This is a genomic window from Pseudomonas sp. PA-6-3C (genome assembly GCF_021605825.1).
GTDB classification, from domain to species: Bacteria; Pseudomonadota; Gammaproteobacteria; order Pseudomonadales; family Pseudomonadaceae; genus Aquipseudomonas; species Aquipseudomonas edaphica.
Window position 1 is genome coordinate 57,672 of sequence record NZ_WKDV01000017.1, and the last position, 57,671, is coordinate 115,342.

The following is a 57,671-nucleotide window of genomic DNA, read 5'->3' on the forward strand; positions in this document are numbered from 1 at the left end:
ACCTGGCGTACTGAGGCACTCAAGACTAGCCGGTACCCTATATTTTAACAGAGCTGCTGGGTGCTATCGATGAGTGTCCGCCTCCTCAGCCGGATAAAACTCGCCTTCCCTCCCCATCTTTTCCAACCGTTCGCGCACCATCAACTCAACGTTGGCCAATGCAGCCTGATCGTCAGAATTAACCACCTTTACGCAAAGACGTCGGACATTCTGATCGTGGGTGCCCTCGCTCATCATCTCGTGTGTGAATACGTGTTCGCCACGCCATAGGCATAGCTGAGTATGAGTAGTAGCGAGCCATATCTCGTTGATGGATCTAAGGTCGGTGGTAGCCAGTTGATCGACGGTGATTGTCTTATCCATTGCGCTGTACCTTACCCGTGAGTAGACACAGGTAGACTTACAGGCATAGCGGGTCGTTCCAAGCGTCTGCAGCTCAACCGCGCCAATGGTGGAAAGCAAGCCCCGGATCAAGCTCGGAAAATCGAAGGAGGACAGTACGAACAGATCGGGGAATCCCATTACTAAAGCGCCTGGACTTAAATGCGGATGGCAGCGCCTGGATAACTTTAATCACCTCTCCCCAGGCCAATACCGCCGGCTCAATAATTAGCAGAAAACGGAAGAAAGCACTGACCTCAGACGCGTTCCTGCAACGCTCGCGATGGCGTGACGCCTGTGGTGCGATAGGAGCTATCGGTCATCAGCCTCCTCTCGCTTCTGGGGGACGGCATGAAAACTCTACTTTTCGAAGCAACACCTATCCGTCAAACCTTGCACCTACCAGTAGCATCCGCGTAAGCCTTATGGGCTGAATTAATTGTAGACACAGCCAAAGCCTAACAAATGTTAGGTATGTTCTTGACTCAGGTGGATTTGACTCGTATGGTCTATCTACCTAACAACAGTTAGTTTTGAATTCACCTATTCAGGACTGGGCCATGACTACCAAATTGCAGCTATTCACTTCCCCTTCGGCTTTCCCCAATCCGCAGCGACTTCGGTTATTCATGCATGAAAAAGGCATTGCCGATCAGTTCGATGAAACCATCTATGACATGGCGCCTGGTGGCGAGCAGCGCGGATGGCGTCACCTAAATATGAATCCATGGGGTGAAACACCCACGCTCCAACTGGCAGATGGCAGCTTCATCTCTGAAACGCCTGCTATCGTTCGTTTTCTCGACCAGTCTTATCCGGGCCGCAAAATCATGGGTGAGACTGCGTTAGAGCAAGGCCTGGACAACATGTGGGATAATAGGATCTGGGTGCATATCCTCTATCGGATCGTCACGGCTTTTCATGTGTTGCACACAGGGCTCGGCTTCAAACTTGAACTGACGAAGAACGAGGCATGGGGCGAGCACTGCCGTAAGGAGGCACTGACACACGCGGCCTTGGTGAATCGTCATTTGGCTGACGGTCGAGAATGGTTGCTGGGCGGTACCGATCCCACGTTTGCGGATATCACGCTGGCAACCGCCATTGCGTTTTCCAAGTTCCCGGTAAACGCCACCCCGCTAGACGAACGCTTTGAGTATCTGGATGCGTACTGGCAGCGCTGGCAGAAACGCCCAAGCTTCCAGACTGCATACGCTGATCGCAACAGTGGTATACCAGAACTGGATCTGCCCTCAGACTAATCTGTCTTAATGGGCAGTATGAGCGGTCGGGATCGCCATCACATGGCGGTCTCGGTGCGAGTGATTCAGATGGTTGAAAATGAGCGAAGCATGACTCGTTCGAGTTATGCCAGCAATGTGGACACTGAACAGCTTAAATACTCTGTTCTTTACTGACTTAACGAATGTTAGAACTTTTTGCTTTAACATAGCCCGCCTCCCCAGAACTGTCCGACGTACGAAAGGCACGACTATGAGCAACAACGCCCGCGAGGCCATACTCCTGGCTGCCCGAAACATCGCCCAGTCACAGGGGTACAACGGCCTGAATTTCCGCGATTTGGCGCATGAGGTAGGAATCAAGCCAGCCAGCATCTATTACCATTTTCCCAGCAAGGCGGATCTGGGAATTGCTGTTGCCAAGAGGTATTGGCAAGACGGTGCGGCTGCGCTTCAGGCTATATCTGAGCAAACCCCGAACCCCGCCGAAGCTCTGCGCCGATTTCCTGAGATCTTTCGTCGCTCACTTGAGGCTGAAAACCGGCTTTGTCTTGGCAGCTTTGTGGGGGCGGAAATCGATAATCTCCCCCCTGCAATGGCCGAGGAGATTCAGGCTTTTGCACAGGTAAATATTGCCTGGTTGAGCCAGATGCTTGTCGCTGCGAAATTCTGCGAGGCAGCCGATAGCGAAGTGCGTGCGCGCGCTATTTTTTCGGCTGTGGCGGGTGCTCAACTTATCGCAAGAAGCAGGTCAGACATCTCACTGTTCGATACTCTGATTGAGGCCTATCGTGCCTATGGGCCGCTGCCGGCGTAGTGGCAGCTTTTAGCCGACTGCGGCTCATTGTGAACGGGCTTCGGGCTGAACACGCCAGTCGTATACCGTAGTTACTAGCCGAACACAGACGCCCTCTCGAGCAGTCAAATTGAGTTGAACAGACCGAGATATGAAATGGTTGCGGTGCTCTCCGGTAAGCGCACCAGCGGCTCTACATCGGTAGTGGTCGAACGTCGGTCGCCCCAGATGGCATTCGAACCCAGCCTCTTCAAAGGCGGCTTTCGCGAGCCGAGCCGCCGGGGCGTCTCGGCCCTTCGGGCATTCATCCTTCAAACCTACGGGCTCCGGCATGCGCGCACCGCTTGCGAGGGAACGCGCCACTCCTCGTTAATCTGTAACCTGCGGGCAAGGGTTAAAAACCTCGGTTACGTCGAGTGTTGTATGCCACGGGATGGCAGTGCCTGACACCATTCCGCCTACGGTTTGCTGTCGACCCGACTTGCGCACATATCCGCCATCCGTCCCAGTGAAGACGTGCTGCCCTGGCTTCGTCAGATAATCAAAGAAACTGACTTTCACAGGCACATTCATTTGCCCACCCGGCGTAATGACAGCGAGCATGATCGCTCGGTCTTTGGTGAATACAACGAACGGTTCGACTCCAGTGCGACCACCAACTGTCTTCACGCACTGCACTTGTTCTGGGAGAATGCGTGCGGTTTCAGTGTAGGTGTGGTTGTTGTAAAGGCTGAGGATCAGGCCTTTGCTGGTCAACACTCCCAGGCCTTGAGTGGCTCTGCAGCTGCCTTCGCTTCCATATGGGAACAAGCACCAGTTCGTTTCCGACACGGCTTGAATATCCGATGGTGCAATTTTCAGATCGCGCTGGATTTGGGCTTTTGATTCCGGCGTGTCGTAAGGGATCATCACGCATCCACCGATTGTCACTGCTGCGATGAGACCTATTGCCGCAGCTACGTTTTGAACTGATGATTTGAAGGTGTTCATTGTTCGCTCTCCTTGCTGTATTACCACCACTGGAAGGCTGTGGCGATTTTGGTAGCGAACCTTACGGCATGGGCGGCAAGCAGTCATCCTCGTGCTGATAGCTGGATCGGTAGATGACTTGACTTGACGCTTACATAGTTCTGACCGATTGCTGCACCCTGGCAAAATCGTACGCAATACCTTGCTTAAACAGCCAGCAACTCAACGCTCGAACCTGTCGTCACTCTCCTCCGACATTTTGGTACTCGCTTTCATAGCAGATAGCGTCGGCTTGGCAGCAGCGATGACAAGGCGCCATTGAGGGAGCGCAATTGCCGCAGCGTCGTTCTCTATGGGTTCAGGTGTTGCTTCGCAAAAATCCTCGATAGCTGCGCTTACATTTACCAAAAAAACGCTCTGCGTTGGAGTGAACCCCTGATCGACGAAGTATCCTTTTGGCGACGGAGTTGGAACCCAATCTTCCCATGAATTGATTAACTCATTCATACCACACTGAGGTGGCTCGTTCTCGCACTCAATCAGCCACTCAAGTAGCTCGACAATTCGATTTCGTATTCGTTGGCAAACAAGCTGTCTGGTCATAATTTCACGTCTGGTTGAGTCGTCATCCTGCCCCTAATGAGCACAAATTTAGCCTTAATACAGTGCCCGCCCCTGGTCAAAAACGGGCCTAACCTATGAGGCCGTCAGCTCAGTTGAACAGGCCGAGATATGTGATGGTTGCAGTGCTCTCCGGCAAGCGCACCAGCGGCTCTACATGGGTAGAAGTCGAACGACGGTCACCCCAGATGGCATTCGACCCCACCAGAATAAAATGGGTAAATTCTGTTGCCTTGGAGCTGAAAAGCACTCTCTCAGAGGGGCTGCGGATTTGCGCTATGACGTCTTCTGGGGTGCCGATAAGCTCAACGAAGTCTGAATCCATATAGAACCCAAGTTCTTCCGCTAGTCGCCAGATTGGATTGCGTTCTTCCCACGAAATGTACTCGGCTTCGCTTGCGCTTTCAGGGGGCTCTGGCTCCCACTGTTCAAACACAAATTTCTGCGCATCGGATTCAGTGGCGAAATTGCCACCGAAGAGATGGAAGGGCCAGCAGCCATCTTGCATGACACGATCTCGATTATTGATGAGTCGTCAGGATCGTACCTGGTTAAAGTTGGAGAATCTGCTTGTCAGGAAAGCCCGACGGGCAAAAGATGCTCACAATTCGACGTCGTCATTTTGACCCGTTTGAATGTTGCCAATCCGTCCAGGCGCAATATAGGCCGACCCTCAAGCGTCGAGAGTAGTGATCTGAAACGCAGAGTGATACCACTGGAGTATCGTTATTCTCTATGACACAGCCGTACTGCATTGAAGGACTTCGCCATGCATCAAGTTATCAGCGCCGCTTACCACCGACCTGGGTTTGCCAGGAGCGCATGCGCCTGGTTAATGATTGACGGCATTGGCATTGAGCAATGGCTGTCCACCCATCTCGAATGGTCAGACGTCACAAGCCTTGGTCTTTCTCTGATCTGGCTTATCGACGAAGACGAAGACGCTCTTGCGAACCGTCGCATCATCCCGGCGGAGGATGGAAGCTCCACAATCGTGCCGTTACTGGTCTGTAGCGATGACATGAATTTTGACTGTATCGTCTTGGTCGCAGAGCAGGTAATCGATGCTGACACGGTACACTGGCGGCGCTTCGGTCGAAGTATTTCGGACAAACTGGAAGTTGGAATCTCGACAAAATGGATCGCCGAGAGCAAGCCTGTAAGCTTTGCATTGAAGGACTTCCAAAACGCATTGGAGCAGTTCACTCAATTGTCGAAGACGAAGCCAGACAACCATCGCGATGAACCCTGAAGCCCTCAATAGCTTAGCTTACGTTGCATCATTTTTATCGCCATCTAGCCCACTACCACGTTGAAATGTTGACCACGAAGCCCGAATTCACAGTGACCATACATGCTCCCAGAGCACACGCTGGAGCCGCCATCCTAGTAGAATTCGTCGAGCTGATTACCGCCCACTTTGAGATGTTCTATGAGCTCTGAATTAACTGAAGAAGAAATGCGTCGTGCCCTGTTCGGTACGGCTCAGCCCGAAGAGCAGGTGCCCACTCCTTTAATCAAGGAGCCTGTTGAGGAAGTTGTGCTCGCGAAGCCGGTGATCGCTCCAGCAGCCAAGAAGAAAGCGGCGAAAGCGTTTACGCCCAGATTGCTGGTCACGCTTCTGGTTGGGAACGAGTTTGAGGGGAAAATGACCGAGTTGATTCACGAGGCTGATACGTTGAGCTCGTTGCTTGCTGAACAAGAGGCCGTAAAGGCCGCTAGGAAGAAGTACAAGTACGTGGAAGTGGTATCGGTCAAATCGATGTAGAAACGTAGCTGGGCTCATGAGGTAGAACGTCGTGCGCTTAGGAAGATCTCTTATTTCTCACGAGCAAGCCCCTCTTCACTCCGCTCTCTATCTGAATCAGCTCGGCGGCGTTGTCGACGAACAGCCCGTCACTTGTGGGTAGGTCTGGCAAACCAGCATAATTTTATTTTTTGGCTCAAAGCCGTGATCAATCATGCAGCGCTGCACTTCTGCAGTGCGACCGATGCTTGCGACGTCCAGATTCGACCCAAGTGGCTTCGCATAGCCGCATGCATACATCACCGGCAAGGCTTCACTATCATTGGCTACCTCGAATTCGAAATGGCGTGATGCTCCCGCTTTACGCCATGAGACCTGCATACGTTCATCCCGACCAGAATTAGGCTTGATTGGGTGAAATGCTTCATCTTCGACGAACGGTAACGCTTCGAGCTGGGACAAGCTGAGCGGACGGCCCTGCCTTTCTTCGACGCAGGCTGGCATATTCTTCATTATTTCACAGTATTCAAAGCCGTCTTTACGGGTAAAGCCCAGGCGCTGCATACACTGAAAGTGAATTATCTGTTCGTTTATTGGGAAATGGTTTTGTGGCCCTGCCACAGGGTCGCCGCATTCCGCCATTGCAGCTCTTACACCATCTACAGAGGTCGAAGTACGTTGCCATCGGGTGAATTCCGGTGATGGGGGGCAGCCGGTGAGTAAAAGTACCGATGAGATCAGGACTGGGATGGTAATGATCTGAGATTTGCTGAACATATTTTGTCCTTAATTTATGTCAGTCCACGCCAATGGTGTCCGAATCCTTGTTTCCTGGGCTCGATCAGTCGCCTTCTGATCATAAATGCCAGGGCAACATTGAATGAACCGCAGGGCTCAAGCGAGTAAGCTGCCCGGCTATCCGACAACTACTCAGGAAGAGGTCAAGTGTGTTCGATCATCCGGTCTGTCCCGAAATCGCCGAATGGTTCTCTCGGTTCGACATAGCTGAGGTGTCATACAGCGTCTGCTCTATCGGTCTGATGACTCAACCACCTGAGCATTGGTTTTTCAAGCGCAACAAATTGCGGCCTGACAGCCTTAAGCTCGATCTGTGTATCCCATCCAGTGGTAACTGGCGCGTCGACCTGTCACGTCATGACGATCTATTCAATGTCCAGTGGCGCCCGAATGATGATCTGCGTATTGAGTCTCAGCAGCTACGCTACCAAAAGATCGTCAGGTGGCCACGCATGCAGAGGCTTATGGACTTTCCACTGCTGGCAGAGCAGTTGGAACAGTGTCTCGAGATTCAATTCCTTCGCCATGTCGATTTTGGCGCACGCTTACTGAAGCCCAATGAGCTAGCGCGCAATGCAAAAATCCAGCAGTGGTTGGCACCTTGCGCTGACACCTTTGGCTGGGACAGGAGAATGCATTCGGAATAAAGCTACGCGGCTTAGCCCTCCTCTTTATTGCGTTCAAACGTAGATGACTTGGCCGGACGCATACGAATAACCTAGTTTCAAAAATGGACATGCCTAAGCTGCGTCGGACTATTCAGATACGCGGATGCCACTTGATAACCTCTGAAAAAACCTGTGGTTACCAAGTGAGGAGTCACCAATCAGGTTCTGGCTCTGTCCCCAAATGAATCGTCATAACCAGTGCACGCCGGTAATGCAGAGGAGTCGCGTGTAACTCTAGGGACTGAAACCTATTTGCTGCACCGACCAACGCGCTCATACGCTCCCGAGGTACGGATATGAAGACTCCAAACCGTTTTCCGCTTGCCGTTACGGATCCAATGCCTCTAGGCACGTCAATGTCCTGAGCTAGGCGCGCATCGGCATAAAGCTGGCACTCAACCTCCGGATATTTGAAGTTCTCTGGATGGACGACCTTGCCTCGCAGAGTTAGGAGCATGTGTTCATTGTAATGGCCTTCGTTTGCCCTCGAAAAATCGGGCCGCGCTAGACTGAACGACCAAGACAGATCCCAGCCTGAAAGCTTGATTTGGTAAAGAACTCGCTGCGTTTCAAGCTTCGGGCGGCCTGATCGAGACTTTGGCTTCGGCTTGGCTATTCTGGCCATAGTGACCTCGACCAAACGTGTGGTCAGTTTTTGAACAGTATTCCGGCTGATTTCAAATCGTATCATTGCAGTCGTGAGTCGAGATCCGCTGGCTCGCTCCTCAAGACGGCGAATGCACTCAGCTTGGTGGTTGCGTCGATTCTCTCACTTCACGACAATGCTACCCCATCACCCATTGCACGGAATGCAGCATGGAGCGGCAGCATCAACAAGTCGTCAGCTATCAAGCTCTCCGGGCTGACCTACTCCTGAAGCAATCAAAATTCGTGAGAATCGCCTCGGGCATTGTTGACACATCACGCAAATCCGAATCGCTTTCAGTCTGCAGATTCTTAACTGCAATTCTGCGCATGCTACCGCCGCCTTGAAGTCAACATCGGCGAGCATCCAGTAGCCGCACACTACCATTCCCCATTCTCCACATTTCGCGAAGGCGGTAACTCTCCCCGATGGCTATCAAAAAATCTGAACTTTATTCGTCCTTGTGGAAATCCTGCGACGAGTTGCGTGGGGGTATGGATGCGTCGCAGTACAAGGATTATGTGCTGGTACTGCTGTTTGTGAAGTATGTGTCCGACAAATACGCAGGCAAACATAACGCGATGCTTGAAGTACCGGTCGGCGGTGGCTTTGCCGACATGGTCGCTCTCAAAGGCGACAAGGAAATTGGCGACAAGCTCAACATCATCATTCGCACTCTTGCCGAAGCCAACGGCCTGACTGGCGTAATTGATGTGGCTGACTTCAACGATGCCGAGAAGCTTGGCAAAGGCAAGGAGATGGTGGATCGGCTGTCCAACCTGGTAAGCATCTTCGATTCGCCCGGTCTCAATTTCAAAGGTAACCGCGCTCAGGGTGATGACATCCTCGGCGATGCTTACGAATACCTAATGCGCCACTTCGCCACCGAGTCTGGCAAGAGCAAGGGGCAGTTCTACACTCCGGCAGAAGTCTCGCGGATTATGGCTAAGGTCATTGGCATTAGCGCAGCCACCGACAGCACCCAGACTATTTATGACCCGGCATGCGGTTCTGGTTCGCTATTGCTGAAAGCCCACGACGAAGCTAAGCACGCCACCAATCTCGATCTGAGTATCTACGGCCAGGAAATGGACAACGCCACCAGCGCCTTGGCCAAGATGAACATGATCTTGCACAGCTGCGAGACGGCAACCATCTGGAAGGACAATAGCCTCTCAGCGCCTTACTTCACCGAAGCCCATGGCCCGTTCAAAGGCCAGCTCAAGCGTTTTGACTTTGTCGTCGCCAACCCACCGTTCTCAACCAAAGCCTGGAGCAACGGCTTCAATCCGGCTGAAGATGAATTTGACCGCTTCGGCTTTGGTATCCCACCCGAGAAGAATGGTGACTATGCCTTCTTACTGCACATCCTTACTTCGCTCAAGCACTCCGGCAGAGGCGCGGTGATTCTGCCCCACGGCGTGCTATTCCGTGGCGGTGCTGAAGGCACTATCCGCCAGCGCATCCTCCAGCAGGGCTTTATCAAGGGCATAATCGGCCTGCCGGCCAACCTGTTTTACGGCACCGGCATCCCAGCCTGCATCATAGTGCTGGATAAAGAGCACGCCCACAGCCGCAAAGGCATCTTTATGCTCGATGCCAGCAAAGGCTTCATTAAAGACGGCAACAAGAACCGCCTGCGCGAACAGGATATTCACAAGATCGTAGACACCTTTACCCAGCAGCATGAAGTAGCCAAATACGCCCGCCTGGTTCCTCTGAGCGAGATTGCTGAGAACGACTACAACCTCAACATCCCGCGTTACATCGACGCTAGCGCAGCCGAAGACTTGCAAGACATCGCCGCCCACCTGCAAGGCGGCATTCCAAACCAAGACATCGATGCACTGGCCCCCTATTGGCAGGTTATCCCAGCGGTACGTGCAAGCTTATTTGCCCCTGCACGAGCGGGTTACAGCCGACTGCAAGTGGCTATTGGCGAGATCAAGCCGACCATCTTTGCCCACCCAGAATTCACCACTTTCAACCAGACTATCACCGAGCTGTTCGAAGGCTGGAAAAACCGTAACCGTCCGCATCTGCACGCCATCGCAGTTGGTGACAAACCAAAGGCATTGATCGACAGTCTTGCCGAAGACCTACTCGCCAGCTTCGCCCAAGCCTCGTTGCTGGATGCCTACGACGTGTACCAGCACCTGCTCGATTACTGGGCCACAGCTATGCAGGACGATCTCTATCAACTGGTCAGTGACGGCTGGCAGGCGCTGATTGTTGATGGAGCCAATCAAGGCCAACCAAACAGCGATTTACTGCCCCCTGAGTTGTTGATCAAGCGTTACTTTGCTCCTGACGCGTCAACAATCGAACAGCTGGAAATCGCCCGCGACGCCTTTAGCCGACAACTGGAGGAGCTGGACGAGGAGCACGGCGGTGAAGATGGCCTGTTATCCGAGGGTAAAACTGATAAAGGTAAGCTCACCGCCAAAAGCGTAAAAGACCGCATCAAGGCCATTAAAAACAACCCAGCTGTCGCCGATGAGCGCGCAGCCCTTGAGCACTACCTCTCTGTACTGGAGCAAGAAGCCGCTGCCGGCAAAAAAGTCAAAGAAGTACAAAAGGCCCTAGATATCAAAGTTGCCAAACAATATACCCAGCTCAGCGACGCCGAAATCAAAACTCTGGTGATTGAAGATAAATGGCTGGCGACCTTAGCCAGCGACGTACAGACCGAACTGGATCGCGTGTCCCAAGCTCTAACTTCGCGTATCCGCCAACTGGCCGAACGCTACGCCGTGCCATTGCCACATTTGACTATGGAAGTCGAGGAATTGGCAGCCAAGGTGAATGAGCATCTAGCTAAGATGGGTTTTGCGTTATGAGTGCGCAGGTAAAACCGGGGTACAAATTGACTGAAGCTGGGGCTATTCCAAGCGATTGGAATGCAGGGACATTAAAAAATTACTGCACTAGATTGAACGTTGGATTTGTAGGCACATGCGAACCATTTTATACAAACGAAACAAAAGGCGTAATGCTTATTAGAACAGGGAATTTAAAAAATGAGTCTTTTAGCTTTGAGGATATGAAGTTTGTAACCAAGTCGTTCCATGATTTGAACAAAAAATCCCAAGTAAGAATAGGAGACATTCTTATTGCAAGACATGGGGATTCAGGCAGTGCCGTCCTTGTGCCTGAAAGCATTGATCACGCCAATACTTTAAATATTGTAATTATTAGGCCTGACAACGCAGTGCTTGATAATAAATTTTCTGCCTATGCCATCAATTCTCATGGCGTTAAGAAGCAGGTTATAGAGTCTTCAGCAGGCTCCACTCAATCTGTCATCAATACAAAAGAAATTGCAAAGCTAATAATCCCCATTCCTCCTCTCCCTGAGCAACGTGCCATCGCCAACGCTCTCGCATCTATTGATGCGTTGATAAGCGGCTTAGATCAATTAATCATCAAAAAGCAGGACATCAAACAAGCTACCATGCAACAACTTCTCACCGGCCAGCTACGTCTACCGGGATTTAGTGGCGAGTGGAAAGTAAAGCGACTGGGGGACATTGCAACATTAAATCGTATCCATATTATTCCAAGTGATTTTCCAAGCCACATATTTAGTCACTTTAGCCTACCTGCATTTGATGAAACCAAGCACCCCGTAATTGAGAGCGGCAGCGCAATTGGCAGCAATAAATTCCGCGTCCCGGAAGGCTCAGTATTGGTTTCCAAATTAAACCCTAGGATCCCTAGAGTTTGGATGCCACTCGTAATATCAGAGAGCGCTATAGCATCCACTGAGTTCCTTGTTTTGACGGCGAAGGAAGGGGTATCTCGGGAGTACCTTTTTGTTGCTTGCTCTTCACCGTTTTTTTGCGATCAAATGATACTTTCCGCCACGGGAACAACTGGAAGTCATCAGAGAATTAGCCCGGCAATAGCTCTCGACTTAAAAATAGCAACTCCAACAGATGTTATTGAACAGTCAGCCATCGCCACCGTTCTCTCTGATATGGACAACGAACTCACCACCCTAAAATCTCGCCGACTCAAAGCCCAAGATCTCAAGCAGAGCATGGTGCAAGCGCTACTGACAGGCAGGATTCGGCTATCCCAGAGCTCGCAGGAGGCAAAGTTATGTTAACCGCAGCAGTTGGCCAGATCGAACGTAAAACACAAGACCGCGTGGTTGCGCTGTTCCAGCACAACCTCGGCTACGAATATCTGGGCGACTGGGCAGTTCGCACCAACAACTCCAACATTGAACAAGAGTTGCTCCGCAGCTGGATGACGAAACAGGCTGTAGACGCCACGCTGGTTACCCGTGCCTTGTTCGAACTGACTAAGGTAGCTGCCGATGCCAGTAAGAGTCTGTATGACCGCAATAAGGCGGTGTATGAACTGCTCCGTTACGGCGTGCGAGTCAAACCTGAGGTGGGCGAAAACACCCAAACGGTATGGTTAATCGACTGGGAAAATGCAGAGAACAATCACTTCGCGCTTGCTGAGGAAGTGACAGTTATGGGTGCAAACGCTAAGTCCAGCACCAAGCGTCCTGATATCGTGCTGTACATCAACGGTATCGCCTTAGCTGTGCTGGAGTTGAAGCGTTCACGAACGGCGGTTAATCAGGGAATTCGTCAGAACCTTGATAACCAGAAGCCTGAATTCATCCAGCCGTTCTTTTCCACCATGCAGTTGGTGATGGCGGGTAATGACACTCAAGGAATGCGCTACGGCACCATCCAGACAGGAGAGAAGTATTACCTGACCTGGAAGGAAGATAGTCCGATTGAGAACCTCCTAGACCGCCAGCTGCAGCAGATGTGCAGCAAAAGCCGTTTATTGGAATTGATACACGACTATGTGGTGTACGACAGTGGTGTGAAAAAACTCTGCCGCCAGAATCAGTATTTCGGTGTGCGTGCCGCCCAGGATTACTTGCGCCGCCGCGAGGGTGGGATCATCTGGCACACGCAAGGAAGTGGTAAGTCACTGACCATGGTCTGGCTGGCCAAGTGGATAAGGGAAAACATCCAGGACTCTCGGGTACTGATCATCACCGACCGTACCGAACTGGACGAGCAAATCGAGAAAGTCTTTACCGGGGTCAATGAGCAGATATACCGCAGCCAGAGCGGCGCTGACCTGATCGCTAAGCTGAACCAGACGGCACCCTGGCTGTTGTGTTCGTTGGTGCATAAGTTCGGTAGCCGCGAAGAAGACGAGTCAGGTAACCCAGATATCAAAGGTTTCCTTGAAGAGCTGCGCAAGAACCTGCCGGCTGACTTTCGCGCCAAGGGCGATATCTATGTGTTCGTCGATGAGTGCCACCGTACCCAGTCTGGGGAACTGCACAAGGCGATGAAGATGATTCTGCCCAACGCGCTGTTTGTCGGCTTCACTGGCACGCCGCTGCTCAAGGCGGACAAGCAAAAGAGCATTGAGGTGTTTGGCGGTTACATCCACACCTACAAGTTTGATGAGGCCGTTAAGGATGGCGTGGTGCTCGACTTGCGCTACGAAGCCCGTGACATCGACCAGAATATCACCTCGCAGAAAAAGATCGATCAGTGGTTTGAGGCCAAAACCAAGGGCCTGAATGACTTGGCCAAGGCCCAGCTGAAGCAGCGCTGGGGCACACTGCAAAAAGTGCTGTCGAGCCAGTCGCGGCTGGAGAAAATCGTCGCCGACATCATGCTCGACCTGGCCACCCGTGATCGCTTAGCGAATGGGCGAGGTAACGCGATGCTGGTCACTAGCAGCATCTTCGAGGCATGCAAGTGCTACGAGCTATTCGCCAAGGCCGGCATGGCCGATACCTGCGCCATAGTCACCAGCTACAAGCCATCGCCAGCCGACATTAAGGGCGAGGCTACTGGCGAAGGGCTGACTGAGAAACTCCGTAAATACAACATCTACAACCAGATGCTGAATGGTAAAGATCCAGAAGTGTTCGAAAAAGAGGTCAAGCAGAAGTTCATAAATGAGCCAGGGCAGATGCGTCTGCTGATTGTGGTCGACAAGCTCCTGACCGGCTTTGATGCCCCTTCAGCCACCTACCTATACATCGACAAGCAAATGCGCGACCACGGCCTGTTTCAAGCCATCTGCAGGGTTAACCGCCTTGATGGTGAAGACAAGCATTACGGATACATCGTCGACTACAAAGATTTGTTCAAACAGCTAGAAAACTCCATCGGCGACTACACCAGCGGCGCACTGGATGGCTTTGATAAAGACGATGTCGCCGGCCTGCTGGAAGACCGCCTCAGTAATGCACGTGACGACCTTGAGGATGCGCGCGAGACGATCAAGGCACTATGCGAACCGGTTGATCGGCCAAGAGATACGCCGGCTTACTTGCGCTATTTTTGCGGAACCGAATCGGGCAACGCTGAGCAACTCAAAGTCAATGAACCGCGCCGGCTGAACCTGTACAAGATGACTGCTGCCTTGATTCGCTGCTTCGCCGCTGTCGCCAACGAGCTGGAAGAGGCGGGCTATAGCGCCAAGCAAATCGCCGAGATCAAAAACGAAGTTGATCATTACAACAAGGTGCGTGACGAGGTTAAGGTTGCTAGCGGTGACTACATCGACCTCAAGGCTTATGAGCCTGACATGCGCTTTTTGATCGACACCTACATCCGTGCTGAAGAAAGCGAGATCATCTCGGCATTCAACGATTTATCGTTGATCCAGCTCATCGTCGAGCGCGGCGTTGATGCGGTAGATGCGCTGCCTCAGGGAATTCGCGGTAGCGAGGAGGCTGTGGCAGAGACCATCGAGAACAACGTGCGTAAACTGATTATCGATGAGTCGCCAATCAACCCGAAGTATTACGAGACGATGTCGTCGTTGCTGGATGCTTTGATCGCCAAGCGCAAAGAAGACGCCATCAGCTACCAGCAGTATCTACAGGAGGTTGTTGAGCTGACAAAACAGGCGAAGAACCCAAGCAGTACCAATCGCTATCCATCAACCATGAACACCGGGGCTCGCCAGGCGCTGTACGATAATCTGAATAAAAATGCCGGATTGGCAATGGCCGTCGATTACGCTGTGCTGGCGAACCGTCAGGATGATTGGCGCAACAACCCCTTCAAGGTACGGAAGGTGCGCCTGGCGATTAAAGAGGTGCTCGATGCTGCCAGCCACGAAACTGGAGAGCTTGCCGGCGAGTGCCAGGTAAGCGCAACTAATCAGGCCTTGGATAAACTTCTAGACCTGGTAACGAGCCAACGTGACTACTGACAGCCACAGCATCACCGTCAGCGGACTGAGCGTCGAGGTGGTGCGTAAGAACATCAAAAACCTGCATCTGGGCGTTTATCCTCCCTTGGGCCGAGTGCGCGTGGCGGCCCCATTGGCCGTCAGCGACGACGCTGTGCGCTTGGCTGTAGTGGGCAAACTCGGCTGGATCAAACGCCAGCGCGCGAAGTTTGAAGCCCAGCCACGACAATCTCAGAGACGTATGGTTAGCGGCGAGAGCCATTACTTTATGGGCCAGCGTTATCGTCTGCGTGTAGTCGAAGGCAGCATACCTATGCGTGTGGTTTTGCGGGGCAAGGCCGTGCTGGATCTGTTCGTGCGTCCGGAGACCAACACGGAGCGGCGCGAAGAACTCCTGCAAGCCTTCTACCGTGCCGAGATGAAAAAGCTAATCCCCACGTTGCTAGATAAGTGGCAGCCGATTTTGGGGGTTGAGGCGAACGCTTGGGGCATCAAAAAGATGAAAACCAAGTGGGGAGCCTGCAACATCGCTGCCCGCCGTGTCTGGCTCAACCTGGAGCTGGCCAAAAAGCCGATTCAGTGCCTGGAATACATTCTCGTCCACGAACTGCTGCACCTAATTGAACGTCACCATAATGACCGTTTTCGCAGCTTGATGGATCAGTATTTGCCGCAATGGCAGGCGCATCGAGATGAGTTGAATAGGTCGTTGTTGGCTGAAGAACGCTGGGATTATTAAAATCAGCTACATTTCCGCCCCCTGAACCTAACACTGCAGCTTAGTAAGGCCTCGGTGAGATAGAACACGTGCCCGAATGTCCAAGAGAAATAGACAGCCTGTTCAGTAACAGCTATCTGCAGTACACCATCCAAAGCTGGTCGACTCGTATCGTACAGCTCTGGCTCATCATCTCCCTTCTCATTCCCCAATCGGGATTGGTCGGCACGCTCGCTAAGTGCATTGTGCCTTCACCCCAAGTACAAGCGCCTAGCCTTTTTTACTGGTACCCGCGCAGCGCTTGCGCATCGGCGGTTTCACTCATCTCAACCGATATCACCTTGACCAGTGGCATTCGGCCAGTGGCTTAGGTTGTTCGGCTGTGAGAGGATTTCGTCATAAGCTCGGGCCGCCTAGCAAGGCTCAAACCGGACGGTAGCTACCAGGGAGATGTGATGGAATCGGTTGTAATGCGCACTAGGACGTTAGCGGACGTGGTCGCACGAGCGGCATCGTCAGAACTGGACATTCTTGCAGACATCATCACAGATAGGGGGGACGGTCGTCTCGCGCTGAGCACCATATCCAAAGACACGATTCTAAAAAACAAAAAACTCGGAAAGCTCCAATCTATAGGCGCTCTGCTAGCGCAAGAAATCTGCTGCTATGGTGGCAACGCGCTCGCTAACGCGTTTCGGCGTACTGGCGCTGAATACCGAGAAGTGGCGAAGGATGTGGGGATACATCTCGGCGCAAAGATTCTCAAACATGAAGATATCTTCGACATTGAAGAGAAAATAATCGAGCACGCTTTTAAAAAGTTTGCCAAAAGCTCAAGCAAAAACTTCGCGAACGAAGATAGAGCGAACTTGCTAGATCTCATCGTGCGGGGGCTCGTTTACTCGGATCGAAGCCCATTGGAGCGTTTTCTGGGAGAGCACTCCTTCGATAATGTTTTCGTGCCAATCCTTAAGATTGTGCTTCTGCCCGGCTATTTGAATAATGAAATTGCAGGACTTACCAGCCAGCTTCGCATAACTGTCCCCGCCGTGCTTCTGATCGCAAACATGCGCCAGCGTCAAGTCGACGCTGAATATAATTACTATCGAAGGAGCCTAGAAGCATGCCTATGAACACGGATGTATGGCGTGTTTTGACCGACTCACCGGAAATACTAGAAGGCATTCGCAGCGGCATATATCAAATATGGGGCGGAGTTATTCGTCATGTTGCTGGGAGTCCTGACGGTGGCCGAATTGTCGGTCATCTGAAATTTCCAGGTGATCAGCAAGCGGCCCAACAAAGCATCGAAAACCTTCAAGGATTGCTCAATCAAGGCTTCGGGTCTGCACAGACGGCGATGGGCGGCCTACAGCAAAGCATGAATGTGCTGCAAGGATTGCAGATAGCTAACCTTGCGCTGTCTGGTCTAAACCTGGCGGTTTCTGTCGCAGGCTTTGCGATAGTGTGCAGCAAACTCAATAAGCTGAGCGCACAGGTTCAAGCTCAGTCCATCAACATCAATCAGATTCTGGAAATCGTTAGCGAGGCGCGAGATCGTGCCCTATTTTTGGATGAAGCCCAGTTTCGGTCGCTCGTTTTGTCTGCCAAGCAATTTAGCGAGGAAGGAGACACCCATCAACTGAAATCGCTTCTGCCAGCTATCACGAAGGAGTACGAACTCAGCAGGCTGATCCTTCAGAAGCATGCGAGCATAGCGAGCAGCAGCATTGAGTATCTTCCTACTATCGCCCTTTTTCAGGAGCGCCTTGTCCATATTGGACTGCTTCGCTCTCATGTGCAGATGCGGGTCGGTGCACCAAAATACGCCGAGGAATCCTTACAAGACCTGTTAACTGAATTGCCCGCCCTCAACGCGACTCGTGTTGAATCCCTGTTAAAAGACAAGCAAATGGCGATACAAATGCCGGCTGACCATTTTCCGAAGATCTTGGATTTCTTGGAGCAGGGCAAAGCTATCCTCCCGGCGCTGTCCTATGAGTCCAACTTAATAGCTTTGGAGCGCAGTCAACCTGGGACACTCGCCCAGTTTGCAGCCAACGACTCAGGCCAAATTTTGATTTTTCCCATAAGAGCTAATGCGTGATCAGCTAGCATAGGTAGGCATACGGATAATGCCTGCTTCATAGGCGCCGGCTGCATCAAACTCATGCTCGCTGCCGCCTGCAGTAGTACACCGCGTAGCGCCCCGGAAACTGCGGGTGTACAGCCCTCAAGCCTCGATTCCGGCTGCCGATAACATCTCTGGCTTCTCGATCTGACGCCTGCGCTATCTGCCCGCAGTGGTCAGATGTCCACCTTTTACAGCTCACTAGGAATATCAGAATGATGACGTGTCCGAAGTGTCACGAGACGAATGTCGACAAACTTAATTACGGGAAACGCGTAGGTGGCGCTACCGGTGCTGTCGCTGGTGGGGTTGCAGGCTACGCAGGCGGGGCAGCTGGAGCAGCGGCTGGCGGGGAAGCGGGCGCTGTCGTAGGCGCGTTTGCCGGCCCAGTGGGAATTGCGGCTGGAGCTACCATTGGGGCTATTGCTGGAGGCATATTAGGTGCCCTGTTTGGCGGAGCTACAGGAGCCGCAGTAGGTGCCAAGGCTGGTGAGGCAATCGATGAAAATGTCCTCGACAATTATAAATGTCTTAACAAAGATTGCGGTCATAAGTTCAGCCTCTGAACACTTCAATTGCGTCTTCTCAGCTCGGCTGCAGTAAGAACTGGAAAGCTGAGATTTTCGCATTCGACAGAAGTTGCACTAGGTCTTTGCCGCCCCGAATGGGGCGAAACTCCGTAAGCGTCTGCCCAACACCACTTGCTTAACGATCAGCGTCTTTCTGGAGGCAGAATACCTGAAGGAGGTTTTCACGAGCCTGCCTAGACAGCGCACCAGTGATATTAACGAGCTGCTGCCGAAAAATTGGTTGCCTGTTTAACCCTGCCCTGATGATTCTGAGAAAATTCAAACGTTGGTACAACTGTTGAACGCCTAGGTAATGGCGATCAACATCAGATATCGTCTTGCTCTTCTCTAATTTCGAACTCATCCCAAGCCCCCAGGTAAACCTTCCTACAAGGCATTTTGGTAATGAAGCCTTGCTCCAGAAGCTGTCTTGGGATGTCCCTCATCAAATCAGATATCTCCCATTGTTGCGCCGTCGGCGGCATGATCCTTTCAACGAATAAATCCAAGTCGAAGTCGTGCGTCGCGACAAACGGCCCTGCGCGGTCGTACTGCTCAAAAACACCTGATTCTATTCAGACGACTTCCCCCGCTTTCACGATCATAACGATACCTCGAGGTTTTTCAGGAGACTTCGCTCACTGCAAAAACGAACAGACGGTTACTGTAGAATCCGTGGCGTGAAATGGTGCTGTCCCTGTGAAAGGCGCAGAAATTTACGCAGGCTCGCACGTCCATTCTCACGTTGGAAGGTTGCGAGCACGTACCGGCTATTTTCCGTAGTCATCACCCAAAACCGCCCCTCACGTTCGACCTTCAGCACGTCAGAAGTCCTGATCAGGTGGCCATCGCCAAACCGACCGTACTGGTCTTTACGCTTGTGGCCAAAAACAACACCGATGCCTGCGCGAGACCTGATAGATACTCCGCAAAGGTAGGCGGTGACAGGCATATCAAAAGCTTGCTCCTGAGCTTTGATGATTCGCTTGAGATCGAAGTCTGTGTGGCGTTTCCCGTGAAAATTTACATCTATAGTGTCGAGCATCATTGCGCTCCGGTGCTATTCCGCAAGGCGTTATCAGGAATTCCGCACGGAACCAGACGCGTTGGTATCGTGCAAGATTGTTGGTAATTTCAGACTGATCGAATCATGCTCGGGAGAAAGATCGGGCGAAGGTCTGTTAGCAAGTCGATTTGAAAGTCTGGTCGTTGAGAGCTGTGGTAGACAGCACCTCCCTCAACCTCTATTAGGCAGACCTCAAAATCACCGTCGTAACCTAGAGTTACTTTAGTTACGCGTTCCATGTCCCATCTGGCGCCCTTGTTCATCCATGCCGGAGTCATAACCTGGACATCAGTTATCTCTTGTTCAGCACTCTGGGTAACGAGCATTTTTTGCAACCTGTGCTCACCCTCAATCATGTGGGCAAGTTCAGTGCTACGCCCCTGCTCACTAACGCGGACAGTGAGGTGGTACCAGTGAGTTCTGAGAATCCGTGACACGCTATGCCAATGCGCAAGGCCTTCACCAAAGATCCCCGGGACGCCGATAAGATCTGAGTCTTGTGTTCTGAACATCAGGTGCCTCAATTTTCTGCGGACGCAAAGCAGCCCGGTTGGTAATTCAAAATAGAGAGAAAATCTCTTTGATGGTTGCTGACTTGCGATTACCCGGCCCGAGAAGGACGTAAACGGTATTCCGCGTCTCGAACAGAAAGCCGTCGTTGAGCGCAGTGCCCATACTCGATCTGACCCAGTGGCCAGGTTCAAAACGCCTCTGCTCGTCGTCCACGACCTTGTGGGCAAACATAAACATTGGTTGGCATCCGGCAGCGGCTACTTTGGTTCGTTCGGCGTCGGTGACGATAGCGTCCAGGATTGTCCACTCTTCGACGGCACAGAGAGGAAGGTACTTGTAATGCTTTCGGGCCGCTTCGAGCGCTTCGTCGAGGGTCAGCTCAAAGCCAACGAGCTTGATCCCCGGGTCGCCCAGCAGGCCATCGTTGATGGAGCTATCCACGAATCACCTCTCAAACTCTTCAATATTTGTAAATTAAAAGCCTATGCAACCGATACGGCCCTCGCGGTCTGGAGGCCCCCTCTTTAGGCTCAAAAATTCAGATAAACGAATGATCACGTTACGACATACACAATAATACCTCATATTGATGTTTATCGGAAACCCCGCTCTGTGGCTATATCCTGAGTTTTGGCGAAGCCATGCAGCTTAAAATTGCCTTAGCAGGCGCACTACGGGCTCTCCGGCTGAACCGGCGTTTCCGTTACGAACAGCTTTCTGATGCCAGCGCCAGATCCAAGATCAGCGCTCTCGAGCGGGGCGAAACCAGCATTACGCTGGAAAAGTTTGAAAGCCTTGCAGAAGCATTAGAAATTGACCCTTTGGCTCTCTTGGCTTTGTGCATGTCAGCACGGCTTGATACGCCCTATACCTCGCTTATCCAAAACGCACATAAACAGCTCCGGGAATTCGAGGCAGACGGGGGCCTGGAGCTATTTACGGATCAGTTTGCTGATGGGGCGCTGGTGCAGCGCACTCGCGGGAAACCTGCTGACACAGAGACCCTGGAGGCCGTTAGGACATTAAAGGCAACGGGAATGACCCAGGCGCGGATCGCTGAGCAGCTCGGGCTATCGCCCACCACTGTCAATCGACACTGGAAGCGGATCGTCGATGAAGGCCAGGACGCATAGGTAGCCAAGGTGATGGCTTGCGTCGCGGGGGGCGGGTTAGGCCTGAACGTTTTGCGGATATTGACAGGGCCCGTGAGGCTACTGATTAACTTCCTACGTCTCATCAGATTTACCCGGCGGGGTTAAGCATGCCCCCCCAGTAGTCGAGGTTTTTCTTGGGGAAACTGGGTCAGCGCGAAGCAAATAACGTCTCCACAATGCCGGCCCTGGTTAACAACAAAACGTGCGTAGCTTCGGGCTCGATGGCTAAATTTTATAAGATGTATGGCTGAACATGCTGGCGATGATTCGAGCGTCCAGCAGGGCATTATGAGGAAGCGGCGCGCCATCATTGACTGCCTCCAGAGTCGTAGCGTCGGTGGGGTGATTGCGCACATTCCGTGGCCACTTTCCTTCGTCGCAGACGAGCTGGCAAAAGAGCTTCCAGTCGTATTGGGGGGCGTCCGTGACGATCTCTAAATCATCATCGTAGGACGCGAGGAACTCGAGCAATCTCTTCCTGGCCTCTATCACGGGTAACGCGTGAGCTCCTGCCCAGAGCTGTGGAAGAACGATCCTAACTACAAACTCGCTGCAGTCGTCTTCTTTCCATGCGCCCAGTAATTCGACGTAGAATTCGTGCCCATCCTCGGCCACTAAAGCCAGCAATATAAGCTTCGCCGCTGCCGAGAGCTGGGTAAATTCGCAATCAAGAAAGAGCCTCACCATTGATTCCTCTACGCATGACCAGCACACGTTTGAAAATGGCACAGGAGGGACTGCTGTGGAAGACTGCACTGGCACACTTTGGCCGCAAAGGCCTCTATGAAGTGGTCGTCGATCTATGGACAAAATTTCAACCACCAGCCCGCGCAACCGTCGAGTATTTAGATATCGATCACGTAGGCATTGATGTCCTAAATATTCTAAGAAATGCCCAAGCCACCATGGGTGCGGTCGTGCCCAATAGCCCGGCTGACCCAGGGCGGCTCGCGATTTATTCCGTCCATGCCGAGTATCTCGCTGCCGAGGTACTGAAGATCATGCCGGTCGTGACGTTGCCGCGTCGCTTGAGGGGGACGCGGCTTGAGGTTGATCTGGGGATGTAGATCTTAGGACAGAAAGGAGGGGCGGCGGTCAAACGAGCAGAGCAACTCTTAAGAGGATCAGGCTGCCGTTAGAGTGAGAAATTGCAATCCGCTTGCGCACCCGATTGGAACGGTACTGACCACTCGCTTGTATAGACTTTGACCAGCATACCAGTAACCATTCTTGGCTGAGAACGGCATATTGCAGCAGGTGGCAACCTGCAGAAATCGGCCAGAATCAGACTGTCACCCAATGCACCCTGCTGATTGCGATTGCTCTCGAAATCAGGGCATGGGTGACTAGCCTTCCTTTCTAAAGTGCATCGAGTCATTCGATATTGCTTTCCAGACGCTTTAGCTTATCCACCGCCTATCCCTCATTTGATCTGCATCAGGTCATAGCGAACGCGCGAGCCGCTCGGATGCCGTCAAACGAGATAAAAGTCGAAACAGCGGCACCCCCAGGCGCGGCACACCGCACTTTGTGATTACGGCATCCTTGGGAGTTCGTGGCAGTGAGGGAGTGTACATTTAGTGGGTTCTGCACAACGTCGCGGTGCTATAGCGCTGGCTGTGATCTTTCGGGAAGCAGGTCGCCGCCGCTGCGGAGTTGAATTTCCTGACAGATGGCAGGAAGCTGCACACTGCCATTGGTGACAAAAAATTGGTAAGCAACTATGGTTGGTATCAGTTTGCCATCCGTAAATCCGGAACGTAGAGGGATCTAATGTCCAAGCCACCGCGCCCCATTGAGTTGGGTAATTTTGTCTGCAAGTTCGGCAGCAAAAATCTTCTTGATTATTTTGATACTGTTGTCTATCCAGCTTTTGCTGATGATGGCCTACTGCGGAAATACGGTGATACGAAATATTTTTTCGATAAAGTTGAGCTGATAACCATCGACGGCAGAGTTCTACTGGTCGGTAGATTTATAAAAGATATGATTCTGGAGCGAGAACAGATCTACAAGCAGTCACAAGGATTGGTAGAGGATCATGATGAAATGCAATCCTCTCCGTCAGCAATATTTGTGCTGGTTCTGGATGTCCATCGTTTGATCTATCTGAAAGAAACAAAATTTGCGCCCACGCTGGAGAATTTTAAATCAACCATAGAGAGTTTCATCAAGGCGAAACACAAGGCATACATTGATAGGCTCGCCGAGGAAAGTAAGACGGCGGGAAAACGAGTAACGAAAAAGAAGTTATTGCTTGAGCATTTCCCCCCGACACTGGATTTAATTCCTTTGACATCAGCTCGCAGCGTGGAAGATTTCATTCGCCAGTATGAAGTGCTCAGCTCCGTGACCTATAAATTTTCAGATAGGAACGATGAACTAGACAACGAAGGGTTTTTCCGGGCAGTTCAGAGGCAAAAAGACGAGGTGGGCAGTCGTACCACAACAATCAAGCACTCAAGCCCAGAGGGCCTAGAGAAAGAGGCCGTAATTGAAGAGGTTCAGGCTGCTACAGTGCAGGGTAACCAGCGGGTGGTAATGGTCGGAAAAGATTCATCTGGAAACACCGTTAAGGGCGACAATAACGATTTCCAGCTGAAGACATCGATAGAAGTTACCAGCCATACGCCGATTCGTATCGCAAAAAAAATGTTTGGTAAATTTTTAGAACTTCTGGGTGATGATTTGATTCAAGTCGAGAACCCGCCCAGAAGCGCGCGTGAGAAATTAGCACCCTATAGAGACAATGATGATGAATAATGATGATCTGTCGGCCAAGGCGTTGACGGAGGAAAAAAGCCTGTGGGCCATCTATCTGAAGGCTCGTCGGATCCCTTTTAACTCTTTCAATATCTGGACAACCATCGCCGTTGTGGGTCTCGTGACTGCTCAATACTGCGTCTTAGAGATCTCTCTTGATGAAAAGCTTAAAATTGTGAAAGAGTTCTCGTCAATTGCCATGGGGATTGTCGTCTCTGTGCTTGGCTTTCTTTTGGCGGGCTTCACCATCTTCGCCACTATTAGTCAACCTGACATGTTGGTTGCTATGTCTAGGCACCGCCACGAGAAATCCGGCTTATCCTATCTGAAGAATAATTTCTTTATTTTTATACGGATCTTTATCTATTACTTGGTATATACCGTAGCTTGTTTGTTGATAACCGTCTTCGGGGTTAAGGGTGGGCTATTGTACAAGCTTGTATCTATGTCGCCGATTGGGTGCCATATCGAAGAGTGGCTCGTAGGTATCTCATATGTTTTTCTTTATGGTGGCATGTTCTTTCTTATGATGCAGCTTAAGTCTTTTATCTACAACGTTTATCTGTCAGTGATGACTGCTATCAGGTGGAAGGCTATGCAAGATTGATGAGCGGAAGGCTCAGCCTGTTGTCAGTCGGTATTTTTTGAATATCTTCGAGCCCAGCGTCGCCGACGTCGTTGATTGTCTATCTCACAGGGGATGGGCTGTTTTGGATGTGCCCTATACCAACTCGGATGTGATTTCTTTTGGCCGTCCTCAGTGATGCTTCACTCTGCATGCGCCCCAAGCTGAGACTGGTGCCCCGTTACCTCAATTGGATGAGGCCCCCGCATCCTGCGACGACTGTGCCCTCAGAAATAGATAATTTGACTGTCTGCTTTGGGTCGTAGATAGCCGTTGCAGACTTGCGCAAGAACGACATCTAGCCGACTGCTAGACATCAAGACCTTATACCTGCGCCGGCCCACGAAGGGCCAGAGGCTTGAGGATGAACACCCGAAGGGCCAAAACCTGGCGCAGCCAGGGTTTGGTTCACGCCAGCCGCACCCCAAGGGGGCAAGCCCATAGCAGAAGTGATGTGAATCTCTATCGACTACGAAACAAGACCGTCGCCGAAGGCTTCGCAAAGCAGGCTTTGCATCATGTCCGAAGCAGGGCCCTGGAGAAAATGCTCCTTACTGCTGATCTCGAACCGCACAGGATTGATGTGAACCACAGTTGCCCCGTGACCCAGCGCACGTAGCGGTAGCTCAGCAGCTGGGTAAACAATCCCGGACGTACCAATCGAGAGAAAGACATCGCAGTCATCTGCAGCTGCGAGACCAGCACTCCATGCGTCCTCCGGAAGCATCTCACCGAACCAAACGACTCCAGGTCGAACATGCCCATCACATGCACTGCATCGTGGCGGCTCAATCCGACTTCCACCCTCAGGCAGCGCGTCAGACTTTACGGGCAACGTATACGCCAGCCCACAGTCGATGCAACGGGGTGAATACAGGCTGCCATGGAGATGAATCACGTCCTGGCTACCAGCGCGCTCATGGAGGTCATCAACGTTCTGGGTCACCACGGTTAGCATGGGCACATGCTTAGCAAGCTCTGCGATAGCGAGATGAGCTCCATTTGGCTGCGCCTGGATAACCTTCAGCCGGCGCCACTCGTACCATCCCCAGCACAGGCTCGGGTCTGCACGAAACGCTTCAGGAGTCGCAAGCTGCGCAGGATCAAATCGCTCCCATAGTCCGCTCAGCGCATATCGGAATGTTGGGATGCCGCTTTCTGCTGACGCTCCTGCACCCGTGAAGACAACGATATGATGAGCCTCACGCAATCGCTCAGCGAGGGAACTGGTAGTCACAAACTAACCCCTTGATATGCGGCATTTGATCATCGTCCACGCTGCCTAGATCTGCAGCAAATCGAACGAGGCATGTTGAGTTGGTTGAAGCCGCTCCTTCCATAGGCCATCGGAGGCTCTTCGCGAATTTAACCACTGCAAATATAATATTGCGAAAGCAATCAACGATGGGTAGCATCCACGCAAGGTCTAGAGAACCATCCCCTCCCGCCCCTCTTGGGCACGGTAAATCTCTGTTGAAAAATTCTTTGCTGCGCTCCTAACTGAGCACTGAATGGCAAGGGGAGGCCCCGTTCTTACATGTGCTCATCATGGAGAAAGGTATGCCTGCTCTCAGTATTGCCGAAGCAAAAGAATTAGCGCACTACGTAAAACATTCTCACGCTCACATCTTCAATACCGTACCGCTCGGGAAATGGCTGACAGCTATATCGCGCGCCTGTGGGTTCCGTGACTGGAACGTGATGAGCGTCAAAGCACCGAAATTACCTGACTCGTCCAGTGATGATTGGGGAGACTCTGGTCTCGGTTTTGCTGTTGTTTGCGCGCCGGGGCGTGCGACCTCCTACCACTTGATCCATGATCGCAGCAACGCCTGGAACATGGTGAAAGTCGCCGAAAAACTAGCTCAAAGGATCGCCAGTGGTGGAGAGCATCGGTTTTCAGGCGCGACTTCAAAGTTTTCGTTGCTAGACCCAGCCGAGCCTATCGAAGAATGGCCGGCTTTCAATCTCCCCATACGAAGAAAGCATTCCACAGCGCTTCCCCCTGTTCAGGTCACGATAGCGGACGGAGAGGTCACTATTTGGCTCTGGTGGCTAAGTCCACGTTACCTGCTTCGCGCAGGCGATCCAGGTGAGCCGGAAACCCTCGCCTTCTACTCTCTGCATGAGCAATCCATGACTACCAAAAATGGGTGCGTTACAAGCTTGTTTTTGCGTGAACTGACCGGTAAGGCCTTACCAAAAAGACACTGCTACTACTGCACCGAGCTTCCAAACGAGCGACACATTTACAGGCTGATGCTCGTGCAGGAAGGCAGTCGTGAAGGGCAAGCAACCCAATACGCTTATGACAATCATGAGTCTGCAGTCAGGCAGAAAATAACGTTGAACTCGAGCCTTGGGTTGAGTGAGCGGGATGCCCAAGCCGTATCAGCGGTATTCGCCCAATACGATCCTTATTATGAAGAGGATTATTTCGACGACTACTCGCACAACAACGACTGACTCAGCCATTGCTAGCTAGGAATCAATCTATATGTCAACGTATCACTATCAGTGCCAACATTGTTATTGCACCACCAGTATGTGGGAGGTGGAAGATGGCGAAGACAATTACTATGGAGGTGCCATTGAAGACTGTGGGTGTACGCCGCTCCATGGTGGCCAGGATGAAGATGATGACTAACGCTTGATGCTTATAGGCCATTACCGCAAGCGAAGCGCGCCGGCCCTGGGCCAGAGGCTTGAGGATGGAAGCCCGTAGGGCCAAAACCTGACGCAGCCAGGGTTTGGTTTACGACAGCCCTACCCCGAAGTGGGCAAGCCCAAACTAGAGACAATGTGAGCCATCCCAGGATCCCGATCTTAACTTTTGAATACTGGCTCGCTGAGAAACTCACTGACTGTCTGATCCGCGTTGATGTAAAGCTCGTTCACATAGCCTTCGTGCGCAAGCAACAGAACACGAGCCACATCAACATAGTGATCGTAGGTAGTATGCAGGTGAGCGTGGCCCATCTGCGCTTTCAGCACTTCCATTGCAGCGATGTCTTTTACTTCACTAAGCTCACCCAGCAATCCCGACCCAAATCGCTTGATCAAAAACATGGTTGGCCACCAATGTCTGCTGTCATAGAAGCAAACATCAGAGCGCATTTTCGAACCATTGCTTATAGCCCGCACTTTCGCAGCAGTGGAGCGAGTCGCTACCATCCTAGGTGTCACAGGCTCCCCGGCGGCATTCAAAAACAGAATCGAAGGTGGGCAAGGCTTACCATACTTTTTGGCGTATAACTCTGCCCTAGGCGGGTAAAGTGTATTCGTATAGTTATCGGCTAAAGCTTTAAGATCCCCTTGATGGATTCTGATGGTACGGTGCTTTTTGCCTTTACTAAAATAGATTCGGTATTCAACTGTTTCTTCATCGAACGTCATGTTTTCATGTGGCTGGATATGTCGATTAAACCCATTGCCCGCGTAGGGGAAATCACACAGATCCATAGGGCGCATCGCGGTGCCCAACGCAAGCATGAACATCGCTACGTAGACAGGGTCATGGAACCCACCAACGAAATCCCTGATCTCCTGGTTAGTGATAAGTGAATAGCTTTGCTTCTGTCGCCACTCACGATCCAAGGCTTTAATGCCTTTACCATCCAATGCAACGCGCGCCTCACGTTTGATATAGCTGAGCAAATCATTGTTCTTAAAATTAGGCTGCCAGGTTTTTAGCTTGAAATTTAAGCAACTAGAATAGCCTTCCAAATCCAACCAGTAAAAGAATCCGTAGACGAGTTTACCCTCATCAATGATCGTAGCTGTACTCGGCTTCAAGGACTGTTTTGCCTGACGCTTAATCGCTCGATGAACCTGCCAATTTTTCAAATCATCGTTGTCTACGAGCGCATGATATCGATAAAGCTCTACCCCTTCATACTTAGCCGTGGTAGACAAATATCGATAGAACTTAGCAATTAAATGGGAGTATCTATTAGATGTATCTTCGGACTGTGCTGTGACAGCGCGAAGGTAAAGGTTAGCATGGCTTAGAAGCACACGCTTTTGACCGCTTTCCGCAATCAATATGTAGTGAGTGGTTTCCTTACCTGACAGTGGGCACGCATAGGTAATTAGTTTTCTGGAGATCTCGAGCATCTCAATCTCCTTGGGCAATTTTAGACACCACTACACGATCAAAACCATCCTGAATACTAGGGAGCGGCTCTTTATCGAAGCTTCGAAATTCAGGAGCGGGAATCTGGCCATACAAAAAGCCGCGTTGGGCTTTGATCGTTGCCTCGCTGTCACAATACGGAACGAATATCTCGAGTGGCCTTGCATCGACCAAACCACGGACGAAGTCCCGAATTTCGGATCTGGATGCAAGAGGCAAATCAATCACTACAACAGCGTCCGCTGGATGAAAGTTCTTCTCGAGAAACTTATCGAATGAGGAAATGAAACGATTCTGAAAAATTACAACCCTGACAGCACCTTTCTTCAGGAATTTTTGTAGTTTTTCCTTTAGTTTACTGATTGCGAGAGTCTTATCTCTGTAATAACCAGCCAGGTCTTGAGTCTCTGAATATCTGGCCACAGCATCCCGAGTATCTAACTGGAACTTCATAATCATTGACTCAGGCTTGCCCTGTTGCTTTACAGCGCTGTTCAAACCACGGTTTTCTGATAGTTCGAGTTCCTTCTCTAAGAGATTTCGCTTGAGAATCTCGTTATGGAGCGCTTTCTTCTTTAGTTCGTTAGTAAGCTCTCGGGAGTGATGGATTAGCACGTCACCATTCATGAGTGTCGTTAAAAGATCTCCCTCAAGTTTCTTGTGCTCCTTCTGCTGGTTTTCCTTCACATACCTCAGCTCGGCTTGCGCCTCTCTAACCAATTTCTGGCACTGGATGATTGTTTTGCTGGCATCAGCTTGGTCTCCGACCAGCAACTCATCAACATTCCTGGCCCCGGTCAAATACGGTTTTAGATGGCTATAAAATTTATGAAAAGCCTGGCGAGATATTTCCGCGCGGGCGCAAACCTCGATCATAGTAAGGCGCTCTGAAGAGCCGCTAAGGTAATGATCACAGATGATTTTTTTGAGTCGCTGTTCAGTGTTAACTGCAGTCATTATCGCTTTCCCCTGCTCTTCTGTCGTTTACGTGAAGGGCTGTTCATGATTGCGAAACCTCACGCTCGATAACAGGTGGTTTAGGGTGCAATAACTCTTCAAGCAGTCTCTCATTAATGCTGATCTTTTGATCCAGCTCAAATTGGGCGGCGTAACTGAGTTTTCTAGAGGATGACCTGATCGCCTTATAAAACTTTAAATTCTGTTCGATCGAATCTTGAGCGGAACCTAGCACTAAATTGCGAGGACAATGAATATGACAGCTCGATACGTCCGGGCTTACTGGATAAATCAGATTTGCCCGATCAGCGATGCACGGAGGTAGAGACTCCCCAGCGTGAATAAGGCCGCTCATACAAAACGTACTAAGCGTCGTACGTTGAACCAAGACAGCCTCACCGCCTTGAAACATGTGAGAGACATACTCGAGAACCGTAAGCTTCAAAAGTTTCCCGACAAAAATGTCCGGCCTACCAGCCATGCGACCAGCAAGACCATTGGCAGCCTCTCCAGCATAAACGCCGGAATTGATAGATTGGAGAATATCGACAAAATCTTTGGCGAAGTGTTCTCTCAAGGTCTCGACAACAGATGAAACCAAGAAGGGGTTCCTTGCAATATACCGTAGCCCCATGACATAACTTGAATGACCAAAAAGCATCCGAATAATATCAATATTACGTTCAGACTTATTAATCAATATTTCAGCTATCGTTTTCCGAAAGCGATGAATATGGAGACCGTCAACACCAACTTCCGCAGAAAGATTAACGGCAACCTTGGTGATCATCCTGTCCACTTGATTCATCTCATGGGTCGGAATTACAGGCTGGAATAAGTAACCCTTCAGCATGTACTTATCAAACTCTCTAAGCTTCTTGTAAGAAGCGATGGCATCTCCTAGGTAGTCCGGGAGAGGAATCTCATCAGCCTCCCCAAAATAATTGGGATCGTCGCTGGTTTTATACCTGACAAAAGAAACATACCAGAGACCATCACTTTCCTTCTTGTAAACGTCATCGAACTGGAGCGGAGCCAACTCACGCCTGCGCAGCCCTGTCATTAGACCGAAGAGAATGAAGATTGCGTTTCGCACCCTATCTACGGCGTACATAAATCCTTTTCGCCACGTGTATAGATTCGTGTCATATGACCGGATTTTACCACCACTACCCTTTTGTTTTAACGTCTGAACAGTATGCGAAAACCCAACGATCTCAACGCCGTCTACTTCCTTACCAACTACTGCCTCAAATTCTAGATCGCGTTTTCCATAACTATAATATTTTTTATCCATCTCAGGCCGCGCATTACAATATTCCAACACCTCATTAATTACCGGAACACCCTTATCAATCCAAAAGAAAGAATAAGTTAACAAGTCGCGCAATTCATCTTCGGAAAAAGGCTTCCAGCCTACAAACGAGACACGAATAACCTTCTGGATATCTTTTCGGCGCGCTATGGTATCAACATCGTTCAAATCTACCTTTAGGCATAACTCTTCAGGAATCAACTTTTCGACGGACAAAAAAATCCAGAAATTGATATGGAAAAATAACAACCAATAAGCACGCATCACTCCGGAGTCCCGCGCATCATCTAATGCAGCATTTAAAACTCCTGCAGTGATGACACCGATATGTTCGGGAGAAGCGTCTAAAAAATTCGCTTCAAAAATATGCCGCTGTACGTAACGAAACCCGTCACTATAAGTTTCAGTCGAACGAAAACTTCGAATCGTACCGATCGGATGTAGGTGAGGTATAAAGTGGTAACATATAGCTCGCTTCAACTCTTGCAAATCACTCCGAGCACGATCGATATAAACCTCAATATCCTTAAAGCCTTCGGAGCGCAACAACACCCATCGCATTTCGCCATAATTGGAATACTCTGAAACAGGGAAGCATCCATTAGGGGACACAGCTAGCTTCGTCACCAACCCGCTCAGCTGCTGCTTGCAAACTCCCTCGGCTCCACCATGAGATGCCTCATATAGCTCGGAGAAGTAGGCATCGGCCGCATCAGACGCTTCGCGCTCAATCTCATCCAAAATGGACTGAAAAGAATCATCGTCACCTTGAGCATTATTTTTAGACACAAGTTAATCCTCAATGTAGACGATGAGTGAGCGCATATCAAACGGCAGTAACGCCTCGTATCCCCTCATGTAAACAAGCGCTTCAGCAATCGCAGATTGGTTTCCCCAAATGCTAAGGAGATATTCCAAAATTTCAATTTCATCTTTGTGCACCTCAAGGCGTCCTTCGTCCGCCTCGACCGCGCGCTGAAGTGTTGATAACCGCTCCATTAGGAAAGGTAATGAGTCGCCAAGCACGTAGATACGACTGCAAGATAAACACTTATCCAGTCGAGTACATCGCTCGTTCTTGGATAGCTCAACAGCATCTGGATAATCTGGCTTACTCGAGTCTATACAAGCCCACAGGGCACGCTCATGCCCCATGATCGTAAAAATACGAAAGGTGGGATCAGCCGACTTCGCCCGAACAGTGCTACCGACAATTCCGTGAAACTTATGACTTCGGAATTTTTCCATCAACTCTTCCTGAATGCTCCGATAGCGCACCTTTCTATCCTTGATAGCCATGGCTGAACTGTCGTAATGAGCACTCGTGGTCTCGAGGCTGGAATGGCCAAGTTGCAGGGCGGTTAGCGATAAGGGATGCTTGGTTTTTTTGGCGTTGTAGTATTCCCACGTCACCCTAAGCCGCCCCTCCAGGTCAATCGCGCTTGTAAGTGGCACACCGGCGTCCACCAGTTGGTGTTTGCCCAAAAACTCAGCGACACCAATGTTCCAATATTTCTGATTTTTCAGCGAGTTTACTCTGATATCAGGGCCGGACTCTTTGATTTGCCAGTCAGATTCATGCTCAGATAGACATAGGAATATCGACCATCTCAGCGGATCATCCAGGGCGAAACTGTCCGAGCTATTCACAACTTCAGCGAGAGGTTCTGACAGAGTCTTAGCAAGCTCCATCAAGTTAAAAATGGAGTACCTATCCGATCTGGTTGACATTGCTTTTGCGAGTTTTGGAGACGCATAGTTTTTGTTAGCAGATTGGGATTTTTCTTTTTCAGATACAACAAGAACCACATCAGAATGCGCAACCTCAGACATAGGGTGCAGAAAGTGATTTTTATCGATGGCTATAACTGTCTCTTTGTTCCAACTCGACTGTCGCTGAATGAAAAGCCCCAGAGTTGCTTGATTTTGTGCAGTAGGATAATACATTCGCACCAGATCATCATAAGCAATTGAGTCTGGGGTTTGCTTTCTGAGAATGGAATAACTATAAGGCAGACAGCAACTTAATACAAATTCGCTAGGACGGGTTATTGATTGTACATATGGTATTTTTCGGATTTTTTTGCGCAATGCCGTAGAGTCGGATTTAGTCACCCTAAATGGGTAACCATCCAACATAAGAGTCTTCAATGCTCGAGCAGGATCAATAACCCATTCTGATTGTTTACTGATCAACAAGAGCTCTGAGATCAAAGGACGGATTTCGTCCAAGCGATATGGTTCAGCGAGTTCAACCTGCTTGCGAAACTCAAGCATGAATCGCATATTATCAACTTCCGACCGCATCGATTCATAAAAACTGGCGTCGGCCGCCTCATCGAGTGGCTCTCTCACCTGAGTTTTAATCAATACGCTAGGCAACGTTAACAGTGGAAGACCATCATCGTTGTGGTTTGCCACTTTTAAAACTGCGGATCTTATGCTTCTCGCAGGATAGAGAGTTTGGCCATTGCGCCGCAACCTATCCATAAAAAGCTTAAACTGTTCAACACCGATATCCCCAACCCCCTTTAGATGAAGGTCAGGGTGGAGCTTATTATTGTGATCTTGCCTGAAATCTAGAAAATCCTTTATCGCCGAACGCAGAGCATACCCTTTCGAATAACTGACATCTGGGACATATTTTATAAACACGTAGTGAAAACCGCAGCACAAAGCATCCGTAAAACTGAACAGCGGATGCTCTATATAATTTGCGAGGATGACCTTTGCATCTGCGGACGTCGCTGATAGCTCAGCGTGATACATGGAGAGGTATCGCATATATGGCTCCTTGTTATGCCAAGCGAGCCAACAACTCCTCTACTACCGCTCTTATGTCTGCAGCAACAGCCTCAAAGCTTTGAGAGGCGTCCACAACCGCAAAGGTGTCTGGATTTTCCTGGGCTTGGACTAGAAAGCCATGACGAGCACGCGATAGGAACTCAGCCTTCTGCAACTCCATCCTGTCCAAGACCTCTCCCCGGCCGGCCACACGCTGCATGCCTACCGCAGGATCGATATCTAAAATGATATTCAAGTCAGGCTTGAAGCCACCCAGAGCGATCTCATTGATCGCCAGTACACGATCCAATGGCAGACCTCGACCAAAGTGCTGAAATGCGATGGTGGCGGGTGTGAAGCGGTCACAGATCACAATCGCTCCACCCTCAATGGCTGGGATAATTTTCTCTTGAAGGTGCTGAGCCCTAGCAGCGGCAAACAGAAGCAGTTCAGTCGTATCGCAAAGCTCAGGGGTGGATGGATCAAGTACCACCTCTCTGATCTTTTCTCCAATCGGAGTTCCACCAGGCTCACGCGTCACTAAAACGTGATGACCAGCCTCGCTCAACCACCCGCTGAGATGCTTGATCACCGACGATTTACCAGCTCCGTTATTACCGTCGCAGACGATCAGGCATCCATTTGACATTGAGATTCACCACTGCAGAAAGACTTAAGTGGTTTACATGATGGAGACGAGCCAGATAGGCGTCAAGGACTAAAACGCAGGTGCAAAAAGGGCTGTAAGCCGTATCACCAAAATAATTACCCTATATGGGTAGTTTACATTTTTATAGAGGAGACTATAACGACACTGGTTTACGTTGAACCACAAAGAGATATAAGGCGCCTTCCGGGCCTTCCAGGGTAATAAACAAGCCAGTCACAGGCAGTCCTTAGTCAGAGTCATTGCGGGCTTTGCGGCGCAGCGGCGTCCGGCGCTGGCTCGGCGGTTTTTTCAACCGGGGCGGCATCGGCCGGTGGTGTCGCGTCTTCCGGCGGTTTTACCGCCGGTGCCGGGCTGGAGCGATAATCGGCGCGGCGCTTGAGCTGGAACTCACGCACGGCGGCATTATGCGCATCCAGGTCATCGGAGAAAATATGGCTGCCATCGCCCCGGGCGACGAAGTACAGGCTGCTGCCGGCCACCGGGTTCAAGGCGGCATGGATCGCCTCGCGGCCGACCATGGCGATCGGCGTCGGCGGCAGGCCGGCAATCATGTAGGTGTTATAGGGGTTGGCTTCCTTGAGGTGCGCGCGGGTCAGCTTGCCGGTGTAGCGCTCGCCCAGGCCGTAGATCACCGTAGGGTCGGTCTGCAGCAGCATGCCGATTTTCAGGCGGCGCACGAACACCCCGGCGATCTGGCCGCGCTCTTGCGGCACACCGGTTTCCTTTTCTACCAGGGAGGCCATGATCAGCGCCTGGTAAGGGTCGGTATACGGTGCATCTGCGGCGCGTTGGCTCCATTCCTGGGCCAGTACATCATCCAGGCGGTTGTAGGCTTTTTTCAGGAATTCGACATCGGTCATGCCGCGCACGAAGCGGTAGGTGTCAGGAAAGAATCGCCCTTCGGGAAACACGCCAGGGTGGCCGAGCTTGTCCATCACTTCGTTGTCGCTCAGCCCCGACAGGGTCTGCACGATCTTTTCGTGTTTGGCCAGCGCTGAACGCACCTGGCGGAAGTTCCAGCCTTCCACCAATGTCAGGCTGTATTGCACCACTTCACCACGCTGCCACAAGCCGATCAGGCCTTCGGCAGTCAGGCCTGGGGTCATGCGGTATTCGCCGCTGTGCAGCGGCTGGCCTTCGAGGTTGAAGCGCCAGTACAGGCGCAACCAGAAGGCGCCATCCAGCACACCTTCGGTTTCAAGGCGATTGAAGGTGCCCGTCGGGGTTGCCCCGGCGGGTACATCCAGCAATTGTTCCTGGGTCAGATTCAGGGGCTGCTTCAGCGCAGAGTCGAGCTTCCAGGCCGAGAAGCCCAGCAGCAAGCCTGCCGAGACCAGGCTGATCTGCAGCAGTAAAACCAGTTTTCGTATCAACTCAAATTTCCAATAGCGCGCGAACAATGCCCTGCAGTTTACGGGTGAGCGGCCCAACCGACCAGCTCATCCCGGCGCAACCACGTACGGGCCAAATGCCATAAACGCTGTTGCACACGAAAACTTCGTCGGCCTGTTGCAACTGGTCCATGCTGATGTCGGCCACGGCCACCGGGATGCCCAGGGTTTGCGCCTGGGCCAGAATCTCCGCGCGCATGACGCCGGCAACCCCGCAACGATTCAGATCAGCGGTTAGTAACAAGCCATTGCGCACCAGGAACAGGTTGCTGAACACGCCTTCGATGACGCGACCCGAGTTGTCCAGCATCAAGCCCTCGGCATGTTCGGTATCCTGCCATTCGGCGCGGGCGATCACTTGTTCAAGACGATTAAGGTGCTTGAGACCGGCCAGCAACGGCTGCTCGGCCAAGCGAGTGGCGCACGCAAACAGGCGGATGCCATCGGCTGCATGGGCCAGGGGATAAGCAGCGGGCGGATTGCCCTGCAAGATACGGCGCACGGGGACGCCAGGGTTGATGCCATAGCCGCGCAGGCTGTCGCCACGGGTGAGGATCAATTTGAGTACACCATTGCCCAAGGCTGCAGCATAGGCCAGCACTTCGCTGCGGATCAGCGTGTGGTCCGCAACCAGGGCCAGGCGCCTGCAACCCGCCTCCAGGCGTTGCAGGTGACGGTCGAGCAGCACCGGCTGCCCGGCCTTGACGGCGATGGTCTCAAACAGGCCATCGCCGTACGCCAGGCCACGATCTTTCAGAGGCACGCTGTCCGCTGGCTGACCGTCGACCCAGCTGTGCATCACTCGGCGAACCGGCGGAACACCAGGGAACCGTTGGTGCCACCGAAACCGAACGAGTTGGAGATCACCACATCGATCGGCATCGGTTGCGCTTCGTGAGGCACGAAGTTGAGGTCGCAGCCTTCGTCCGGCTCATCGAGGTTGATGGTCGGCGGAGCGACCTGATCCTTGATGGCCATGACGCTGAAGATCGCCTCGACCGCGCCCGCCGCACCCAACAGGTGGCCGGTCATGGACTTGGTGGAGCTGACCGCCAGCTTGTAGGCGTGCTCACCGAACACCGACTTGATGGCTTCGGCTTCCGCCAGGTCGCCAGTCGGGGTCGAAGTGCCGTGGGCATTGATGTACTGCACCTGGTTGGCGTTGACCTTCGCATCGCGCAAGGCGTTGGTGATGCAACGTGCAGCACCGGCACCGTCGGACGGCGGCGAGGTCATGTGGTAGGCGTCACCGCTCATGCCGAAGCCAATCAACTCGGCGTAAATGGTGGCACCGCGCGCCTTGGCGTGCTCCAGCTCTTCGAGTACCAGCGCACCGGCACCGTCGGACAGTACGAAGCCATCACGGCCCTTGTCCCACGGACGGCTGGCGCGAGTCGGCTCGTCATTGCGCGTCGACAGCGCACGGGACGCGCCGAAGCCACCCATGCCGAGGCCGCAGGCAGCCATTTCGGCGCCACCGGCGATCATCACGTCGGCTTCGTCATAGGCAATGTTACGCGCCGCCATGCCGATGCAGTGCGTGCCGGTGGTGCACGCCGTGGCAATGGCGTAGTTAGGTCCCTGGGCACCCAAGTGGATGGACAGGAAACCGGAAATCATATTAATGATCGAGCCCGGCACGAAGAACGGTGAAATTCGACGGGGGCCGGAATCGTGCAGCGTGCGGCTGGTTTCTTCGATATTGGTCAAACCGCCAATACCCGAACCCATGGCCACGCCGATGCGCTCACGGTTGGCGTCGGTGACTTCCAGGCCGGCATTACGCACCGCCTGAAAACCGGCTGCCAGGCCGTATTGAATGAACAGGTCGAGCTTGCGGGATTCTTTGATCGAGAGATATTCCTCGACATTGAAGCCCTTTACCGAGCCGCCAAAACGGGTGGAATAGGCTGAAAGGTCCGTGTGTTCGATCAGACCGATACCACTGTGGCCAGCCAGAATGCCCTGCCAACTGCTCGGCACATCCGTACCCAGTGGCGACAACATACCCATACCGGTGACTACGACGCGTCTACGCGACACAGCACTCTCCTTTTTCTAATGACGACACTTTGCTTCGCAGCTTACTTTTCATCACCGCTTAAAGAAAAAACCGCACGCCGTTACAGCAGTGCGGTTTTTCCCTGACAGCAAGCGACGACTACAAACTATTACGCCTGGTGGGCAGTAACGTAGTCGATAGCAGCTTGAACAGTAGTGATTTTTTCAGCTTCTTCGTCCGGGATTTCGGTCTCGAATTCCTCTTCCAGAGCCATCACCAGCTCAACGGTGTCAAGGGAATCGGCACCCAGGTCTTCAACGAAGGAAGCGGAGTTGGTCACTTCTTCTTCTTTAACGCCCAGTTGCTCGGCAACGATTTTCTTGACGCGCTCTTCGATGGTGCTCATACCTTGTTTAACTCCTAATGGACAAATTCAGGCAGCTGGCCAGTGGGTAAGTGTATAGAAAGCCTTTTCAGCTTTTCAACTGAAAGCTTCACCCTCGTACCCGACCGACCACCTGCCTATAAATTAAGTTGCAGCTTTATAACGGATTTTAGACAGCTCGTATGACATTTTTTTGAAGCGATCCGTCACAATTTAACTCATGTACATCCCGCCGTTCACCGGGATTGTAGCCCCAGTCACGTATGCCGCACCGTCGGATGCCAGGAAAGTGACCACATTTGCGATCTCTTGAGCCTGGCCCAGACGGCCCAGCGGAATCTGGGTCAGCAAAGCTTCACGCTGAGCTTCCGGCAGTTCGCGGGTCATATCGGTGTCGATGAACCCTGGGGCCACCGAGTTGACCGTAATCGAACGCGAACCGACTTCACGGGCCAATGCACGGCTGAAACCTTCCAGACCGGCCTTGGCCGCGGCATAGTTTACTTGGCCTGCGTTGCCCATGGCACCCACTACGGAGCCAATATTGATAATTCGGCCCCAACGCGCCTTGGTCATGCCGCGCAAAACGCCCTTGGACAGGCGAAACAGACTGTTCAAGTTGGTATCGACCACGTCGTACCACTCGTCGTCTTTCATGCGCATCATCAGGTTGTCACGGGTGATACCGGCGTTGTTCACCAGAATAGCCGGTGCGCCGAACTGTGCAGTGATTTCAGCCAGCACAGCAGCAACAGACTCGTCGCTGGTCACATTCAGCTCAAGACCGGTGCCCTGTACGCCGTTTTCCTTCAAGGTGGCAGCAATACGCTCAGCGCCCGAAGCGGAAGTGGCGGTGCCGATCACAACGGCGCCTTGACGGCCCAGTTCCAGGGCGATCGCCTGGCCAATGCCACGGCTTGCGCCAGTAACCAGTGCAACTTTACCTTGCAGACTCATGCAGGCTTCTCCTAAAGGGTTTCAGGCCAGTGCCGCGCGCGCGGCAGCGAAGGCATCCGGGGTATTGAGGTTGGCAGTCGACACGCCATCGGCGCAGCGCTTGTTCAGGCCGGCCAGGACTTTGCCCGGGCCGCACTCGACCAACTCAGTGGCACCATTGGCAGCCAGGGTCTGTACCGACTCAACCCAGCGTACCGGCTTGTAAAGCTGCTCCAGCAGGTCGCGCTTGAGGGTGTCGAGGTCGGCGGCAACGGCCGCACTGACGTTCTGCACCAGCGGGATCTGCGGCGCTTGCCAATTGATGGCGGCGATGGACTCGGCAAAACGCTCGGCAGCCGGGCGCATCAGCTCGCAGTGGGACGGCACGCTCACCGGCAACGGCAAGGCGCGCTTGGCACCACGGGCCTTGCAGCCTTCAATGGCGCGCTCGACAGCGGCCTTGGCGCCAGCGATGACCACCTGGCCAGGGGAGTTGAAGTTCACCGCGCTGACCACTTCGCCCTGGGCCGCTTCGGCACAGGCTTCGATCACTACAGCGTCTTCCAGGCCGAGGATAGCGGCCATGCCGCCCTGCCCGGCCGGAACAGCTTCTTGCATCAGCTGACCACGACGCTCGACCAGCTTGACCGCTTCAGAGAGGGTCAGGCTGCCGGCGGCCACCAAGGCGCTGTACTCGCCCAGGCTGTGACCGGCGACGTAGGCCGGGTGCGCACCGCCTTCGGCCAGCCACAAGCGCCACAGGGCGATCGAGGCGGTCAGTATCGCCGGCTGGGTTTTATCGGTTTGATTGAGTTGCTCTTCCGGCCCTTGCTGGGTCAGTGCCCACAGGTCGTAACCCAGGGCATCGGAAGCTTCCTTGAAGGTTTCCAGGATCAGTGGATGTTGCGCGCCCAGCTCGGCCAACATACCGAGGGACTGCGAACCCTGCCCTGGAAAGACGAATGCGAGGGATGTAGACATGTAACAAGCCCCTAATGATCTGGTCGTCAAAAATGCTCGCACCGAAGGTGGGCGCGAACGAAACTGACAGATTGGATGGTCAATTGAACTGGCCGGTCACATTTAAGCACTCCCGGGCCGATTCGCCTAAGGCAACAGATCCTCAAGACGCCCGTGCAAGCGTTGCGGCAGGTTTTCCTGGATCTCGATCAATGCCCGCGCAATCGCACTTTGAAAGCCCTGCACACCTGCAGAGCCGTGGCTTTTTACCACAATGCCCTGCAGCCCCAGAAAACTCGCGCCATTATGCCGTGCCGGTGCCAGGTCGGCCTGCAGGCGGCGCATCAACGGTAACGCCAGCGCGCCGACCATGCGTGAGGCCAGGTTCTGCTTGAACAAGGCCTCGATACGCGTGGCAATCATGGTCGCCAGGCCTTCGCTGGACTTAAGCAGGATATTGCCGACAAAACCGTCGCACACCACTACATCCGCCTCGCCTCGGTACAAGCCGTCACCTTCGACAAAACCGATATAGTTCAAGCCCCGTGCGCCCTGCAACAAAGTCGCAGCCAGCTTGACCTGCTGATTGCCCTTGATGTCCTCGGTGCCGATATTGAGTAACGCCACACGTGGCCGGACCACACCCAACGCCTCAGCGGCCACCGAGCCCATCACCGCGAACTGGAGCAGGTGCTCGGCACTGCAATCGACGTTTGCACCCAGGTCCAGCAGCTGGCAATAGCCTTTCTGCGTCGGAATCGCCGCCACCATCGCTGGCCGATCAATCCCCGGCAGCGTCTTGAGCACATGCCGCGACAACGCCATCAACGCCCCGGTATTGCCGGCACTGACACAGGCTTGCACCTTGCCATCACGCAACAACTCAAGGGCCACCCGCATTGAAGAGTCGGGCTTGCCACGCAAGGCCGCCGCGGGCTTTTCATCCATGCTGATGGTTTCGCTGGCCGCAGTAACTGTCAGGCGCGCGCGATCCACCGCCGGATGGCTGGCAATCAGTTCTTCAAGTAGGGAATGTTGACCGACGAGGGTCAGGTGCAGCGAGGGCGTAGCGGACAGGCTGGCAATGCAGGCCTGAACAATGCTGCGGGGACCGAAGTCCCCGCCCATTGCGTCAATCGCGATGACTTGAGCAGACAAGTGATTACTCGTCAGCGCCCTTGTCGATCACTTTACGGCCACGGTATACGCCTTCTGGCGATACGTGGTGACGCAGGTGAACTTCACCGGTGGTTTTTTCTACGGACAGAGTGCTTGCCGTCAGGGCATCGTGCGAACGACGCATGTCACGGGCAGAGCGGGATTTTTTGTTCTGCTGAACAGCCATAATTGATTAACTCCTAAACGTTTGGGTCACGCTTTAACTGCGCCAATACACTGAACGGGTTGGACCGCGTTACCTCGTCCTCGCTCGGCTCGGCCTCGTCATCAAGGCCCTCCGGCTGCTGGCATTCTTCCGGATGATGAGCAGGCACAATGGGCAAGGCGAGCAAAAGCTCCTCCTCGATCAGTGCATGCAGATCCAAAGGATCTTCGCCCAGTTCCAGCACGTCATAACCTTTCGGCAACGACTGGGTATTCGCACCCTCTTTCACCACAGCATAACTGCATTCGCTGTGGATCGGCAGGGTGACCAGCTCAAGACAACGCTGGCAAACCATTTTGACTTCGGTGTCGATAAAGCTGTGGATTACCACAGACTTACGTTCATCTCGTTCAAAAACGAATTTAGCCTGCACCGTACCGACAGTGTCGGAAAGCGGGTCGCAGAGTCTCTCCAAATCGGCCAGCAGCACTTCACCTTGAAGGGTGGTGCCACGATCAGCCAATTTGCGCGGGTCAACGTGAGGTGGAATCGGGTCATTCAACATAGGCGCAGCATTATAGGGATGCACCCAGCCATGTCAAAGGAAATTCAGCCCTGTGCGTCAGCTGGTCGCCCCGCTAGAATCGGCGGCTGCCTCGAGGAGACACCCATGCTGCCTTTATTACTCGCTTCCAGCTCGGTTTATCGCCGGGAATTGCTGGCCCGCCTGCACCTACCGTTCATCTGCAGCTCGCCGGATATCGACGAAAGCCATCGCGCAAATGAATCGGCCATTGAGCTGGTCAAGCGCCTGGCGCAAGAGAAAGCCCGCGCCCTCGCCGCCAGTCATCCAGGGCACCTGATTATCGGCTCGGATCAGGTGGCCGCGCTCGATGGCCGCATTATCGGCAAACCTCATACCTTTGAAAACGCCCGCGAGCAATTGCTGGCAGCCAGCGGCAAACGCGTGAGTTTTTTAACTGGCCTGGCGCTGCTCAACAGTGAGACGGGCCACTGCCAGGTAGATTGCGTGCCGTTTACCGTGCAGATGCGCGAACTGAATGTAGAACGCATCGAGCGTTATTTGCGTGTGGAACAGCCTTATGACTGCGCAGGCAGCTTCAAGGCCGAAGGGCTGGGTGTGAGCCTGTTTCAGAGTACCGAAGGGCCGGATGCGACCAGCCTGATCGGCCTGCCGCTGATTCGACTGGTGGACATGCTCCTGGCTGAAGGCGTGCAAATCCCCTAGGCCCACCCCAAAACCACTGTGGGAGCTGGCTTGCCTGCGATAGCGGTGGGCCAGTCACTTTCAATGTCGACTGACCCAGCGCTATCGCGGGCAAGCCCGCTCCCACATTTTGAACTACGACGAAGCTGATATTTCAGCGCAGCGTCGGGCCCTGGAAGCCCATGTAGTAGGCCAGCTTCTGCGCCACACTGGCGCCGAGTTTCTTGGAGAAGCGATCAAACGGCGATTCCTGAACAGTGAAGTCCACCAGCTCCTTCTCACCAATCACATCGCGCGCCACCGAACTGGCACTGCCCAAGCCATCGATCAAACCCAATGGCAACGCTTGCTCACCGGACCACACCAGGCCGGAGAACAGCTCCGGATGGTCTTTGTCTTTCAGACGATCGCCGCGCCCCTGCTTCACGCTGGCAATGAACTGACGATGGGTGGTGTCGAGCACGCCCTGCCAGAACTGGGTTTCATCGGCCTTTTGTGGCTGGAACGGGTCCAGGAAAGACTTGTGCTCACCCGAGGTGTAGGTGCGACGCTCCACCCCCAACTTCTCCATGGTGCCGACAAAGCCGTAACCGGCCGCTGTCACACCAATGGAACCGACGAGGCTGGCCTTGTCGGCATAGATCTGGTCAGCGGCGCTGGCGATGTAATAGGCACCCGAGGCGCCCAGATCGGAAATCACCGCGTACAGTTTGATGTCCGGGTGCAGCCCGCGCAGGCGGCGAATCTCGTCATACACATAGCCAGACTGCACAGGGCTACCGCCTGGGCTGTTGATGCGCAGGATCACGCCCTTGACCTTGGGATCTTCGAAGGCTGCACGCAGGCCGCCGACGATATTGTCGGCGCTGGCGGACTCCTTATCGGCAATCACCCCGTTCACGTCGATTAAGGCGGTGTAGTTGTTGCCACGGGTGGCGCTTTTTTCCATGTCCATCAGCGGGCTGAACAACGCCAGCATGGCGATAAGCCAGATAAACGTCAGCAGCTTGAAGAAAATCCCCCAACGCCGTGCACGGCGCTGTTCCTGAACACTGGCCAGCAGGGTCTTCTCCAACAACTTCCAGCTTTTATCATCACCGCTTTCGGCCTTTTCGGGCGCTTTCCACTCGTCACTCATGCCATTAACCCCAGCAAAGACTTATCAGGCCCGGCTGAGCCAGGCTTGCAGTTCAGAAAAATGATCAATCGTCAGCCTGGGCTCGTATGCCTGCAAGGCTTCGGCTGCCTGAGCACCGTAGCTGACCGCCACGCTGTCCATGCCAGCATTGCGTGCCATCATCAGGTCGAAGGAAGCGTCACCCACCATCAACGCCTGACGCGGCGCTACGCCGCAATGCGCCAGGATCTGCTCCAGCATCAGAGGGTGAGGTTTGCTGGCGGTTTCATCCGCTGCACGGGTGATACTGAAATAATCTTCAAACCCGTGAGCCTTGAGCACCCGATCCAGCCCGCGACGGGCCTTGCCGGTGGCCACGGCCAAGTGATAACCCTCGGCGCGAAACGCTTCTAGGGATTGCCTTACGCCGTCAAACAGCGGCGAAGGCGTGGCCTCCAGCGCGATGTAGTGATCAGCGTAATGATCACGAAAGGTCACCAGCTGCGCATCGCTGATCCGGGGGTACAAGGTACGGATCGCCTCGGGCAGGCCCAGGCCGATAATGCCTTTTACCGCCAGATCAGTGCATAACTCGAAACCCGAACGGGTCGACGCCGCGTGCATTGAGTCGACGATGCGCCCAATGGAATTGCACAGCGTGCCGTCCCAATCAAAAATCAGCAGCTTGTAGTCAGGGTGCGACACTCAAACGCTCCACGGTCTTGGCCCACATCTCATCGACCGGCGCCTGCAACTTCAGCTCGCCGCCATCGGGCAGCGGTACGGTGAGCATGTAGGCGTGCAGGAACAGGCGCTTGCCGCCCAGGTCACGAATTTCCCTGGAGAAATCCTCATCGCCGTACTTGGTGTCACCGGCGATGCAGTGGCCCGCGTGCAGGGTGTGCACGCGAATCTGGTGGGTACGCCCGGTCACCGGCTTGGCCTCGACCATCGTGGCGAAGTCACCGAAGCGGCGCAGCACCTTGAACAGGGTCAGGGCTTCTTTGCCCTCCTCGTCCACTTCGACCATGCGCTCGCCGGAGCGCAGGTTGCTCTTCTGCAGCGGCGCACGCACGCTCTTGATGGAGCTGGCCCAGTTACCACGCACCAATGCCATGTAGCGCTTGTCCACGCCATCGCCACGCAAGGCGGTGTGCAGGTGACGCAACATGCTGCGTTTTTTGGCGATCATCAGCAGGCCGGAGGTGTCGCGGTCCAGGCGGTGGACCAGTTCCAGCTCCTTGGCATCGGGTCGCAACTGACGAAAGGCTTCGATCACCCCGAACGTCAGGCCACTGCCGCCGTGAACCGCAATGCCGCAAGGCTTGTTGATCACGATCAGCTTGTTGTCTTCGAAGACAATCGACGCTTCCAGGCGCTGCAACAGGCCCTGGGCCAACGGCACCGGCTCGTCACGCTCAGGCACGCGCACCGGCGGCACACGAACGATATCGCCCGCCTGCAGCTTGTACTCGGGCTTGATCCGGCCTTTGTTCACGCGCACTTCACCTTTACGCAAGATGCGGTAAATCAAGGTCTTGGGCACGCCTTTGAGCCTGGCCAGGAGAAAATTGTCGATGCGTTGGCCGGCATATTCCGGCGAGACCTCGAGCAGCTGGACGCTGGGGGTCTGGGGGGCGGTATTCGTCATGGCGGCGATGATAACAATTTTTTATGGAATTGAAGCACTTAATCATTGCTGCTATAGTCGCGAACGCCGCCAAAAGCGGCCTGGACAGAGGACTTGCGGCAAACTGCCGGCCCTGACCATCGCAATTCATCAGGACGCGAGGCCGTCCTACGGGGCTTTTGCCACCCTGGAAGGCTCAGGATTGTAACAAGCGCAGGTGACATGAGGCCTGAAGCGAGTGCAGAAAGCAGAGTGAATACTCGCGTTCTGCGCCGATATTTACGGCCAGTTCACAAAGTGCAGTCAGTCTTGAGCCAGACCACGGCGAATGCTTCGGAAACAACGCCTGTTAAGAGCTGAGTGAGAGCGCAGTCGCCCACACCTAGTCTTGTTTAGCCATGAGCGTGGACTCCCCATTGGAGTACACGGTAAATGCCAACCCGCTGCGGATTCTGCGCGCGGCAGCACCCGAATTATCAGGGATACGTGTAGGGTGGAGATGCACAACCGTCGGACCGTGTAGCATTAGGCTTATAAGACGCTTCATCTCGTCCACAGTCGCCGGTTGATTCCTCCTCCTGACCTTAGCTTTTGTTGAAGTGGTGCCTTTGTCACCACCGCTAACAAGCAGGACGCGTCCGTCGCGATACCGGCCCAATTGGCTCGTTATTGCTGGACACTGGAGTGGCCAACCACTCTTGACGCACCTGACACCGACCGTGAGAAGTCGTGTGTGCCGAACGCCGTTTCCGGCAGCCCGGAAACCGACGGTACAACATGAAAAGAATGCTGATTAACGCAACTCAACCCGAAGAGTTGCGTGTTGCACTGGTAGATGGCCAACGCCTCTATGACCTGGACATCGAATCCGGTGCACGCGAGCAAAAGAAGGCCAACATCTATAAAGGCCGTATTACTCGCATCGAACCAAGCCTTGAGGCTGCCTTTGTCGATTTCGGCTCCGAGCGCCACGGCTTCCTGCCCCTCAAAGAAATCTCCCGCGAATACTTCAAGAAAGCCCCCGAAGGCCGCGTGAACATCAAGGACGTCCTGAGCGAAGGCCAGGAAGTCATCGTTCAGGTCGAAAAAGAAGAACGTGGCAACAAGGGCGCTGCCCTGACCACCTTCATCTCCCTGGCCGGCCGTTACCTGGTGCTGATGCCGAACAACCCACGTGCCGGCGGCATTTCCCGTCGCATCGAAGGCGAAGAACGCAACGAACTGCGTGAAGCGCTGAACGGCTTGATTGCTCCTGCCGACATGGGCCTGATCGTGCGCACTGCAGGCCTGGGCCGCAGCAGCGAAGAAATGCAGTGGGACCTCGACTACCTGCTGCAACTCTGGACCGCCATCAAAGAAGCCTCCCTGGATCGTTCCGCGCCGTTCCTGATCTATCAGGAAAGCAACGTGATCATCCGCGCCATCCGCGATTACCTGCGCCAGGACATCGGCGAAGTGCTGATCGACAGCGTTGAAGCCCAGGACGAAGCCCTGACCTTCATTCGCCAGGTGATGCCGCAGTACGCCAGCAAGATCAAGCTGTACGAAGACAGCGTTCCGCTGTTCAACCGTTTCCAGATCGAAAGCCAGATCGAGACCGCCTTCCAGCGCGTGGTCGAACTGCCTTCCGGCGGCTCCATCGTGATCGACCCGACCGAAGCCCTGGTGTCCATCGACATCAACTCGGCGCGCGCCACCAAAGGCAGCGACATCGAAGAAACCGCCCTGCAGACCAACCTGGAAGCGGCTGAAGAAATCGCCCGCCAGTTGCGCCTGCGTGACATCGGCGGCCTGATCGTGATCGACTTCATCGACATGACCCCAGCCAAGAACCAGCGCGCCGTGGAAGAAAAAGTCCGCGAATGCCTGGAAGCTGACCGTGCCCGCGTACAGGTCGGCCGTATCTCGCGCTTCGGCCTGCTGGAAATGTCCCGTCAGCGCCTGCGTCCCTCCCTGGGCGAGAGCAGCGGCATCGTCTGCCCGCGTTGCAACGGCACCGGCATCATCCGTGACGTTGAATCGCTGTCGCTGGCGATCCTGCGCCTGATCGAAGAAGAAGCCCTGAAAGACCGCACCGCCGAAGTTCGCGCGCAAGTGCCGATCCCGGTGGCCGCTTTCCTGCTTAACGAAAAACGCAACTCGATCACCAAGATCGAACTGCGCACCCGTGCCCGCATCGTCATCCTGCCGAACGATCACCTCGAGACGCCGCACTTCGAAGTGCAACGCCTGCGTGATGACAGCCCGGAAGCCCACAGCGGCCAGTCCAGCTACGAAATCGCTGCTGCCGCTGCCGAAGTGGAAGAAGTCCAGCCAGCCGCCGCGACCCGCACCCTGGTTCGCCAGGAAGCGGCCGTTAAGACCGCACCGGCACGTGCCAACGCTCCGGTACCGACCGAAGTGGCTGCACCGGTTGCCGCGCCGGCCGCCATGCCTGAGCCAAGCCTGTTCAAAGGCCTGGTGAAGTCACTGGTCAGCCTGTTCGCCAGTAAAGAAGAGCCTGCTGCGCCGGTTGTGGTTGAAAAACCGGCCACCGAGCGCCCGGCCCGCAACGAAGAACGTCGCAACGGCCGTCAACAGAGCCGTAACCGCAACGGTCGCCGTGACGAAGAGCGCAAGCCCCGCGAAGAACGTGCACCGCGTGAAGAACGCGCACCACGTGAAGAGCGTGCACCTCGCGAAGCCCGTGAAGAGACCCCGACTGTAGCCCGTGAAGAACGTGCACCGCGCGAAGAGCGCGCGCCACGTACTCCACGCGCCCCACGTGAAGACCGCAAGCCACGTGGCGAGCGTGAAGAACGTGTGCGTGAACTGCGCGAGCCGCTGGACGCCGCACCAGCGGTAGCTGCCGTCGCTGCCGAAGCTGCCAGCGAAGAACGCCCGGCTCGCCAGCCGCGTGAAGAACGCGCCCCACGTGAAGAGCGCCAGCCGCGCCCACCGCGTGAAGAGCGTCAACCACGTGCCGAGCAAGCCGCTGCCACCAGCGAAGAAGAAGTGCTGACCGGTGAAGAGCAACTGCAGGAAGACGGTCAGGACAACGCCGAAGGCGATCGTCCACGCCGCCGCTCCCGTGGCCAGCGTCGCCGCAGCAACCGCCGTGAGCGTCAGCGTGATGCCAACGGCAATGTGATCGAAGGCTCGGAAGAGACCGGCGAGAACGGCGAAGCTGCAACCGCAGAACCGACGGGCGCCGAACTGGCTGCCGGCCTGGCTGTGACCGCCGCAGTTGCCAGCACCGTGATCAGCGCACCGGCTGAAGCCCAGGCGCATGAGCAAGCTGAACGCGCTACCGCTGCTGTTGAAGAAACGGCTGCTGCAGAAGCACCGGTTGCCGAGACGCCAGTGGTTGAAGCTCCGGTTGTTGAAGCGCCAGTCGTCGAAGCCACTGCCCCGATCGAAGCCCCAGTGGTTCCGGAAGTGGAAGTTGCCTCGCCAGTGCGCGACGTTCAACCAGAAGTCGAAGTGACTGCTGTCGAGCCTGCACCGGTAGTCGAGCCTCAGCCAGTGGTTGAAGCCGTCGTTGAAGCGCCGGTTGTCGAGGAAGCCGCCCCGGCAGTGCGTGAAGTTCGCGAAGAACAGACCGCCTTCCAGTGGACTGCCGAACCAGCTGCACCGGTTGAAGCGCCAGCACCTGCTCCTGTGGTGGAAGAAGCGCCTGCACCGGTTGCCGAAGTGGTTGCCGAGCCCGCCCCAGTCGTTGAGCCTGCACCCGTGGTTGAAGCGCCAGTGGTTGCCGAAGTCGCAGCGCCCGTGGTTGAAGCCGCGCCTGCCAGCGCCCTGACCGAAAACGGCCGTGCGCCGAACGACCCACGTGAAGTGCGTCGTCGCCGCAAGGAAGCTGAAGCCGCCGCTGCTGCAGCCGCTGCCGCACCGGCTGCCGAAGCGATCGAGGCTCCAGCCCCGGTTGAGCACAAGGCCTTGGAAACAGAGCACGAGCCTAAACCCCTCGTCTGATTCCATCCGCTACTAAAAAGCCCCGCCTGAGTGATCAGGCGGGGCTTTTTTATGGGCGTTCAACTTTTGCCTTGTGGAGATCAAAGGTGGGAGCTGGCTTGCCTGCGATAGCATCACCGCAGCGTGTCTGACACACCGAGGTGCCTGCATCGCGGGCAAGCCCGCTCCCACAGTTAGTCCGCGCTGAAACTCAATGCTTGCGGCAGGTCCACATCCCACAGCACACCGGGATCTTCCACTCGCACCTCCTGCACACTCGCCTGGGCGAATAACGGCTTTGCGCCACGATCACCGCTCAATGCCATCATTCGCGGCCCAAGCGCCCGGCCAAAAGCCACCGGATGCCCGTATTTACCCGCCTGCACCGGCACACTGATGCCATCGTCCTGGACCGCATCAACCACCCGCTCAATGGTCGACGGCTGAATAAACGGCATATCCCCCAACACCACCAACCAGCCATCGGTCTCACCACTGGCTGCGACAGCCGCCGCGATGCTGTCACCCATACCGGCCGATTCGAGCAGCAAGACTTCACAGCCATACGCCTTGGCCAAGCGAATAACGGCCAGGCGGTCCGGCGAAGTGACCAGCCAACGCCTTACAACGCGCCCTGGCAAACTCATCAACACCTGCTCAATCACTGGCCGCGTTACGCCGTCAAGCCCGATGCAATCAGCCAGCAGCTTGTCTTGATCAGCTCCGGCCGCAGCGCGAAAGCGACTGCCCTGCCCCGCCGCCAGCACAATCGCCGTCACCATTACTCAGCCTCCACTGGCAACGGTTTCTTCTGCATCGGTGCCACGCCATTCTTGATCGCGACAATTTCCGCCATCAATGACAGAGCAATTTCGGCCGGCGTATGACTACCGATATGCAGACCGATCGGCCCATGCAGACGCGCGATCGCCTCCGCCGACAACCCCAGCGCCGCCAGCGTTTCCCGGCGCTTCTGCGTATTGACCCGCGAACCGAGGGCGCCAATGTAGAACGCCGATGAGTTCAGCGCCGTCAGCAGCGCCATATCGTCCAATCGAGGGTCGTGCGTCAGGCAGACGATGGCCGTGCGCTCATCCGTCTGGATATTCAGCACCGCCTCATCCGGCATGCCGGGCACAAAGCGGCCATGCTGCTCTTCCCAGCCGTAGACGAATTCTTCGCGCGGGTCGCAGATCAGCACTTCGAAATCCAGCAGGCGCGCCATTTCAGCCACGTAGCGCGACAGCTGCCCGGCGCCGATCAGCAGCAAACGCCAACGCGGGCCGTAGATAGCCCGCAGGCGCTCGCCATCAAAGGTCACGACGTCGGTCTTGGCCGCGCCGCTCAAGGTCACCGTGCCACTGCTCAGGTCCAGTTCACGCGCGACGATCTGATGGTCTTCGCAGCGCGCCAGCAGCTGCGAGACCCAGCCAAATTCATCCACGCGTTCCTCAGTCAGGCGCAACGTGCCGCCGCACGGCAGGCCGAAACGCGCCGCCTCATCGCGGGTGACTCCGTAGGTCACCAACTGCACCGGCGGGCCATCCTCCGGCAAGCGGCCATCCTGCAAGCGCGCGATCAAGTCGTCCTCGATGCAACCACCCGACACGGAGCCGATCACCACGCCATCGCCACGCAAGGCCAACATCGCCCCCGGCGGGCGTGGGGCGCTGCCCCAGGTCTGGACCACGCTGTACAAAACTACTCGGTGCCCGGCACGGCGCCATTCGAGCACGCTGCGCAGGACATTCAGATCCACACTGTCCATCAGGTCTCCTACGGCGAATGAAGTATTCACTTACTGTAAAGCAAGCAAAACCCAAAGCGCCACGCCAGAAACGCAAACGCCCCGAACCAGTCGGGGCGTTTGCAGGCTTTGGGTGTTGTTCACACCTTGGGCAATTTTTTACTTGATAGCAGGAGCAGGGCCTTCAGCCACGCCCAGGTCATCTTCCGGGCGGGTGTCGGAGATACCGGTGCCGCCGGACGCCAGCTCGCTGTGCAGCTTGTCGGTGTCCAGCTCTTTAACCCACTTAGCCACAACGATGGTGGCAACGGCGTTACCGACCAGATTGGTCAGTGCGCGGGCTTCGGACATGAAGCGGTCGATACCCAGGATCAGCGCCAGGCCGGCAACCGGCAGGTGGCCTACGGCCGACAGGGTCGCAGCCAGCACGATGAAGCCCGAACCGGTCACGCCTGCAGCGCCTTTGGAGGACAGCAGCAGCACCAGCAGCAAGGTGATCTGGTGGGTGATGTCCATGTGGGTGTCAGTCGCCTGGGCGATGAACACGGCAGCCATGGTCAGGTAGATCGACGTACCGTCGAGGTTGAAGGAGTAGCCGGTCGGGATCACCAGGCCTACTACGGATTTCTTCGCGCCCAGACGCTCCATCTTGATCAGCATGCGTGGCAGTGCGGATTCGGAGGAGGAAGTACCCAGAACGATCAGCAGCTCTTCACGGATGTAGCGAACCAGCTTCAACACGCTGAAACCGTGCGCACGGCAGATGGCGCCCAGCACCACGACCACGAACAGGATGCAGGTGATGTAGAAGCAGATCATCAGTTGGCCCAACTGCACCAGGGAACCTACGCCGTAGGCACCGATGGTGAACGCCATGGCGCCCAGGGCACCGATTGGCGCGAGCTTCATGATCATGTTGATGATGTTGAACATCACGTGGGCGAAGCGATCGATAAAGTCCAGCACTGGCTTGCCGTAGGCACCCAGGCGATGCAGGGCAAAACCGAAGATCACCGAGAACATCAGCACTTGCAGGATGTCGCCGTTGGCGAAGGCACCGACGATGGTGTTCGGGATCACATTGAGGATAAAGCCAACCACGCTCTGGTCTGCACCAGCGGTCACGTAGGCCGCGACTTTAGAGGCGTCCAGGGTCGCCACGTCGATGTGCATGCCGGCGCCCGGTTGCACAACGTTGACGACGATCAGGCCAATCAGCAGGGCAATGGTGGAAACAACTTCGAAGTACAGCAGCGCGTAGCCGCCGGTTTTGCCCACCGATTTCATGCTTTGCATGCCAGCGATGCCGCTGACAACGGTGCAGAAGATGATCGGGGCAATGACCATTTTGATCAGCTTGATAAAGCCGTCACCCAGTGGCTTGAGGGCCACACCGGTCTGCGGGTAGAAGTGACCGAGCAAAATACCGATAACGATTGCGACGATCACCTGGAAATACAGGGATTTGTAGATTGGCTGACGAGTCGTCATTGCAAAGTTCCTCAATCGCACCGTGTGACAAAGATCCGCCATTGCCCACGACACTTGAATTGCGAACCCTCCTGCACTGGAGGGATTTGTTGTTTGCGAGGTCTGTAGGAATAAACCTGCGCTGTAATCCTTATCGCAAACGCCGTGCCACTTTGCTCAAACTGTCTGAAGGCCTTTAGACATCAGGGCCGAGGTCCATGGCCACGCCATCGACGCCGTCGGTGAGGTGGCGGAATTCCGCCCACTCATCCCCTCTCGTCCTACAATTTGGCGGATATCCGCCTTGTCGCCCCACCCGGTGATGGCTAACATCCGCCACTCCATGGACGAGGCCCTCACATGCGTGAACGTACCATCGCCAGTCACTACGCCCGCGCCGCTCTGGGCGGTGCGCGCCGCGCGGGTTACGACTATTCGGGCCTGCTGCTGCAAGTGGGCATTACCCCGGAACTGCTGAGCGAACCCCGCGCCCGCATCGCCCCCGAGCAATTTACCCGGCTGTTGCAAATGCTGTGGCTGGGGCTGGACGACGAATACCTGGGGTTTGCCGAAGGCCCGAGCAAGCGCGGCACCTTCGCCATGATGTGCCACGCGCTGATTCACTGCCGCACCCTGGAGAAGGCTCTGGAACGCGGCTTATTATTTTATAGCCTATTCCCGCAGGGTCCGCGCTGGCAGCTGACCAGAGAAGGCGATTTGGCCCGCTTGAGCCTGGACGATTCGCAGCTGTGGGACCCTGACCACTTTCTCAGCGAGTGCCTGCTGGTGATCTGGCATCGCCTGGGCAGCTGGTTGATCGGCCAGCGCATCCGGCTACAGCAAGCCACGTTCAGCTATCCGATGCCGGCCCATGCGGGCGAATATGACCTGCTGTTCCCCTGCCCTCAGGTATTTGGCGCGCCGAACAGCAGCCTGGTGTTTCCCGCCCGTTACCTGAGCCTGCCGTTGTTGCAGGACGAGCGCACCCTCAAGCACTTTCTCGAGCGCTCGCCCGCTGACCTGTTGTCGCGACCGGATGAGGGCGACAGTTTAAGCAGCCAGCTGCGCCGCTTGCTCAGCCGCGACCGCACGCCCTGGCCGGACCTGGAGGCCGTCGCCCAGCACCTGCACATCAGCCCGCAAACCCTGCGCCGGCATTTGCGTGAGGAAGGCACCAGTTTTCAGGCGCTCAAGGATGAGTTGCGGCGGGACATCGCCATTTACCACTTGGGGCGGGCGGATTTGTCGTTACAGGAAATTGCCGAGCAGTTGGGGTTTTCTGAGCCGTCGGCGTTTCATCGGGCGTTCAAGAAGTGGACCGGATTGACGCCGGGGGCTTACCGGGCACAGGAGAGTTAGAGGTGCAGTGCTTGGGCGGGCCTCTCGCGGGCAAGCCCGGCTCCCACCTTTGATCGAGTTCACACAATCAAAAAGGTGAGAGCTGGCTTGCCTGCGATCTACGCAACTTTTAAAAGCAGCCTATTTCTCCTGTGGCGAGCAGGCTTGCCCTGCGTTGGGCTGCGAAGCGGCCCCAGTAAAAACACTGCAATTTTCCTGAAAAAACTCAGCGTCTGGATTTGGGTCTGCTTCGCAGCCCAACGCAGGCGGTGCGACGATTCGACAAGCCTGCTCGCCACAACAGCCCACCTGCCACAGACTTCGTGTTAATCGGTTGTGTAGATACCTATGCTGCGATGAGGCCGGCACGGCCTATAAAGATCACGCCGCCGGAAAGTGAATCTTGAACGCCGCGCCACCCAAAGGCGAATCCCCAAGGGTCAACCGCGCGCTGTAGCTTTCAATGATGTCCTTGACCACCGCCAGGCCAATGCCCTGCCCCGGATGCTGGCGGTCCAGCCGCTCGCCCCTTTGCAGAATCCGCGCACGCTGATCGGGCGGTACGCCAGGGCCGTCATCTTCGATGCACAGCTCAGTGCCTTCAAGGTTCTCCGTCAGGCTGATGCGCACTTCACTCAGGCACAGGCGATAGGCGTTTTCCAGCAGGTTGCCGAGCATTTCGAGCAGTGCGCCCTTCTCGATCGGCACGTCACACTCGGGCGGCAATTCAAAGGTCACGGTCACGCGCTTGTCGCGGTAAACCTTGTCCAACGTGTCGCACAGGCTTTGCAACACCGGTTCCAGGCGCACCTGGTGCCGCACCAGGCCGCTTTTTCGCAGGCTGGCGCGCTGCAATTGGTAGCCGATCTGCTGGCTCATGCGTTCGATCTGCGATTGCAGCACCCAGGCCTGGCCGCGTTCTTCCGGGCGCTGGGCCATGTCTTCGCTCACGCCCTGCAACACCGCCAGCGGGGTTTTCAGGCTGTGGGCCAGGTCGTCGAGGGAATCGCGGTAGCGCGCCCGTTGCTCGCGTTCGCTGTGGAGCAAACGGTTGAGCGAGCCAGTCAGGCGCAACAGTTCGCGTGGGTGTTCCTCGGTGAGGCTTTCGCGGGTGCCGCCTTCGATCTGGTCTAGCTCCTGGCTCAAGCGCCGCAACGCTTGCAGGCCCCAGGTCAGGCCCAGCCACAACAGCGTCAACAATACGAGCAAGGCCGCGCCGAAGCCCAGGTAGAGGTTTTCCTGCAGGCCTTCGAGGGTCAGTTGGTATTCACGCACCGGTTGCAGCGCCACGATACTGAACGCCGCGCTCTTGCCGCCCAGCAGCTTGACCTCGACGTCGTACACGAAAAACTCCTGGCCATTGGCTTCGCGAATCCGCGCAAACTCATTACCGCGCCCGTCGTAGCGCGGCTTGTAGTTGATGTTTTCTTCCTGGGTCGCCCGCGAGCGCCACACCAGATGCCCCTCACGGTCGTAGATGTAACCGAGCAGGCGACTGTCAGTGAGGTTGAAGCGTTCGTCCGGCAACTGCGCCGGCATCAGCAGGCGGTTGTTTTCGACCCGCGCGGCGGAAATCAGCGTGGTGACATCCGAGGCCAGGCGCTGCTCGATGGAATCCTGCAGCGCCAGGCTGAACGCGCCTTGCATGGCGGGCAACAAGCCCAGCATAAACAGCACGGCCAGGGTGGTGGCCGCGAGCATCAAGCGCACACGTAGCGAGCGAATCAACGGCAGCGCTCATTGAACAGGTAGCCCAGGCCACGCACGGTGTCGATCGGTTTGAACCCGGCCGGGCCTTCCAGCTTGCGGCGCAGGCGACCCACCAACACTTCGATCACGTTCGGATCCCGCTCGTCGTCATCAGGGTAGAGCTGTTCCATCAAGCGGTCTTTGGCGACCACCTGCTGATGGTGACGCATCAGGTATTCGAGAATCCGGTACTCATAGGCCGTCAGCGCCAACGGTTGCTCATCCAGCGACGCCTGCTTGCGATTGAGGTCGAGCAGCAAAGGCCCGGCGACGATGGTCGACTGGGTGAACCCGCTGGAGCGGCGCAGCAAGGCGTTCATGCGCGCCTCCAGCTCTTCGAACTGGAACGGCTTGACCACGTAATCGTCGGCACCGGCAGCCAGGCCTTCGACCTTGTCTTGCCAGTTGCCGCGCGCGGTGAGGATCAGGATCGGGAAAGTCTTGGCCTGGCTGCGCAGTTGGCGGATCAGGTCCAGGCCGCCCATGCCGGGCAGGCCCAGGTCGATAATCGCCAGGTCATGGTTGAATTGGCCGGTCTGGTAAAGGGCTTCCTCGGCATTGGCCACGGCTTCGACCACGTGGCCGCTGTCGGTCAGGCGGGTGAACAGGTGATGACGCAGCAGCGCCTCATCTTCCACGACCAGCAATTTCATAAGGCTCTCCAAGGCGATTCAACTGTCCGACAGGGGGATATCATAGCGGCCCTGCAAGTCTTGCGGGCGCAGTTTAATGCCATTGTATTGGCCCGTCAGGTGTTCGTAGCCGGGGCGGTAGGCCGGTTGCGGCGTGGTCATGCCCAAAGACTGGCCCCACGGCGCCGCCTGGCCAGCCACCTCTTCGAAGCTCACACGCTGGATCAGGTTGCTGGATTTCCTGGTTTTCTCGCTGCCGAAAGCGGCAAACGCACCGTCCGAAGCCTGAACCCCGGCAGTGGCGCCGAGCATGCTCAAGGCCAGAATCAGCTTTTTGATCGCAGTCATGGGGCTTACCTCTACGCGTTTTGGCTGTTGAAGCCAGACTACGCAGGCGCCCCTGAACTCCCCCTGAACGGGCTCTGAACCAGGCCTGAACCGTTACGGACTATCCACCGGCGCGCCAACTGACGCAAAATACCGCGCATGACGCCTCTACCCGCTTGTTGCACCCCGCTCGATGCCCATTGGCCACTGCCCATCCCGCTGCCGGGCACGGTGTTCTTGAGCACGCGATTCGACCCGGCCTTGTTGCTCGCCGATGACTTCCAGCGCAGCGCCGTGCCGCCTCCGGCCAGCATCCAGCGCTCGGTGGCCAAACGCCAGGCGGAGTTCCTTGCCGGTCGCCTGTGCGCACGGGCGGCGTTGCAACAGCTTGATCAGCTCGATTGCGTACCGGCCATCGGTGACGACCGTGCGCCGGTGTGGCCTGGGCATATCAGCGGCTCCATCACCCATAGCACCGGGCATGCAGCGGCCATTGTCGGGCACAAGGCGCAATGGCGCGGGCTGGGGATGGACCTCGAAAATGTGCTGTCACGGGAGCGAGCGGAACGTTTGGCTGGAGAGATTCTGACCGCCGACGAATTGCAGCGCATGTCACTGGGGCCGCGCGAGCAGAATGCCCTGCTGGTGACGCTGACGTTTTCGGTCAAGGAGAGCCTGTTCAAAGCGCTGTATCCGATTGTGCACAAGCGTTTCTACTTTGAGCACGCCGAGGTGCTTGAGTGGTCCCAGGCAGGCCATGTGCGGTTGCGGTTGCTGACGGAGCTGTCTGCTGAGTGGTGTTATGGCACTGAATTGGAGGGGCAGTTTGCGGTGGAGGGGGAGCAGTTGTTGAGTCTGGTGGCTGTCGGCGCCTGATAGATCGCTATCGCGGGCAAGCCCGGCTCCCACCTTTGATGTGCGAATACATCCAAAATGTGGGAGCTGGCTTGCCTGCGATAGCGGTCTTAAGTCTTGTCCTGATCCCTGGGCCAACTCAAGCTGAAACACGCCCCGCCCAGGTTGTTGCTCTTGCTG

General features: G+C 54.7%; 53 protein-coding genes and 1 pseudogene (1 of these 54 only partly in view). 20 read left to right on the forward strand and 34 right to left on the reverse strand.

The genetic code is table 11. From position 1 onward, the window contains the following. Positions 1-63: 63 nt before the first annotated feature. On the reverse strand, positions 64-363 hold the full coding sequence (locus tag GIW48_RS13765) for a hypothetical protein (protein WP_186750968.1): 300 nt from the start codon (positions 361-363) through the stop codon (positions 64-66). 578 nt (positions 364-941) lie between these two features. On the opposite strand from GIW48_RS13765, the gene GIW48_RS13770 reads away from it, so the two are divergent. Together GIW48_RS13770 and GIW48_RS13775 are read left to right on the forward strand one after the other, a co-directional pair. Beyond that, complete coding sequence (locus GIW48_RS13770; RefSeq protein ID WP_186750969.1) at positions 942-1,643, forward strand: glutathione S-transferase family protein; 702 nt, start codon at positions 942-944, stop codon at positions 1,641-1,643. Between the two features lie 232 nt (positions 1,644-1,875). Beyond that, positions 1,876-2,439: a TetR/AcrR family transcriptional regulator gene (locus GIW48_RS13775; protein WP_056789362.1), complete on the forward strand. Its 564-nt coding sequence runs from the start codon at positions 1,876-1,878 to the stop codon at positions 2,437-2,439. A gap of 348 nt (positions 2,440-2,787) precedes the next feature. On the opposite strand, the gene GIW48_RS13780 is transcribed toward GIW48_RS13775, so the two are convergent. The 3 genes from GIW48_RS13780 to GIW48_RS13790 all read right to left on the reverse strand — a co-directional run bounded on the left by GIW48_RS13780 (position 2,788) and on the right by GIW48_RS13790 (position 4,516). After that, on the reverse strand, positions 2,788-3,408 hold the full coding sequence (locus GIW48_RS13780; RefSeq protein WP_110624286.1) for a hypothetical protein: 621 nt from the start codon (positions 3,406-3,408) through the stop codon (positions 2,788-2,790). A 201-nt stretch (positions 3,409-3,609) separates the two neighbouring features. Then, a complete protein-coding gene (locus tag GIW48_RS13785) occupies positions 3,610-3,894 on the reverse strand; it encodes a hypothetical protein (RefSeq protein WP_146233150.1) in 285 nt (94 codons plus the stop codon). A gap of 205 nt (positions 3,895-4,099) precedes the next feature. Further along, the gene (locus GIW48_RS13790; RefSeq protein WP_110624288.1) at positions 4,100-4,516 is read right to left on the reverse strand and encodes a hypothetical protein; all 417 of its coding nucleotides are present in this window, start codon (positions 4,514-4,516) and stop codon (positions 4,100-4,102) included. 261 nt (positions 4,517-4,777) lie between these two features. Between GIW48_RS13790 and GIW48_RS13795 the strand changes: the two genes are divergently transcribed. Further along, complete coding sequence (locus GIW48_RS13795) at positions 4,778-5,260, forward strand: hypothetical protein (protein ID WP_110624289.1); 483 nt, start codon at positions 4,778-4,780, stop codon at positions 5,258-5,260. A 180-nt stretch (positions 5,261-5,440) separates the two neighbouring features. After that, on the forward strand, positions 5,441-5,776 hold the full coding sequence (locus tag GIW48_RS13800; RefSeq protein ID WP_236460510.1) for a hypothetical protein: 336 nt from the start codon (positions 5,441-5,443) through the stop codon (positions 5,774-5,776). 96 nt (positions 5,777-5,872) lie between these two features. Here GIW48_RS13800 and GIW48_RS13805 read toward each other — a convergent pair whose 3' ends face one another. Then, positions 5,873-6,532 carry a hypothetical protein gene (locus GIW48_RS13805; protein ID WP_236460509.1) on the reverse strand — a complete coding sequence of 220 codons (660 nt, stop codon included), beginning with the start codon at positions 6,530-6,532 and terminating at the stop codon, positions 5,873-5,875. Positions 6,533-6,702: 170 nt separating this feature from the next. Between GIW48_RS13805 and GIW48_RS13810 the strand changes: the two genes are divergently transcribed. The 5 genes from GIW48_RS13810 to GIW48_RS13830 all read left to right on the forward strand — a co-directional run bounded on the left by GIW48_RS13810 (position 6,703) and on the right by GIW48_RS13830 (position 15,806). After that, positions 6,703-7,200: a hypothetical protein gene (locus GIW48_RS13810; protein WP_236460508.1), complete on the forward strand. Its 498-nt coding sequence runs from the start codon at positions 6,703-6,705 to the stop codon at positions 7,198-7,200. 1,095 nt (positions 7,201-8,295) lie between these two features. Then, positions 8,296-10,707: a type I restriction-modification system subunit M gene (locus GIW48_RS13815; protein WP_236460507.1), complete on the forward strand. Its 2,412-nt coding sequence runs from the start codon at positions 8,296-8,298 to the stop codon at positions 10,705-10,707. After that, positions 10,704-11,978, forward strand: a complete 1,275-nt coding sequence (locus GIW48_RS13820) for a restriction endonuclease subunit S (RefSeq protein WP_236460506.1) — start codon at positions 10,704-10,706, stop codon at positions 11,976-11,978. The genes GIW48_RS13815 and GIW48_RS13820 overlap by 4 nt, the downstream gene beginning before the upstream one ends. Further along, complete coding sequence (locus GIW48_RS13825) at positions 11,972-15,088, forward strand: type I restriction endonuclease subunit R (RefSeq protein ID WP_236460505.1); 3,117 nt, start codon at positions 11,972-11,974, stop codon at positions 15,086-15,088. Before GIW48_RS13820 ends, GIW48_RS13825 begins: the two co-directional genes overlap by 7 nt. Beyond that, positions 15,078-15,806, forward strand: a complete 729-nt coding sequence (locus tag GIW48_RS13830; RefSeq protein WP_236460504.1) for a M48 family metallopeptidase — start codon at positions 15,078-15,080, stop codon at positions 15,804-15,806. Before GIW48_RS13825 ends, GIW48_RS13830 begins: the two co-directional genes overlap by 11 nt. 112 nt (positions 15,807-15,918) lie before the next feature. Here the strand turns inward: GIW48_RS13830 and GIW48_RS13835 are convergent. Beyond that, positions 15,919-16,044, reverse strand: a pseudogene (locus GIW48_RS13835) (DUF4113 domain-containing protein); the annotation flags it as partial. Between the two features lie 196 nt (positions 16,045-16,240). Between GIW48_RS13835 and GIW48_RS13840 the strand changes: the two are divergent. Beyond that, positions 16,241-16,918 carry a hypothetical protein gene (locus tag GIW48_RS13840; RefSeq protein WP_236460503.1) on the forward strand — a complete coding sequence of 226 codons (678 nt, stop codon included), beginning with the start codon at positions 16,241-16,243 and terminating at the stop codon, positions 16,916-16,918. Then, the gene (locus tag GIW48_RS13845; protein WP_236460502.1) at positions 16,909-17,892 is read left to right on the forward strand and encodes a hypothetical protein; all 984 of its coding nucleotides are present in this window, start codon (positions 16,909-16,911) and stop codon (positions 17,890-17,892) included. The genes GIW48_RS13840 and GIW48_RS13845 overlap by 10 nt, the downstream gene beginning before the upstream one ends. A 1,254-nt stretch (positions 17,893-19,146) precedes the next feature. On the opposite strand, the gene GIW48_RS13855 is transcribed toward GIW48_RS13845, so the two are convergent. Next, positions 19,147-19,530 (reverse strand): hypothetical protein, encoded by a 384-nt coding sequence (locus tag GIW48_RS13855; protein ID WP_236460500.1) that lies wholly within the window; start codon positions 19,528-19,530, stop codon positions 19,147-19,149. 579 nt (positions 19,531-20,109) lie between these two features. Further along, positions 20,110-20,505 carry a DUF6957 family protein gene (locus GIW48_RS13860; RefSeq protein ID WP_236460499.1) on the reverse strand — a complete coding sequence of 132 codons (396 nt, stop codon included), beginning with the start codon at positions 20,503-20,505 and terminating at the stop codon, positions 20,110-20,112. A gap of 200 nt (positions 20,506-20,705) precedes the next feature. Here GIW48_RS13860 and GIW48_RS13865 point away from each other — a divergent pair, with 200 nt between their 5' ends. After that, positions 20,706-21,197, forward strand: coding sequence for a helix-turn-helix domain-containing protein (locus tag GIW48_RS13865; RefSeq protein ID WP_236460498.1), 492 nt, complete (start codon positions 20,706-20,708; stop codon positions 21,195-21,197). A gap of 246 nt (positions 21,198-21,443) precedes the next feature. On the opposite strand, the gene GIW48_RS13870 is transcribed toward GIW48_RS13865, so the two are convergent. Next, positions 21,444-21,902, reverse strand: coding sequence for a 3'-5' exoribonuclease (locus GIW48_RS13870; protein WP_236460497.1), 459 nt, complete (start codon positions 21,900-21,902; stop codon positions 21,444-21,446). A 17-nt stretch (positions 21,903-21,919) separates the two neighbouring features. On the opposite strand from GIW48_RS13870, the gene GIW48_RS13875 reads away from it, so the two are divergent. From GIW48_RS13875 to GIW48_RS13885, 3 genes are all read left to right on the forward strand, one after another. Then, positions 21,920-22,285: a hypothetical protein gene (locus tag GIW48_RS13875; RefSeq protein WP_236460495.1), complete on the forward strand. Its 366-nt coding sequence runs from the start codon at positions 21,920-21,922 to the stop codon at positions 22,283-22,285. 706 nt (positions 22,286-22,991) lie between these two features. After that, positions 22,992-23,981 (forward strand): hypothetical protein, encoded by a 990-nt coding sequence (locus tag GIW48_RS13880; protein ID WP_236460494.1) that lies wholly within the window; start codon positions 22,992-22,994, stop codon positions 23,979-23,981. After that, positions 23,974-24,588 (forward strand): hypothetical protein, encoded by a 615-nt coding sequence (locus GIW48_RS13885; protein WP_236460493.1) that lies wholly within the window; start codon positions 23,974-23,976, stop codon positions 24,586-24,588. Before GIW48_RS13880 ends, GIW48_RS13885 begins: the two co-directional genes overlap by 8 nt. A gap of 487 nt (positions 24,589-25,075) precedes the next feature. On the opposite strand, the gene GIW48_RS13890 is transcribed toward GIW48_RS13885, so the two are convergent. After that, positions 25,076-25,843, reverse strand: a complete 768-nt coding sequence (locus GIW48_RS13890) for an SIR2 family NAD-dependent protein deacylase (RefSeq protein ID WP_236460492.1) — start codon at positions 25,841-25,843, stop codon at positions 25,076-25,078. Between the two features lie 323 nt (positions 25,844-26,166). On the opposite strand from GIW48_RS13890, the gene GIW48_RS13895 reads away from it, so the two are divergent. After that, the gene (locus tag GIW48_RS13895; RefSeq protein ID WP_236460491.1) at positions 26,167-27,072 is read left to right on the forward strand and encodes a hypothetical protein; all 906 of its coding nucleotides are present in this window, start codon (positions 26,167-26,169) and stop codon (positions 27,070-27,072) included. Between the two features lie 360 nt (positions 27,073-27,432). Here the strand turns inward: GIW48_RS13895 and GIW48_RS13900 are convergent, their stop codons facing one another. From GIW48_RS13900 to GIW48_RS13965, 14 genes are all read right to left on the reverse strand, one after another. Then, positions 27,433-28,722, reverse strand: a complete 1,290-nt coding sequence (locus GIW48_RS13900; RefSeq protein WP_236460490.1) for a site-specific integrase — start codon at positions 28,720-28,722, stop codon at positions 27,433-27,435. Position 28,723: 1 nt separating this feature from the next. After that, entirely contained in the window at positions 28,724-29,698 is a 975-nt protein-coding gene (locus tag GIW48_RS13905) for a hypothetical protein (protein WP_236460489.1), read from the reverse strand. Between the two features lie 43 nt (positions 29,699-29,741). Then, on the reverse strand, positions 29,742-31,802 hold the full coding sequence (locus GIW48_RS29760; RefSeq protein WP_236460488.1) for a tyrosine-type recombinase/integrase: 2,061 nt from the start codon (positions 31,800-31,802) through the stop codon (positions 29,742-29,744). A gap of 3 nt (positions 31,803-31,805) precedes the next feature. Continuing rightward, a complete protein-coding gene (locus GIW48_RS13915; protein ID WP_236460487.1) occupies positions 31,806-33,797 on the reverse strand; it encodes a DUF4337 domain-containing protein in 1,992 nt (663 codons plus the stop codon). Between the two features lie 13 nt (positions 33,798-33,810). Then, positions 33,811-34,446, reverse strand: coding sequence for a dTMP kinase (gene tmk / locus GIW48_RS13920; RefSeq protein ID WP_181643133.1), 636 nt, complete (start codon positions 34,444-34,446; stop codon positions 33,811-33,813). Positions 34,447-34,703: 257 nt separating this feature from the next. Then, a complete protein-coding gene (gene mltG / locus GIW48_RS13925; protein WP_099548163.1) occupies positions 34,704-35,840 on the reverse strand; it encodes an endolytic transglycosylase MltG in 1,137 nt (378 codons plus the stop codon). Between the two features lies 1 nt (position 35,841). Then, a complete protein-coding gene (gene pabC, locus GIW48_RS13930) occupies positions 35,842-36,657 on the reverse strand; it encodes an aminodeoxychorismate lyase (protein ID WP_236460486.1) in 816 nt (271 codons plus the stop codon). Beyond that, entirely contained in the window at positions 36,657-37,901 is a 1,245-nt protein-coding gene (gene fabF, locus GIW48_RS13935) for a beta-ketoacyl-ACP synthase II (protein WP_017138365.1), read from the reverse strand. Before fabF ends, pabC begins: the two co-directional genes overlap by 1 nt. Before the next feature lie 128 nt (positions 37,902-38,029). Continuing rightward, positions 38,030-38,266, reverse strand: a complete 237-nt coding sequence (gene acpP, locus GIW48_RS13940) for an acyl carrier protein (protein ID WP_016973676.1) — start codon at positions 38,264-38,266, stop codon at positions 38,030-38,032. A 192-nt stretch (positions 38,267-38,458) separates the two neighbouring features. After that, a complete protein-coding gene (gene fabG, locus GIW48_RS13945; RefSeq protein ID WP_015885432.1) occupies positions 38,459-39,202 on the reverse strand; it encodes a 3-oxoacyl-ACP reductase FabG in 744 nt (247 codons plus the stop codon). A 21-nt stretch (positions 39,203-39,223) separates the two neighbouring features. Further along, positions 39,224-40,162, reverse strand: coding sequence for an ACP S-malonyltransferase (gene fabD / locus GIW48_RS13950; protein ID WP_236460484.1), 939 nt, complete (start codon positions 40,160-40,162; stop codon positions 39,224-39,226). A gap of 126 nt (positions 40,163-40,288) precedes the next feature. Continuing rightward, a complete protein-coding gene (plsX, locus tag GIW48_RS13955) occupies positions 40,289-41,299 on the reverse strand; it encodes a phosphate acyltransferase PlsX (RefSeq protein WP_017138367.1) in 1,011 nt (336 codons plus the stop codon). A gap of 4 nt (positions 41,300-41,303) precedes the next feature. Next, the gene (gene rpmF / locus GIW48_RS13960) at positions 41,304-41,486 is read right to left on the reverse strand and encodes a 50S ribosomal protein L32 (protein WP_004371305.1); all 183 of its coding nucleotides are present in this window, start codon (positions 41,484-41,486) and stop codon (positions 41,304-41,306) included. Positions 41,487-41,499: 13 nt separating this feature from the next. Continuing rightward, positions 41,500-42,030: a YceD family protein gene (locus tag GIW48_RS13965; protein ID WP_005790551.1), complete on the reverse strand. Its 531-nt coding sequence runs from the start codon at positions 42,028-42,030 to the stop codon at positions 41,500-41,502. 105 nt (positions 42,031-42,135) lie between these two features. Between GIW48_RS13965 and GIW48_RS13970 the strand changes: the two genes are divergently transcribed. Next, a complete protein-coding gene (locus GIW48_RS13970) occupies positions 42,136-42,714 on the forward strand; it encodes a Maf family protein (RefSeq protein ID WP_138449123.1) in 579 nt (192 codons plus the stop codon). Between the two features lie 133 nt (positions 42,715-42,847). On the opposite strand, the gene GIW48_RS13975 is transcribed toward GIW48_RS13970, so the two are convergent. The 3 genes from GIW48_RS13975 to rluC are packed head-to-tail and all read right to left on the reverse strand — an operon-like array spanning position 42,848 to position 45,461. Continuing rightward, positions 42,848-43,831: a S49 family peptidase gene (locus GIW48_RS13975; protein WP_017138369.1), complete on the reverse strand. Its 984-nt coding sequence runs from the start codon at positions 43,829-43,831 to the stop codon at positions 42,848-42,850. 24 nt (positions 43,832-43,855) lie between these two features. Then, on the reverse strand, positions 43,856-44,515 hold the full coding sequence (locus GIW48_RS13980; RefSeq protein WP_017138370.1) for an HAD-IA family hydrolase: 660 nt from the start codon (positions 44,513-44,515) through the stop codon (positions 43,856-43,858). Further along, positions 44,502-45,461: a 23S rRNA pseudouridine(955/2504/2580) synthase RluC gene (gene rluC, locus GIW48_RS13985; RefSeq protein ID WP_169985036.1), complete on the reverse strand. Its 960-nt coding sequence runs from the start codon at positions 45,459-45,461 to the stop codon at positions 44,502-44,504. Before rluC ends, GIW48_RS13980 begins: the two co-directional genes overlap by 14 nt. 756 nt (positions 45,462-46,217) lie before the next feature. Here rluC and rne point away from each other — a divergent pair. Continuing rightward, positions 46,218-49,394, forward strand: a complete 3,177-nt coding sequence (gene rne, locus GIW48_RS13990) for a ribonuclease E (protein ID WP_236460482.1) — start codon at positions 46,218-46,220, stop codon at positions 49,392-49,394. 173 nt (positions 49,395-49,567) lie between these two features. On the opposite strand, the gene GIW48_RS13995 is transcribed toward rne, so the two are convergent. The 3 genes from GIW48_RS13995 to GIW48_RS14005 all read right to left on the reverse strand — a co-directional run bounded on the left by GIW48_RS13995 (position 49,568) and on the right by GIW48_RS14005 (position 52,611). Beyond that, positions 49,568-50,155, reverse strand: coding sequence for a nucleotidyltransferase family protein (locus GIW48_RS13995; RefSeq protein WP_169985040.1), 588 nt, complete (start codon positions 50,153-50,155; stop codon positions 49,568-49,570). Continuing rightward, positions 50,155-51,141, reverse strand: a complete 987-nt coding sequence (locus GIW48_RS14000) for an XdhC family protein (RefSeq protein WP_017138373.1) — start codon at positions 51,139-51,141, stop codon at positions 50,155-50,157. Before GIW48_RS14000 ends, GIW48_RS13995 begins: the two co-directional genes overlap by 1 nt. Before the next feature lie 138 nt (positions 51,142-51,279). Further along, the gene (locus GIW48_RS14005; protein WP_017138374.1) at positions 51,280-52,611 is read right to left on the reverse strand and encodes a dicarboxylate/amino acid:cation symporter; all 1,332 of its coding nucleotides are present in this window, start codon (positions 52,609-52,611) and stop codon (positions 51,280-51,282) included. 339 nt (positions 52,612-52,950) lie between these two features. Here GIW48_RS14005 and GIW48_RS14010 point away from each other — a divergent pair, with 339 nt between their 5' ends. Beyond that, a complete protein-coding gene (locus GIW48_RS14010) occupies positions 52,951-53,949 on the forward strand; it encodes an AraC family transcriptional regulator (protein ID WP_017138375.1) in 999 nt (332 codons plus the stop codon). Positions 53,950-54,309: 360 nt separating this feature from the next. On the opposite strand, the gene GIW48_RS14015 is transcribed toward GIW48_RS14010, so the two are convergent. The 3 genes from GIW48_RS14015 to GIW48_RS14025 are packed head-to-tail and all read right to left on the reverse strand — an operon-like array spanning position 54,310 to position 56,657. Continuing rightward, the gene (locus GIW48_RS14015) at positions 54,310-55,656 is read right to left on the reverse strand and encodes an ATP-binding protein (protein ID WP_058420767.1); all 1,347 of its coding nucleotides are present in this window, start codon (positions 55,654-55,656) and stop codon (positions 54,310-54,312) included. Beyond that, positions 55,653-56,330, reverse strand: a complete 678-nt coding sequence (locus GIW48_RS14020) for a response regulator (protein ID WP_017138377.1) — start codon at positions 56,328-56,330, stop codon at positions 55,653-55,655. Before GIW48_RS14020 ends, GIW48_RS14015 begins: the two co-directional genes overlap by 4 nt. A gap of 18 nt (positions 56,331-56,348) precedes the next feature. Then, positions 56,349-56,657, reverse strand: coding sequence for a hypothetical protein (locus GIW48_RS14025; RefSeq protein WP_236460480.1), 309 nt, complete (start codon positions 56,655-56,657; stop codon positions 56,349-56,351). Between the two features lie 138 nt (positions 56,658-56,795). Here GIW48_RS14025 and GIW48_RS14030 point away from each other — a divergent pair, with 138 nt between their 5' ends. Continuing rightward, a complete protein-coding gene (locus tag GIW48_RS14030; RefSeq protein WP_017138379.1) occupies positions 56,796-57,512 on the forward strand; it encodes a 4'-phosphopantetheinyl transferase family protein in 717 nt (238 codons plus the stop codon). An 89-nt stretch (positions 57,513-57,601) separates the two neighbouring features. Here GIW48_RS14030 and GIW48_RS14035 read toward each other — a convergent pair whose 3' ends face one another. Then, a protein-coding gene (locus GIW48_RS14035; protein WP_017138380.1) for an ATP-binding protein crosses the window boundary here: on the reverse strand, positions 57,602-57,671 show its 3' portion. 1,541 nt of this gene lie beyond the right edge of the window; only the last 70 of its 1,611 coding nucleotides appear in the window; the start codon falls outside the window, past its right edge; the stop codon is at positions 57,602-57,604.

Bases quoted from the DNA above. Each gene is read 5' to 3' on its own strand.
- GIW48_RS13765 (WP_186750968.1), bottom strand. From the start codon at position 363: ATGGATAAGACAATCACCGTCGATCAACTGGCTACCACCGACCTTAGA.
- GIW48_RS13770 (WP_186750969.1), top strand. From the start codon at position 942: ATGACTACCAAATTGCAGCTATTCACTTCCCCTTCGGCTTTCCCCAAT.
- GIW48_RS13775 (WP_056789362.1), top strand. From the start codon at position 1,876: ATGAGCAACAACGCCCGCGAGGCCATACTCCTGGCTGCCCGAAACATC.
- GIW48_RS13780 (WP_110624286.1), bottom strand. From the start codon at position 3,408: ATGAACACCTTCAAATCATCAGTTCAAAACGTAGCTGCGGCAATAGGT.
- GIW48_RS13785 (WP_146233150.1), bottom strand. From the start codon at position 3,894: ATGAATGAGTTAATCAATTCATGGGAAGATTGGGTTCCAACTCCGTCG.
- GIW48_RS13790 (WP_110624288.1), bottom strand. From the start codon at position 4,516: ATGCAAGATGGCTGCTGGCCCTTCCATCTCTTCGGTGGCAATTTCGCC.
- GIW48_RS13795 (WP_110624289.1), top strand. From the start codon at position 4,778: ATGCATCAAGTTATCAGCGCCGCTTACCACCGACCTGGGTTTGCCAGG.
- GIW48_RS13800 (WP_236460510.1), top strand. From the start codon at position 5,441: ATGAGCTCTGAATTAACTGAAGAAGAAATGCGTCGTGCCCTGTTCGGT.
- GIW48_RS13805 (WP_236460509.1), bottom strand. From the start codon at position 6,532: ATGTTCAGCAAATCTCAGATCATTACCATCCCAGTCCTGATCTCATCG.
- GIW48_RS13815 (WP_236460507.1), top strand. From the start codon at position 8,296: ATGGCTATCAAAAAATCTGAACTTTATTCGTCCTTGTGGAAATCCTGC.
- GIW48_RS13820 (WP_236460506.1), top strand. From the start codon at position 10,704: ATGAGTGCGCAGGTAAAACCGGGGTACAAATTGACTGAAGCTGGGGCT.
- GIW48_RS13825 (WP_236460505.1), top strand. From the start codon at position 11,972: ATGTTAACCGCAGCAGTTGGCCAGATCGAACGTAAAACACAAGACCGC.
- GIW48_RS13840 (WP_236460503.1), top strand. From the start codon at position 16,241: ATGGAATCGGTTGTAATGCGCACTAGGACGTTAGCGGACGTGGTCGCA.
- GIW48_RS13845 (WP_236460502.1), top strand. From the start codon at position 16,909: ATGCCTATGAACACGGATGTATGGCGTGTTTTGACCGACTCACCGGAA.
- GIW48_RS13855 (WP_236460500.1), bottom strand. From the start codon at position 19,530: ATGCTCGACACTATAGATGTAAATTTTCACGGGAAACGCCACACAGAC.
- GIW48_RS13865 (WP_236460498.1), top strand. From the start codon at position 20,706: ATGCAGCTTAAAATTGCCTTAGCAGGCGCACTACGGGCTCTCCGGCTG.
- GIW48_RS13875 (WP_236460495.1), top strand. From the start codon at position 21,920: ATGACCAGCACACGTTTGAAAATGGCACAGGAGGGACTGCTGTGGAAG.
- GIW48_RS13880 (WP_236460494.1), top strand. From the start codon at position 22,992: ATGTCCAAGCCACCGCGCCCCATTGAGTTGGGTAATTTTGTCTGCAAG.
- GIW48_RS13885 (WP_236460493.1), top strand. From the start codon at position 23,974: ATGAATAATGATGATCTGTCGGCCAAGGCGTTGACGGAGGAAAAAAGC.
- GIW48_RS13895 (WP_236460491.1), top strand. From the start codon at position 26,167: ATGCCTGCTCTCAGTATTGCCGAAGCAAAAGAATTAGCGCACTACGTA.
- GIW48_RS13900 (WP_236460490.1), bottom strand. From the start codon at position 28,722: ATGCTCGAGATCTCCAGAAAACTAATTACCTATGCGTGCCCACTGTCA.
- GIW48_RS13905 (WP_236460489.1), bottom strand. From the start codon at position 29,698: ATGACTGCAGTTAACACTGAACAGCGACTCAAAAAAATCATCTGTGAT.
- GIW48_RS13915 (WP_236460487.1), bottom strand. From the start codon at position 33,797: ATGCGATACCTCTCCATGTATCACGCTGAGCTATCAGCGACGTCCGCA.
- tmk (WP_181643133.1), bottom strand. From the start codon at position 34,446: ATGTCAAATGGATGCCTGATCGTCTGCGACGGTAATAACGGAGCTGGT.
- pabC (WP_236460486.1), bottom strand. From the start codon at position 36,657: ATGCACAGCTGGGTCGACGGTCAGCCAGCGGACAGCGTGCCTCTGAAA.
- acpP (WP_016973676.1), bottom strand. From the start codon at position 38,266: ATGAGCACCATCGAAGAGCGCGTCAAGAAAATCGTTGCCGAGCAACTG.
- fabG (WP_015885432.1), bottom strand. From the start codon at position 39,202: ATGAGTCTGCAAGGTAAAGTTGCACTGGTTACTGGCGCAAGCCGTGGC.
- fabD (WP_236460484.1), bottom strand. From the start codon at position 40,162: ATGTCTACATCCCTCGCATTCGTCTTTCCAGGGCAGGGTTCGCAGTCC.
- rpmF (WP_004371305.1), bottom strand. From the start codon at position 41,486: ATGGCTGTTCAGCAGAACAAAAAATCCCGCTCTGCCCGTGACATGCGT.
- GIW48_RS13965 (WP_005790551.1), bottom strand. From the start codon at position 42,030: ATGTTGAATGACCCGATTCCACCTCACGTTGACCCGCGCAAATTGGCT.
- GIW48_RS13970 (WP_138449123.1), top strand. From the start codon at position 42,136: ATGCTGCCTTTATTACTCGCTTCCAGCTCGGTTTATCGCCGGGAATTG.
- GIW48_RS13975 (WP_017138369.1), bottom strand. From the start codon at position 43,831: ATGAGTGACGAGTGGAAAGCGCCCGAAAAGGCCGAAAGCGGTGATGAT.
- rluC (WP_169985036.1), bottom strand. From the start codon at position 45,461: ATGACGAATACCGCCCCCCAGACCCCCAGCGTCCAGCTGCTCGAGGTC.
- rne (WP_236460482.1), top strand. From the start codon at position 46,218: ATGAAAAGAATGCTGATTAACGCAACTCAACCCGAAGAGTTGCGTGTT.
- GIW48_RS13995 (WP_169985040.1), bottom strand. From the start codon at position 50,155: ATGGTGACGGCGATTGTGCTGGCGGCGGGGCAGGGCAGTCGCTTTCGC.
- GIW48_RS14000 (WP_017138373.1), bottom strand. From the start codon at position 51,141: ATGGACAGTGTGGATCTGAATGTCCTGCGCAGCGTGCTCGAATGGCGC.
- GIW48_RS14005 (WP_017138374.1), bottom strand. From the start codon at position 52,611: ATGACGACTCGTCAGCCAATCTACAAATCCCTGTATTTCCAGGTGATC.
- GIW48_RS14010 (WP_017138375.1), top strand. From the start codon at position 52,951: ATGCGTGAACGTACCATCGCCAGTCACTACGCCCGCGCCGCTCTGGGC.
- GIW48_RS14020 (WP_017138377.1), bottom strand. From the start codon at position 56,330: ATGAAATTGCTGGTCGTGGAAGATGAGGCGCTGCTGCGTCATCACCTG.
- GIW48_RS14025 (WP_236460480.1), bottom strand. From the start codon at position 56,657: ATGACTGCGATCAAAAAGCTGATTCTGGCCTTGAGCATGCTCGGCGCC.
- GIW48_RS14030 (WP_017138379.1), top strand. From the start codon at position 56,796: ATGACGCCTCTACCCGCTTGTTGCACCCCGCTCGATGCCCATTGGCCA.